Raw genomic sequence first — 57671 nt, 5'->3', positions numbered from 1 at the left:
TTTGCGTGAATGTCAGCGGATCGGCGACCGTGATCGTCCTGTTGTCACGCAGGAAGAAGAAGTTCAACGCGCAGTAGATCAGCGCAAGCATCACGCCCGGCCCCATTGTCGCGAGGAAGCACTTTGCAACGGACTCGCGAATGGCAATCGCAAAGACGATCATCGGAATACTCGGCGGGATCATCAGGGCGAGTACCGAAGACACTGCCACCAGGGCTGTTGCATGTCCCGGCGGGTAACCTTCCTTGATCATGCGCGGAACCATGATCTTGCCGATGGCCGCGATCGCGGCGGATGCAGAGCCCGATATTGCCCCAAAGAGCGCGCAGGTGATCACCGTCACCGCGCCGAGCCCGCCCTTTGTTCGGCCGACAAAGGAATTGACGAAGTTCAGCAGACGCTCGGAAATGCCGGATGTTCCCATCAGGGTTCCGGACAGGATGAAGAGCGGGATCGCGAGCAGAGAAAATGCGCTCACCTGCGAATAGCCGAAACCGGCATGAAACGAGATGTTGGTGCCTTGCAGCCAGCCGAAGGTCAGAGCGCCGATGCCGAAGGCAAACCCGACCGGGACCTCGATCAGAAGCAGGACGATGACCAGTGCAATCGTGACAAAGAAAAGCGTCATCGCGTCAGTCTCCTCCTTTGCCGGTCAACAGGGCACGGGCTTCGAGAAAGACTTGCAAAGTCATGTAGAAGCCCATGAGAACAAGCCCGAAAACCATGCTGAGATCCCAGAGGTATTTGGGGAGGCGCATGTAGGAGCTTTGCCGGTTAAGCGAAATGTTGAAGGCCGCAAAGTCGACGGCGTATTTCGCATAAATGAGGATCGCGGCAAGGCAGATCACGGACCCGAGGAGGCGCAACGCCAGCAAGGCCCTGCGCTTGTGAATGACAAGCGACATGACACCGCCCTCGATATGGTCTCGTTCGCGTGAGCAATAGGCCATGCCGATGAAATAGATCCACAGAGCCATCATCGGTGCCATCTCCTCGATCCCGAGGAAAGGCGATACTATGACGTAGCGCATGAATACCTGGGCGGCCATAACCAGTCCGAGAAGGATCATCGCGCTGAACATCACGGCACGCATCAAGAGGGCAAGTTTCGCCTCCACGCGATAGAGCGGCTCCAGAGACCTGTAGACCGGATCGGTTTCGTCATATTCCCGGGGCACCGGAATGATGGGTGCGGGGACGGTTATGTCGTCGAGACTGTCTGTGTGCAGCAGTTCTTTTGTCATCTTCTCCTCCCGAGAAAAAAGCGCGCGGAACCAGTGTCCTGCGCGCTTTCTGACAGCGCTTATTCCACGCCTGCGGCTTTCTTGATTTCGCCCATGACCTCGGCGCCGATGACATTCTCCATGTAGGGGTATTCAACGGCGACAATCTTGTCGCGATAGACGGTGAGCTGCTCGGGTGTCAGCTCGATGACCTTGATGCCGGCTTCCTCGATCTGGTCAAACCATTTAGGGCTTTCCGCTTCAGCGTTTTCCCAGGCCCAGGCGACGGCCTCATCCGCTGCCGTCTTGACCCAGCCCTGCTGCTCTTCACTCAGGCTGTCGAACCAGGCCTTGTTTGCGTTCCAGAATGTATGTTCGAAGTTTTCGCGGGTGAACACGTAGGCGTCGAGTACGTCCTTGAACAACAGTACCTCTGACGGCGGGGAATAGGCGCGGCCGTCAATTGCACCGGTCTGCAGTGCTGTATGCACCTCCGAGAATGCCATTGGAACAGCCGAAAACCCGGTTGCCCTGTAGCGTTCGATCGCCATCGGCTGGCCGGGGACGCGCATCTTGAAGCCTTCGGCGTCTGCCGGAAAGTTCACGGGAACGTCGATCCCCTTGCGGACCACGAACCCTGTGAAGTCGGTCGGGATGGTGCCCAGAAGTTCCATGCCGAGATCATTCATGATGCCGTTGTAGACACCGTTCATGACGGACCCGGGTCCGTAGACCTTTCTGCCGGATTCCCAGTCGTTTGCGATGTAGCCGAGAATGGAGACGTCCCATCTCGGGTCGAGCTCGGAATGGTTCCAGGACATGGTCATGTGAACCGCACCCTGGGCAACCTGTTCGACGATCGACGTCCAATCGCCCAGATCGCCGCCCGGGTGGTAAGCGACGGTCATGGTTCCACCGGACAACTCGTCCAGACGCGCGGAGAACCGCTGCGACACTTCATGGAAGATGTGCTCGGAATCCATGACATGTCCAAGGATGATTTCTTCGGCGTTGACACCTGGAGCGGCAAAGCCGGCGATGCCGAGTGCAAGGGCACCGGTCTTGAAGAAATTCGGCAGTTGCAAAACGCAGATCCTCCCATGTTTGCAAGTTTGTCCCCTGGCGGCTGTGAGGCCCGTGAAGGACGGCGGACTGTTTGACATGTATACAGCTTGATGTCAAATTTAAAAAAATAGACCAAAAAATCACGAAATGAGGCGTATGTGTGTACAGCTGAGCAATTTTCATCGAGCGACCTGTTCGATCACGGTCGCCATTTTCGAGGCAAGGCGGGGTTCGTCCTGCTGGCGAGCGAGCAAACGATTGAAGACGATATGTTCCGCCTCTTTCCTGATGGAGTGGGGCTGCATTTTGCGCGCGTTGCCAGCACCGATGACATCACCGTCGACCAGCTTTCCGGCCTTACGGATGAGCTCACGCGGGCTGCGGCAACCTTGTTGCCTGATGCAGATCTGGATGTGGTCAGCTATGCCTGTACGTCGGGAAGTCTCGTCATCGGAGAAGACCGGGTGTTTTCTGCGCTTCGGCAAGGCGCTCCAAAAGCAACTCCAACGTCACTGATCACGGCGGTAATCAATGCCTTGCGTGCCCTTCGGGTCAGGAAAGTGGCTGTTGCCACGCCATATCTCGACGAAGTCAATCTACGCGAAAGGGAATATCTCGAAGCGCGAGGTTTCGAGATAACCCGGATTGCCGGCTTGAACTTGAAACTCGATAGCGAAATGGTCAAAGTTCGCCCTGATCGGATCATGGAACTTGCAATGTCCGTCGACACTGGGGACTCTGAAGCCGTTTTCATCAGCTGCGGCGCTCTAAGGTCGATCGAAATTGTCGAGGAACTGGAAAAGAAACTTGGAAAGCCCGTCATCTGTTCCAATCAGGCCATGGCCTGGGACGTGCTGAGAATCTTGAAAATTCCAGACAAGATCAACGGGTTCGGCGCGTTGCTCCGAACGCTCTGACAATGCCGGTCGAGCGCCGGGGATACCAGAAATGCCGCAGGGCAGGAGAATGAAAACCAGATGGATGAAATCGCTCAGAACGACAGCACATTGGCCGGTATGCGTAAACCAAGCGTCGATTTCATCCAGGAAACGATTCTCGAGCGCATTTGCTTCCTGGAATACGTACCCGGCGACCAGTTGAAAGAAGCCGTAATTGCCAGGGAATTCGGCGTCAGCCGGACACCTGTTCGCGATGCCCTGAGCCGCATAAGCCATTTGGGACTTGTCGAGACACGCAACGGCGTCGGTACCGTGGTTGTCAAAATGTCCGACGAAAAAATCCGGCACCTGTACGAAACTCGGCAGGAACTTGCGTCGCTTATCGGTCAGCTTTCACCGATGCAAATCGATGACAGCCATCGGGCTGAAGCTCGGAAACTTCATGAGCAGGCAATTGAACTCAGGGCCCAATTCGAACCGCAGGAGTTCGTGCGGCTGAATCAGAAGATGCAGGCTCTGATCAGCTCCCTGATCGGTAATCAGGTTCTTCGCGATTTCTGGAACCAGACATACCTGCAGGCTGCAAGCCTTTGGCACAGAATGGCGGATACGTTTGGCGATCAGGTTTCCGATGCGCTTGTCAGGGAGACCGCCGACCTGATCACCGCGTTGGATAAAAACGATATTGCCGCAGTCGGGTTCCTGCAGCGAATTCACATCGGATACGGGTATCAGCTAATCCGGGAGAACCTGCTGGGGAAAGACGGCGAAGAGTAATCGCGTCCCTTCGCGGAGTGTCTCTTTTCGTCAGCTTTTGGCTGATCTTGCATTTCCTTTGCCCGGCTTTTTCTTGACCCTGCCGACGTCTAGTTTCCCGCTACTGCAATTGCCACACACCGCTTGAGCAAATCTGCACACAGCTCATCTACGGTCGCGCAAGAGACCGGTGAGCTGAAGGTGAGCCTCGCTCACTGTCTGCAATTGACTGAATGCGATCCTGCTTGCGTGTCGAGATTGGCGGCGGACATGCAAGGGAAAATCGTGCCAAGACCATTCGCCGAGGAGTTGGAATGAAACGCGAAGCAGTGAACCCGGCCAGCATGTATGACACTCTGAAGTTCAATTTCTCCCATGCCGTTGAAAGTGAGGGTGGCCATCTACTTCATCTGGCAGGCCAGGTAGCCGTGGATGCTGAGGGCAACCTAGTGGGAGAAGGGGACCTCTCGCTTCAGACCCGCAAGGTTTGCGAAAATCTGAAAGAAGTTCTGGCCAGCCGGAATGCCGGCCCCGGTAATGTTGTGCGCATCCGCATTTATGTTGCCGATCACGAGCCGTCCAAGCTTGAAATCATCGAACCGGTCATCGGGGAGTTCTTTGGCGAAGTGGTACCCGCCGCCAGCACTCTGATCGGAGTGCAGGCGTTGGCTATGCCGGGATTTCTGATCGAGATTGAAGCCACTGCAGTGCTCGATTGATTGCGTTCAGAAGAACGATGGCGGCTATCCTTCATTCGTAAATCCAGGCGCGACACTATTTTTTCAGCGCGTGAGGTCCGTAACATGGCCCGCACTTGCGTTCGAAAGTCAGTCTGACGGAAATGATCACGTTCCCAAGACAAAATCCGCGCAGCGTTCGGCGATCATGATGACCGGAGCATTGGTATTGCCGCTCACCAGTTTCGGCATGACCGATGCATCGCAAATCCGAAGGTTTTCTACGCCGTTGACCTTCAATCTTGTATCGACCACCGCCTGGTCGTCCGACCCCATCCGGCAGGTGCCCGACGGGTGGTACACGGTCTTGGCATAGGCGCGCACATAGTCCGCCAGGTTGGTGTCAGACGCAGCCTCGTCCGGACCAGGAAGCAATTCTTCGGAAATCAGATCGCTCAGCGCAGGCTGTTCCAGGATCTTGCGGGCCAGTTTGACACCACGAACCAGAGCCTCCACATCGCGCTCTTCCGACAGATAGCCGCCATTCAAGTGGATCGGATCCGCTGCATTGGCCGATCGCAATCGCACTTCTCCACGGCTTTCGGGCCGAAGGTAGCAGGGGTTCAGCGTAATGCCGTGACCCGGCATCGGTTCGCGTTCCACATCTCCGGCAAGTGTCGGCAACACATGGAACTGAATGTCGGGCCGTCCGGCACTGCTTGTGTCCATGAAACCGCCCGTTTCCACGATCGTTGAGGTCAAGAGACCGCTCCTGAACAGAAGGTATTGGAGGCCGTTCCGGATTGCGCGCCACCCGCGATCCTGCCCGAGCAGGGAAATTGGCTGTCTGGTACGTGCATAGACCGGCACTTCGAGATGATCCTGATAATTTCCGCCGACCTGGCTCCGGTCTGCCACAACGGGAATGCCATGTTCGTCAAGATGTGCAGCGGGTCCGATGCCTGAGAGCATCAGGATTTTGGGAGACGCCAGGGCTCCGGCAGTCAGGATGACTTCTTCTCGCGCAAGCGCACTTTTTTCGTTTTCTCCATCACCTCCGTTGTAGAAGACCCCTTCAATCCTGTTGCCGTTGATGCGGAGCCGTGTCGCCTCGGTATCCGTCAGGATGGTCAGGTTGGGATTGTTGCGAACCTCAGCGAGATAGGTGCTGGCCGTTGAGCCGCGCCTGCCGTTGAAAGTGGTCGTCTGGTAAAAGCCGACACCTTCCTGGCTGGCACCGTTGAAGTCGTCATTATAGGCGATGCCCGCCTGCTGGGCGGCCTTGACGAAGCCGAGTGACAGGGGATGCTTGAATCGGGCGTCCGATACGCGAAGAGGTCCCTTGGTGCCGTGGTGATCCCCGGCAAGCCGTTCGTTTGCCTCGGCACGTTTGTACACCGGCAACACCGCGTCCCAGTCCCACCCCTGGCACCCATGATCGTTTGCCCATGCATCATAGTCTTCGGCCTGACCGCGAATATAGACCATCGCATTCAGCGATGATCCGCCTCCGAGTGTCCGGCCCTGGGGAATGAACATCGCGCGGTCTGCTGTCTTTCTGTCCGGTTCCGCACGGTAGAGGAAACTGCGTCTTGTCCCGATAACCCGGACGAATGTTCCAGGCATGTGAACAAAGAGTGAGTTGTCGCGCGGACCGGCTTCAAGAAGCAAAACCGATTTTCCTGCCTTCACGAGCCGGTTGACCATCACGCAGCCGGCAGAACCGCCTCCGATCACAATGAAATCATAGTTCCCGTCTGGCATCGCATACTCCTCCCAAATTTCCCAAACCCATCGGGTTCGGCTCATGTCTTCCTGGAGTGCTAGCGACGCTTTGCTGGCGTGATCAATGAGAAACGCAAGGGGCTTCCCTGACAGTCAATAGATAGTTCCGGCTCAGGCAAGACCGAGACTTTTGGCTATGCGAGGCTCTGCGCCAACGACAAAGTTGGCAGGAGTTTATTGCATAATGGCGAACTACGAGCGCTACAAAAACAAGACCGTCCTGATCACCGGCGGAGGTACCGGGATTGGTGCGGAAGTCGCGCGTCGAATGGCGGCAGAGGGGGCACGGGTTGCTCTGATGGGCCGCCGCCGGGAGCCGCTTGAGAAAGTTGCGGGCGAGTTCGGAGGCCTGGTCGTTTCCGGCGATGCTTCTTCCGGCGAAAGCGTCAGGGAAGCGCTCAAGGAAATTCACGAGAAATTCGGCAAGATAGACATTCTGATTGCCAATGCCGGCGGCCACGGCGTCGGCCCCACCATGGAGATGAGCGACGCTGACTGGGCCTTGGCCACCAGGCTCAATCTGGACACCGCTTTTGTCTGTGCCCGCGAATGCCTGCCGGATCTGGTGGAGACAGGTGGCAATATCATCATCGTGGCGTCGATCGCAGGTCTTTTCGCCGGACCTCAGGCGGCCGGTTACGTCACCATGAAACACGCCTGCATCGGTCTCGGCAAATCCCTTGCCCGCGACTTCGGTCGCCAGGGGGTGCGTACCAACATGATCTGTCCGGGGTGGGTCAGCACCGCCATGGCCGACGAACAGATGCAGGTTCTGGTTGAAAAGAGCGGTCTCAACTCCATCGAGGAAGCCTATGCGCTCGTGACCCGGGATGTACCGCTCGGCAAGCCTGCCACCGCGGAAGACGTATCCAACGTGATCTGTTTTGTCGCCTCGGACGAGGCAGCGCTGATGAACGGTTCGATCGTGACGGTCGACGGCGGTTCGTCCGTGGTCGATCTGCCGACACTTGCCTTTGCTGAATAAGCCGATTTGGGAGGAAAAGAAGATGAAAGCTGAAAACGCGCCCGACGATTGGAAGGACTACGACGAATTTGCCGCCGGCATCGATACCAATCGATTGCCCCATAGTGAGGATCTGGTCGGCAGAACCCTCGATATCGAGCTGAAAAGCGGCCGCGGCTTTGCGCTGACTTTCACCGGAAAACATGAGCTTGAGCTTTTTGAGGACGGGGCTGCCTCGAGCGAATGGTGCGAAGTCGTCCAAGTGGCCGACAACACGTTCTTCGTGGACCTGACGATCGCGGCGGCGCCGAAGGAAGCCGAAACGCTGATCGTCAATCTGGAAACCAGACGGGTCCTGTCGATCCGCTGCCGTATCCGAGACGAAGGTGAGGCGCCTGGTGAACCGCGAGTGGCTCAGGACTATGTGCCGGGAATCCTCAAGGGAGGCGCGGTAACCGGAATTGAACCGCACGAGACCCGCGATCTGATCGGTCTGCGCGCATTTTATGACTACAGCCCAAATCACGTCTACGAACACATCTATCTGAGTTCAACCCGGTACGGCTGGCAGAACCTGGTGGGTGTGCAGCGCGGCCATGGCGATACGGACCTGGCAACCACCATCAAGTTTGCCGAGAACCAATACGTCTTCGGTTTTCGCGAATTCATCATTCCGGTTGCGTCAGTGTTTTTCTACGGCTGGCACAACATGCGCTCGACGGGCAAGTTCCTGGGCGTGGCCGGTGACGGTTCTATCCAGAACAACGCTGCAGGCGCGACCATCCAGAAAGCCTCGATGACTTTTTACAACTCCGGCCAGCAACCGGTCTGAGGAAACGGCTGATCATGACCAATTACGACATCATCAGGGCGCATTACGCCGGGTCGGATAATCGTGACCTGGACGCAATGCTTGCTCCGATTACCGCCGAAACCGCCTGGACCGAAATGGCCGGTTTCCCTTGTGCAGGCACCTATCACGGTCCTGAGGAAATCGTCGAGAACGTGTTCAAGGCTCTCGGTGAGGCCTGGGAGAACTACACGCTGAAAGTGGAGCGCATTCTGGATGCGGGCGACACCGTCATCGGCGTCGGCACCTACTCGGGCACATTCAAGGAAACCGGAAAGCACATGGAAGCGCGGGTCACCCATGTCTGGGACCTGAAGGACGGCAAGGTGATCCGGTTCGAACAGTTCACAGACACGCTTCTGGTGGCCGAAGCCATGAAGTCATAAGCGGCGATTGCTGCAGGGCAGGGCGTGTTCCTGCCCGAATTTGCATGTGACAGAGGAGGATAATATGCAAAGACCCTTATTGTTTGCCGGTGCTGCGATTGTTGGCGGCCTGGCGTTTTCCGCGCAAGCCGCTGCGGCTGAAGATCTTTCATGCGGGCTGTCCAACGGTCAGGCCGCATCGGGCGAGCCGATCGTGCTGGGGGCGATTGTCGGCAAGACAGGACCTGACGACTTCAGCGCTTCGGCGATGGCCGCAGATGCCTATTTCGAGTGTGTGAACGCCAATGGCGGCATCAACGGGCGCCCGATCCGCTACATCATCGGCGATGATCAGTGGAACCCTGAAGTTGCCGCTCAGCTGGCGGCAAAAATCGTCCAGGACGAAAACGCCGTTGCCATGGTCGGCAATTCCAGCTTTGTCGAATGCGCCGCGAACGCAAAGCTCTATGCCGACAGCAACATCGTGGCTGTATCCGGTGTCGGTGTTCCGCGTGAATGCTTCTCGGCATCGAATATTGCGCCGACGAATGCAGGCCCGCGGATTTCCAGCACGGCCGCGGCGGAGTTTGCGGGCGAGCAGCTGGGAGCAAAAAACATAGTCTGCATCGGCCCCAATATTCCGAATGTCGGCGCATGGTCATGTGAAGGCGTCGTCAAATGGGGCGAAGCCAACGGCGTTACCGCCAACACCATTCTGATTGATCCGGGTTCCCTGGATGCGACATCGGTTGTTCTTCAGGCTGCCAGCTTTGGTGCGGATTCCGTTGTCCTAGGCCTTCCCAAGGGAATTATGCTGCCGATCCTGACCGCGGCTGAGGAACAGGGTTTCGATCAGACCATGAACTGGCTGTCGGCGGCTTCCGGCTACGACACAACGGTTCCTGGAACGCTTGGCGCGGTCTGGGAAGGCAAATTCTATGTGAACATGGAATTCAATCCTCTGGACTCGGAAGAGACCGACAACCGCAACTGGCTGGCGGTCATGGACAAGTACGCGGAGCCGGAGAACCCGCGTGATACCTTTGCACAGGCCGGATACCTGGCCGCGCGTGTGGTCACCGATGCGCTTCTGAACCTTGATCCGGCCGACATCAACCGGGACAACGTGACAGCAGCGTTGAACAAGGTCGACAATTTCCAGAGCGATATCCTGTGTGCCACCTGGTATGTCGGTGCCGAGCAACCGCGCCAGAACGCAAATCACACAACGCGCATGGCAGTGACAGCAGGCGACACGTGGAAGACCGTGACCGACTGCCGTCCAAGCGAGGATGTCGAGCTGGCTGACATCATTGCGTACGAGAAAGAAGCCGGTATCGCCAACTGACAGTAGGACCGACCAAACAGCGGGCAGGCCAACAAGTGGTCTGCCTGCAACGGGCGTCTGCTTTCAACACGGGAGAGAAAGCTTGAACTGGCTTCCATTTGTTGTGTCCGGCCTTGGTATCGGAGGGGCCTATGCCCTGGCCGGTGTTGGGCTGGTTCTGCTCTACCGCACCTCCGGTGTTCTGAATTTTGCCTTTGGCGCCGTTGGTGCCTTCGGTGCATTCATCACCTTCGCTTCTCTTGGATTCGGTGCTCCGCTTGCCGTTGCTGCTCTGGCGGGCATCGGAACTTCAATTGTGCTCTCTTGCGGCTACGGGCGCTTCATCGCGCCAACCCTTGCGTATCGCAACACGGTTATCCGGTCGGTCGGAACGCTTGGGTTTGCACTCATTTTGCTCGGTGTCATGGGGTTGCTGTGGGGCGAAATACCGCGGCGGCTGCAATACCCGACGGACAAAATGGCGCTGAGTTTCTTCGGTGCGAGACTGACCTATACGCGAATGATCGCTCTGGCGGTTGCCGCATCAACCGTGATCGGTCTGACGGTCCTGATAGCCCGAACCCGTCTTGGTCTGAACATGCGCGCGCTGTCCGACAATCGTGATTTGAGTGCGTTGCTCGGAATTCCCGTTCTGAAAGTCGAGCTTCTTGCCTGGTTGATTATCGGCATATTTGCAGGAGTTACCGGTTTGCTCCTCGCCAATCTTGTAGGCCTCAAAGCCTTTCAATTGACGTTTCTCGTTGTTCCGGCGATCGCTGCAGCCTTGCTCGGGGGCATGCAATCCCTGTTCTGGACGGCCATTGCCGGCGTCGGCATCGGCATTACCGAGGCATTTCTGACGGCGTTTCCGCTGGTAGCGCCTTACCGTTCGGCCAGTCCGTTCGCGATTGCGCTCGTTGCCGTCGCGGTCACCGCCTTCCTCCCATCGCTGCAGAAAAGGATCAGCTCATGAGCCGTGCGATCATCCGGGAAGATGTGATCCCCATGCCGAACCGCTATCGAACCTTACTGGAAATTCCAGTGGCGATGGCCCTGGTGATGCTTGCGGTCGTTTCGACAGCCAATGCCTACTGGATCAGCACGTTCACGTCCGCGCTGGCCCTTGCACTGGCTGCACGCGGGATCGGTGTGCTTTATGGACTACTCGGGCTCGTGTCGCTGTGCCAGTTTGCCCTGATCGGAATCGGAGGCTGGATGATGCTGCGGCTGAGCCACGGCACCGGTCTGCCCTTTGAAGTCAATGTGCTGATTGCAGGTGTCACGGCTGCGGGGGTTGGCGTCGTGTGGGGCGCACCGGCATTGCGGTTGAAGGGGCTCTATCTTGCCCTGGTGACCCTGATGCTGGCCGGAGCCTACCAGGTAGTGATTTCCGCAACCGGGTTTCCTGACGGCGGGTCCGGCTTTCTCGGCCGCGCGGATGCGACACAGCGGTTGATGCTGGAGCGTCCCGTAATTGCGACATCCAACATTTCCTATCTGATTTACTGTGCGATCTGGGCGACTGGCGGTTTCATGCTGGCGGAATGGCTGCGGGTCACCAAGATGGGCCGGTCCTGGGCGATGATCCGCAAGGATGACAACACCGCACGCAGCGTCGGTGTGAATTTGCTGACGTACAAGATCATCGCCTTCGCCTTTGCCGGGTTTCTTGCCGGTGTCGGCGGAGCGTTGCTGGCTGGCGGTGTCGGCCAGCTCGACGGACGCGCCTTCGCCGCGTCGGAATCGCTCTTTCTGTTTGCACTCAGTGTTGTCGCCGGAGTTTATCATTGGTATGGGGCACTGATCGCAGGCCTGCTGTTACGGGCCGTGCCGAGCCTGCTGACCGATTTTGAAATCAACGGTTATGTCGCGATCATTTTTTATGGTAGCGCCTTGATGCACGCATTGATCACTGCGCCCCGCGGCATTGCCGGACAGATTTCGAACCTCATCGGAAGGATCAGAACGATTGCCGTTCCCGGAACAGGGAGGCAGACGCTGTGATCCACATTGAAAACCTCACGGTGCAATTCGGCGCGGTCAAACCGCTGGACAACCTGAATGTCACTTTGGACGTAACGATCTGCGGACTTATCGGTCCCAATGGAGCGGGCAAGACAACTTTGCTGAACGTTCTGTCCGGGTTCATCACACCGGTTGCCGGGCGGATCGACGTTGACGGGACAGACTTGCTGTCACTGTCGCCGATCCAGCGTGTCGGTCTGGGTTTGCGCCGGAGCTTTCAAACCGAACAGGTGGTCGAAGATCTGAGCGTCTACGACAACGTGCTGAGCCTGTTGGATCACGTTGGTGTTCGTGGCGAAGAAGCGGCGCAACAGGTCTCCCGCGCGCTGCATTTTACCGGTCTGGCAGGCATCGCCGCCCAGATTGGCGGGGAACTCAATCTCTATCAGCGCCGGATGCTCGAAATCGCACGGTCACTTGTCGGTAGTCCGCGCATCGTCCTGTTCGATGAACCGGGAGCCGGCATGACCGAAAACGAAGGCGAAACACTGCGCGAGACCTTGCTGGCGATACCGGACGAGTTTGGGCCGCAGGTGCTGTTGATCGACCATGACGTGGATCTGATTTCTGCGACTTGCGAAAAAACGCTGGTTCTCGATTTCGGGCAATACCTGACTTACGGGCCAACAGCTTCGGTCCTGGCTGACGATATCGTACGCAAAGCATATCTGGGGATGGAATGATGGGCGGCAGCGAGAAACTGGACATTCGCAACCTGAGTGTCGAACGCGGTGGCAAGCCGGTCTTGCACGATGTCTCTATGACGTTTCTTCCTGGTGAGATCACCGCACTCATTGGCGCCAACGGTGCCGGTAAATCCACGACCGTCATGAGCGTAGCGGGTGCATTGCCGGTCAGGAACGGTGAAATCATGCTCGGCTCGTCCTCTCTGGTCGGGACATCGGCGGATCGTATCCGCCGGTCCGGTGTGGCTCTGGTTCCGGAGGGGCATACGGTTTTGAGAACGCTTAGCGTTCTCGACAACCTGCGTGCAGCCGCCAGTCACCTGCCACACGACAAAGTCAATCAAGCGGTAGATGACGCCTTGTCTCTGTTTCCCGAGTTGAGTTCGCGGCTGCACATTCCGGCAGGAGCTCTGTCCGGTGGGCAAAAGCAGATGGTTCTGATCGCCCAGGCAATCATCAGCGAGCCGAAATTCATGCTTGTCGATGAATTGTCGCTCGGTCTTGCCCCTGTGATCGTCAACCGTTTGGCGGACACGCTTGTTGAACTCGCAGATGAAGGCATGGGCATCGTCCTGATCGAGCAGTTCACCTCTCTGGCGCTCAAGATCGCCAAACATGCCCACGTCATGGAACGGGGGCGAATTGTTTTTTCAGGAGAATCCCAGGAACTACTGGACGATCACAGTATATTGCACAGCGCCTATCTGGCCTGAATGGAAAGCGCAGCCGGCTCCGCGCAAAGCCTGTTCAGGCGGGCCGGTAGCGACCGCGCATCTCGTTCGGCGAGACACCGTATTTCTGTTTGAACACACGGCAGAAATGCGCATTTGAGTTGAACCCGGCGCGGAACGCCAGTTCGGATATGGTACAGCCCATTACTTCAGGAGAGAGCAGCAAGGATCTGCTGAACTCCAGTCGGGTGTTCAGGATGTATTTCTGCAGGGTCTGGCCGTCGGTCTGAAAGGATTTGTGCAGATATCGCGGCGTGCAGCCCATTTTGCGGGCGATGGCTTCGATGTTCAGGTCGATGTCTGTGAAATTCTGGGACACGTATTCCTTCGCTCGGGATCGCAACAGGAGCAGCGAGCCCTGATTGACGTGCTCGATCATGTCCGCGCGAAAAGCTTCACCGACCACACCTTGAGTGAAAACTGCGAGAGACTGCCCTAGCGAGCTGCGCATCTCCGGGCTCATCTGATTTGCGCTTTTGGCGGAAGTCCGGATGAAGGACGTCAAAGTATGCGAAAGATCGGCGCCATCAGAAGGAATGAACAACGGATTCTTGAGACGCCTCAGCAACCTGTCGTCGAACAGTTGTCGCGGTGTCTGAAGGACGATCTGATCGACCCGGGTTGCGTTCAACAACGAATACTGTTGCGTTGGGTCGTAGATGACGGCGGAATTGGAGTTGAGTTCAACCTGGCTCCCTTCATGGCGAAGCCGGGACTTTCCGGTTATCTGCACCAGAACCTTTATGGCATCGCAGTCATAGCTGTTTTTGGCTGCATTCAGGGCCAGTACGCCATGTGCAGGCGCCCGGATCCGGGTGAGCTGACAGGCTCCGAGAGGCACGGTTTTGAGAGCGACCTGATCTTCATCACCCGTTCGCAGGAACCGTTGCCTGATGTTTCCGAACAGATCGCGCGCGATGGACCTGAACTGATCACGCTGCAGGTCTTTGCTGAGAATTTCCGCATGCATCGACATGGAAAGGCTCCCCGTAGCTGCGTATCCCCGTTCATTTCGTGTGCCTGCTGCCACAAGCGAAGGAAGGTTTATCCTTGCTTTGGCAGGCGGATCATTGGAATTGATAACATGTTAAATGATATCAAGCCAATCTCCTGTCGGCACCTGTTAGGACACTATGAGGTCGACGCTGGTTTCAGGCCAATCCGCACCCGATTTGAACTGCATTTCGACAAGCTTGCGCTGTTCAGGGCTTAGCCGCCGATAGAGGCTGTCTCTGTTGTTTTGCGGGTGCCCGGCAATGTAGAACTGGGTTGTCAGCTCGGTGTTTCCGGAAAAGACCTTTACATGGATATGCGGCGTGCGGCCGGGATAGGCCACGGGCTTGATCGTCCTGAAGGCATAGGTTCCGTCTTTTTGTGTCACTGCGTGGCCGAACCCCTGGAAGGCTGCGTCGCGTTCCGCCGGTCCGCTTTCACGGCTGTGCAGATAGCGCCCATTGGCATCGCATTGCCAGATTTCCACCCGGGCTCCGGCAACAGGTGACCCGGTCCCGTCCAGAACCCGTCCTTTCAAGATGATGATTTCACCACCGGCCTCACGCACCTTTCCGTCGATCCTGACCAGATCATTGTCGGTGTCGGAGAACCTCATGCGCGGTGAAGGGTAGTAAGGACCTTCTGTTTGGGCAGGCGTCAGAGCCGCAACGGGGCGGGTCAGGGCAGCGAGCGCAAGGGTCGTTGTCGATGCGGCAAGAGTTCCGAGAGCCCAACGGCGGTTTCCCGATTGTGTCATGTCAGTTCCTCCCTCTGCCGCGACCTGAAGGACGCGCACTTCCCAACAAGATTAGGGCCGGTTTGTCAGCGCACAATGGCCGGTTCCGCGAACCCAGCGTCAATCCAGGATTGACGATCAGCAAAACAGTGTTTGCCCGAGCGTGAATTCCCTGAGGCCTTCTTCGGCGAACTCGACCCCGAAACCGGACTGCTTGATGCCGCCGAATGGCGCGTTTGGCTGAATCGCTCCATGATTGTTGACCCAGACCGACCCGCATTCCAGCCGAAGGGCCAGTTCACGGGCCTTGGCGACGTCGGCAGACCAGATGGAACCGCCCAGTCCCATGTCGCTGGCATTTGCCCGTGTGATGACCTCATCGATATCGTTGTAGCGGATGATCGGTGTGGCTGGGCCGAACTGTTCCTCATCTACAAGGCGCATACCGTCGGTCACATCCGCGACCAGCGTTACCGGATAGAAAAATCCTGGACCTTCCAGGGGCTCTCCGCCGATCAGCACACGGCCTCCGTTGTCCCGCGCATCTTCAACCAGCTCGATCACCTTTCGGTATTGCTGTTCGTTCTGAACAGGTCCGAGGACATTGTCTTCATCCAGACCATCTCCGACCTTTATGTTTTTCGCGACTTTGACCATCTCCTCGCAAATTGCGTCATAGATGTCATCGTGAACATAAAGGCGCTTCAGGCAGGCGCAGGTCTGGCCATTGTTGTTATAGGCCGCCCATAGAAGCTTTTCCGCGACCTCTTTCGGATCGACGTCCGGCAGAACGATGCCCGCGTCGTTGCCACCAAGCTCCAATGTCAGTCTTTTGAGCGTGTCGACCGAGCTTTGCATGACCTTTTTTCCGGTCACGGTCGACCCGGTGAAGGTGATTTTCGATACGTCGGCGTGGCTCGTCAGATGCGGTCCGATGTGATCGAGCCCGGTAACCACGTTCAGAACTCCGGCCGGAAGTACCTGGTTCGCCAACTCGGCGACCCTTAGCGTGCTGAGCGGCGTCAGGGGGGACGGTTTCAGGACGACTGTGTTCCCGGTTCGGATTGCCGGTAGAAAGTGCCAGCTTGCGATCATGACCGGCCAATTCCATGGCGTGATCGAAGCAACGACACCGATCGGTTTGCGATGAACCTCAATTCGTCCTTCCGGTCCGTCCTGCAGTACTTCCACGGGCAGAGACAGATTGGACGTATGCCTGATCCAGGCGAGCGTGCCGCCGATTTCAAAGCGGGAACCAGCTCCCGAGAGCGGTTTTCCCTGCTCTCTGGTTATCAGATGCGCAAGTTCCTCGGCATGTTCTTCAATGATATCCGCGATCTTCAGGCATGCTGCCTTGCGGTCTTCATCGCTTGTTTTCGACCATGATTTGAAAGCCTCTTTGGCAGAGGTAACTGCATGATCGATCTCCTTGGAACCGCCGGCAGGAGCACGACCGGCGAGACCACCGGTCGACGGGTTGACGACATCAAAGTACTCATTGGCTTCGTGACGCTTGCCATTGATGACATGGGCGTACTGCTCCATGCGGTGCCTCCCTTTGGATCCGATCTCACCCGGTGGGCGCCGGAAATTTGGTCTGTTTGTCTGTTGCGCGAACTTAATTATTTGCGAAGTTAAGTAAAGTTAGGCGCGTGAGTATCGTCTGTCAATTGCTTAATTTGTTAAATAAATTGACAATGCCCGTTGCTGATACAACCGCCTGGTGGGTCCATTCGCGAATTTGCGCTCACGCAACGGTATGCGGTGCCAATCGGACACAACGATAGCCGTTGCTAAATCGTTCGTTTTCGCCGTTCGGGGAGGTTTCATCGGGACGTTTCAGGCGGGCGGCCAGGAGGGTGCAGCTGCCTTAAATTTACTAAGCCAAACCCTTAAAATCATCAGTTTGTCTAAGGCCAGTGAGGCCGATTTAATCCCGGCATCGTGTTTGTGACGCAGCCCCCAGTCCCGGGGGAGGCGACTAACATACCGGGAGGAAAATATGTCTTATTTGAACAAGATCTCGACTTTGGTCGGGTCCTGTACGGCACTAGCCGCCGCGACCGTTGTGGCGACGGGCCTGTCCGTGACTGCTGCCAGTTCGGCCGACAGCTTTACGCTGGCGCATCCCATGCCACCGGAGCACATCTTCCATCCGACATCAGAGAAGTTCATGGAAGCGCTCGGCGAGAATTTCGAGGTTGAATATCATCCCGGCGGTGATCTCGGAGACTGGACATCGCTGTTCGAGCAGGCGATGCAGGGCGCCGTTCCGATGACCATGACCTTCGCGGCAACAGATTTCGATCCGCGTCTGAACGTGTTCATCACCGGTTACATCATCGACAACTGGGAAGACGCAAAGAAGCTCTATGGCCCGGGCGGTGAAATGATCCCGGTCTATGACGAAATCCTCGAAGAACTGGACCTGAAACTCGTTGGTGTTCTGCCGGTTGACTTCGTCGGCTACGCCATGCGCAAGGGTGACGGGCGTCTTCCTGTCAACCTGCCGGAAGACGCGAAAGGCATCAAGGTTCGCGTGCCGGGCCTGGAAATCGCCATCAAGCGTTTCGAGCTCCTCGGCTTCAGCCCTGTTCCGATGCCGTTTTCCGAACTCTACACCGCACTTCAGCTTGGTACGGTCGATGGTCGGACCTTCGGTCCTCCGGCCGAAATCTGGCAGATGCGCGATGTGCTTGAAAGCTACGTCTACAGCCGTGACTACTTCGAACACGCATTCTGGCTGGTGAACAAGAGCTGGTACGAAGGTCTTGAAGAGGAAGATCGAGCGAAATTGCAGGCTGCCGTCGACACTGCTGTCGATTGGGCCTGGGCAGAAGCAAAGACCATCAGCGACGAAAACCTCGCCAAGATCAAGGATGCCGGCATCAATGTCGTTGAACTGGACGAGGAACAGCTTGCAAAAGTCCAGAAAATCGTCCGCGAGGAAGAATGGGCCGCAATGGAGGAAATCATCGGCAGCGATCTGATGAACAAGATCAAATCGGCGGCTGGCGTGAACTGAGCCTCTCGTGATCCTGCGATCCGGGTCCCTGCAGGGGCCCGGATTTCAATTTTCCGGCAATCTGCCTTCGCGTTGGACCGTCCACGGGAGTTTTCGATTTCCGTAAGGCAGATCTTCGAAGGCAAGGGACGAGGAGGCGCGCCCTATGGAAAACTTTGACGCTGTCGGTCCGTGGGAACAACGGACAATCAATATCCTGAAATCGCTGATGATCTTTTTTGCGATGGCTCTCGCGCTGCTGATGGTGGTGACCGTGATCCTGCGATACGGGGTCGAAAAGCCGTTCCTGGCGATCGAGGAGGCTGCTGTCCTGCTTGGGCTGTGGCTTTACTTCGTCAGTGCCGCTTATGTAACCGGCGCGCGTGCTCACATCTGCGGAGGAGCACTGCACCTGGTCGTCAAGACAGAACAAGGCAGGCGCGTCGTTCGTTTCCTGTCGACTTTGCTTTGCCTGTCGGTGAGCTGCGTGGCGCTTTATTACGCCGCCAAGTACGGCTGGTTCACCTTCGACAAGGGACGCAAGAGCACCTACCTGCAATGGCCGAAATACCTTTGGGTTGCCAGCATGGTCTTTGGTTTCATTGTCATGACCCTGTTCCTGGCCCTGCAGGGCAGGCGTGACTTCGCAGCTCTTCGTGAAGAGGAGGCGCACCAATGCTAGCGGTAACCATTGCTCTCATTCTCATCGTCGTTCTCCTCCTGCTTGAAGTGCCCGTAGCCTATGTGTTTGGCGCAGCTTCGCTGCTGATCGTTGTCCTTACCGGGCGGGACATCGCTTTCCTTATCCCCTATGCGTATCAGCAGGAAAGCGGCTTCGCGTTGCTTGCGCTGCCTCTGTTCATCGTGGCCGGATCGCTCATGGGGGCGAGCGGTATCTCCGATCAGCTGGTCCGGTTCGTAAACTCCTTCATAGGTTCCATTCGCGGTGGGCTCGGCGCGGTAACCATTGTCACTTGCGCCTTGTTCGGGGCGATTGCCGGTAGCGGCTCGTCCGCAATCGCTGCCATCGGTTCCATGATGATCCCGCGCATGGTTGAGGCGGGTTATCCGCGGGGATATGCGATCTCGCTCGTGGCCTGTTCCTCCGTGCTGGCGATCCTCATTCCACCGAGTGTGGCGATGATCCTCTTTGCCATCACCAGCGGCCTGTCCGTTGCCGCGTGTTTCCTGTCAACAATCATTCCGGGCATTCTGATCGCGACGATCTACTGCCTGATGAATTTTCGCGAGGCGCGCAGGTTTGAAGGCCTGCAGGTTGAAGAAAAGGTCGGACCGGTCGAGCGGGTCTTCAAGATCGGCAAGGCAACCAAGAGCGCCTTCTGGGCGTTGCTGATGCCGGGCATCATGCTTGGTGGCATCTATGGAGGCATCTTCACGCCGACCGAGGCCGCGGCCGTCGCGCTCATGTACACGATCCCTGTCGGCTTCCTGATCTACAAGGGGCTCAATCTCAAGACCACCCAGGCGGCAATTGTGGAGGGCGCGCGCAACACCGGCGCCATCATGATGATGCTGTTCTTCCTGTTCATCATGAGCCGGGCCATGGTTCAGGAGAACATCCCCAAGGACATCGCGCAGTTCATGTTGTCGCTCTCCGACAATCCGATCGTCATCCTGCTGATGATCAATGTGCTTCTGCTGATGATCGGCATGCTGGTCGATGACAGTGCCGGCGCGGTGCTGGCAGCCATCGTGCTGATGCCCGTGGTGCGCGAAGTCGGCATCCATCCGATCCATTTTGCTGCAATCGTCGGAACCAATCTTGGTCTCGGCAACGTCACGCCACCCTGCGCCCCGCTGCTGTTCATGTCAGGCGCGATCGGAGGACAGACGATTGATCAGTACATCCGGCCGACCCTGAAACTGATCTGCTTCGGTCATTTGCCGGTAGTCCTGCTGGTGACTTACGTGCCGGAGCTCGCCCTTTATCTTCCACGCATGTTGATGGGAATTCAATAAGGAGAAGCCGGAGGGCTTCTCCCCGATCTTGCGAACGGAGTTCCGCAGGCGATCCGCTTCGGATGGCCTTGAGGGGAAAGACAATGACCTTGAAGAACATAGCAATCGGGTATCGCGGGAGCGAGAATACGGACACTGCACTGCATCTGGCGATTACCTTGAGCAAGAAATACGGAGCCGCGCTGTCCGGCCTGTGTATCAATGCGCCAATTGCAGAAGAGCCGCAATTCCGCACCTGGATGCCGGAAACTCTTGTCCGGTCGCTGCAGAAAGCAAGCGACGAGAGTGTGCAGAACGCGGAGATGAAGTTTCGCGAAACGGCAGCGGCCCACCAATTTGCCGGACCGCTTGATTGGGTGGTCGAGCAGGGAGACGTCGACGAAGTTCTGTCCAGGGCCGCCCGATATCATGATCTGCTGGTGATTGGTCAGTACACGTCGAGCGACGAGGTTTCACGGTACCGGGTTCAGCCGGAGAACGTGGTCATCCGCGCCGGCAGGCCGCTATTGATTGTTCCTGCGGACGTTACGGTGCAGAGGTTCGAACGTCCACATGTCACGGTGGCCTGGGATGGCAGCCGGTCGGCGGCGCGCGCCTTGTCCGATGCGCTGCTTTTGTTCGGAAGCGAATGCGTGTTTGAGGTCACACGCGTGGTCGGCAAGGAGCGCGCCAGCGAAATCTCGGCGGAGCCTGGTCGGGATATCATCAAATATCTGACCCGGCACGGTGTTGAGGCACGGGAGAAACTGCTGATTGCCGGAAAACACCAGGTTGCTCAGACATTGGTCGAGCATTGCAGCAAGTCCGGATCGGATTTCCTGGTCATGGGGGCGTATGGCCACTCCCGATTGAGGGAAGACCTGTTCGGCAGTGTCTCAAGAACCGTTATCGAAGCAACGAAAACGCCGGTCCTGATGGCCCATTAGGCCTTTCATCGTTCCCTTGAGGCGGGGCAGTTTAGACCGGAACAGCTTTCCGGCTGGCGCCCGGACGATAGATGTTTCGTCCAGGCGCTGCCAAAGGTGGATTGACTGGGCAATTCAGTCAGCGGAGGTTCTTGCAAGGGGGCGCCCACCGGTGCCCAGGCAAACTGCGACCACGATTTCGTCGGCCTTGGGTGCGTCCGGGATCGTTATCTCCGTGCTGTCCATATCATCGAATTGCCAGATCGAATTCTTGTTTGTCAGTGGCATTACGATAACCGAACCCGGTGCACCGACCTTTTTGGTCGAGGGAATGATGTCATCACCCTTGATAACGGCATTACGTACGGGGGCGCCGAAACGCGGATGGATCAGCGCAGCGGCATGTTCGAGCTCACCATCCACACCAACAATCGCGCCTTTGCCGTAGCTGGTGACATCGCCCGCCGCGATACCCAGAGCGTCAACCCCGCGCGCGGCGAGTTGGCCGCTGATGGCATTTCCCAAGACCTTGAGCACTTCCAGGTCTTCAACATACCGGCCGGCCAACGGGTTCTTGATCACGGCAGCCACCGTGACTTTCCTGTTTGTCCCCTGGACAGGATGTCCTGCTTCTTTCCTGATGTCTTCCAGCTGCACGACAAACTTGCGGATGTCCGGCTGATCGGCGTTGCTTGCATTTGCCATTCGAGGGCTCCTTTTACGAGATGATTTTATCGAGAGTGTTCCCAGGGGGCGGTCACCGTCCCGTCCTGGCAGTCCCATGGGTTTGGGAGGCTGCAACCTCCCGCTCGCGACACGAGACTGGATGCCGAGAAAGCAGGTCTCTGGCTGCTCAGTAGATGCCATAGACACCGTTTTTGTCGGCGCGCTTCAACTCACCATTGCGGGCGTGATCCGAGATTGCGGACAGGTCCGCGAGGAATTCGTTCGCCACTTCCAACGTGTGTTGATAGCCGACCTGCAGCTGCAGGGAGACCGGCTGGGTTTGCAGGTTCATCATCCAGCCACGCTTCATCAACGCATCGCCAACGGCGATCATGTCGAACTCATTCGAGCCGAATGAGAAGTAGACACCTTCCGGCTCGCCATGAACGGCGAAACTTTCCAGCCCGTTGATGCCTTCAATCAGGTGATCGGTAACGGCAAGTATCTTTTCGATCCGGTCGCGATACCCGTTGAAGCCCAGGTAATTGATCGCGGCCCAGGCGGATGCCACAGGACCAGCACTGCGAGATCCGGCAAGAGTGTCACTGCGATAATCGCCCGCCGGCCAGGTCCCGGATGAGAAGGTGTGGTATTTTGCCAGTTCCCTGTCGCGCAGCAGAACCGCCGAGCAGCCGCGAAAGCTGTAACCGTACTTGTGAAAATCGATCGACATGGACTTGAGGCCGGGCAGGCGGAAATCAAATGTCGGCACATGACGACCGAGCGCTTCCACAAATGGAAGAATGAACCCTCCCAGGCAGGCGTCCGAGTGCAACCAGATTTGATTGGCCAATGCGATTTCCGACAATTGCGGCAGCGGGTCCACCAACCCGTACGGAAAGGGCGGTGCGCTGCCGACGATCATGATCGTGTTTTCGTTGACGGCGGCCCTCACGGCCTCAACGTCGGCTCGAAAATCGACACTGTGCGGTATCTGCACGACTTTCAGTCCCATCATGTGGGCGACCTTGTTAAAGACCGGGTAGGTCGAATGCATGATGATGATTTCGGGGGCGGCAGCATCGGGTTTGTGTTCCCTGGCCCACTCACGCGCCGACAGCATGGCCAGGGAAAGGCTTTCCGAACCACCCGTCGTGACAGTGCCGGTGGCATTCTCCGGCGCATTGAGAAGGTCCTGCACAAAATCCAGCACATCTGCGAGATAAAGCTGAATGCTGGGATGAAGTCCGAAACGGTGGGTAACGTTGTCTCCCATATGCCGAATGAAAGCTTCGCGCGCGACAAACGTCACGTCGTCGCCGGCGTAATAGGACGCGGCGAAGTTGCGGTTGCTTGTCCAGTGCATGTCGTTGACGCCGCGTGCGGTCATGTCCGCTTCAATGTCAGCCCATGTCCGTCCATCGCGCAGACGTGACGAGATTGCATTTTGCATCCAGCTACCTCCAGTTTTTTAGCTTGATCTGGACTTTAGAGAGCTGACATGGGAGAAAATCGCGAATTGCGGAGTTTGCTGCAGAAATTACCTGAATTTTCGGAAATGGCGCGGAAATTCTGCAAATTGTCTGTCTCGTACTGAACGCGGCTGCCATGAGAGACTTGCCAGATGCTGGACACATTCGACCTGAAGATCCTGAACCTCGTTCAACATAACAATCGTCTCACTTCGGAAGAAATCGGAGCGCAGGTCGGTCTTTCCGCATCGGCCTGCCAGCGCAGGCTGACCCGCATGCGCGACAACGGCACCATCCGCAGTGACATTGCCGTCATTGACCCGGGAAAAGTCGGCAAGAAACTGACGCTGATCATCGATGTCACGCTGGAGCGGGAAGGGGCGCAGGAGGTTTCCCAATTCAAGGCTGCAATGCGGAAGAACCCGACAGTCATGCAATGCTACTCCGTCACGGGGCAGTCGGACTTCATACTCATAATATCGGTTTGCGACATGCAGGAATTCGAGGAGTTTCAGGAAGAGTTCTGCCGCGACAACCCCATGGTCAAGCGGTTTTCGACGAATGTTGTCGTGGATTCGGTCAAGGTGGGGCTCGCGCTATATCTGGACGAAGACAGCCCATAGGGTCATGAGGCGTTTTCGCCGCTGACACGAACAACCGTTCAGACCGGACTTTGAGGTTCTTTCCACTAGTCTGGCGACTGCATCAAGGTGACGTGTCCCGATGCGCGAACATCCACGCAGCCGGCTGGTTGCAGGGTGCTCTGTCTTCGACAGCAGGCAAATCGATCGAACGATCCGGATGTGGAAGCTCTCAGAATGGAGAGCTCACAAGAGACCGGTCTCGCTCATGGAAAATCCGATACTGTTCCTCCGGCACAAATTTGCCACCTGTGGTCCAGATGACATGGGTTGCTCGTTTCATGCTGTCGGTCAGACCCTGCAGTGCAACGTAGTTTTGTCCCATGGGAGTGTTCACCAGGAAATGCGGTCCGGCGCATGCTGAGGTTCCCGATGGTTCGACACGCATTCCTTCACACTTTTCAAGAAGGTAGAGCCAACGGAAAAGGTCGTCGTCTGCAGCCGTCAGTAAACCGGAAACCATTGGCCAGATGATAGCTGCAAGAAACCTGGAAAGCGGCGAACTCGTACAGGCGCTGGACCGGGAAGTTGCGAGTGCTGCCAGTTACCGGATGATCTCGCTGCATCCCATTGGGGAACATCGTCGCCTGGAACAGTTTGTAGATCGGTTGAATCAGGAAATGGCTGCCTGAAACAGAGCGCACCGGGATTGATGGTCCCTGATGTCTGTTTGCTCACGGCAACTTCGCAAGCAATCAAATTCAGCACGTAAGATAGGCATTTCACAGAGGCGTGCAATCCGACGTCTGACCTTCTGAAATTCCGCAATTTGCGACAAAATAATTGAATCTCTGGCTGAAAACCATCTTGTTGCCGGTTCAGGTTTCCAGCGGCACAGTTCACGCAAGTAACCCGTCTTCGGGTGAGACACGTGTGAATGAGGACCCCCATGACATCCAACGCAGACCGCCTGGCATTCCCGGCATCCGGCAAGCCCGAAAAGCTGGTTTCGGATCAGATGATCCAGGCCCGTGCAAACGACTGGGACTGGTTTTCCCTGAAGAACCTGACGGCTTCCTATTTCGGCGGCGAAGACGTCGCGCGTGTTGCCCGGGAGGCCTTTGTCCGGCATATCGGCGACAATGTGGTTCACCAGACCGGTCTGCATCCGAGCGTGCGCAAATGGGAAACCGAAGTCATCGATATGGCGCTGGATCTGTTTCACGCACCTGTTGGAGCGGCGGGAACCATTACGACCGGTGGGTCGGAAAGCATCACGCTCGCGCTGAAATGCGCGCGCGACAAAGCCCGCGTGGAAAAGGGGATCGACAAGCCCGAGATCGTCATTCCCCAGGCGGCTTATGCGGTCTTCAACAAGCTTTCCCACTTCTTGGGGATCAAGGTGGTTCAGATCGATCATAGCCTCGACTACCGCGCCGATGTCGCGGCCATGGAGGCTGCAATCAATGAAAACACGATCGCTCTCGTCGGGTCGGCACCGCCGTTTCCGCTTGGTGTCGTCGATCCGATCGTGGAGATTGCCGCGCTGGCGCAAAGGCACGATTTGTGGATGCATGTCGATGCCTGCATCGGCGGCTTCATGCTACCCTTCGCAAAGGAGCTTGGAGAAGACGTCCCGGACTTTGATTTTTCCGTGCCTGGGGTCACGTCCATCTCAGCTGATTTTCACAAATATGGCTATTCCTATCGCGGCTGCTCAATCCTGTGCCTGTCCGACGAATCCTTGGTGAAATGGCAGGGTTTCAGCTCTGATGCCTGGCCGGCAGGCGCTTACTATTCCAAGAACCTTGCCGGGTCGCGAAATGCTGGTCCGATTGCATCTGCATGGGCTGTCTTCAATTTTCTCGGGCGTGAGGGGTTTGTGGAAGTCACACGCGGCATCATCAATGGTCGCAAAGCATTCATTGAGGGTGTCGAAGAAATCGACGGTCTTCAGGTGCTGGGAACTCCGCAAGGACCGCACTTTGCGTTCAAGGCGGACGGTCTTGACGTCCACGCCATTGCCGACGCTCTGATGGCACGAGGTTGGGGGATCAATATCGGATCCAAGCCTGACAGCATCCTGCTGATGCTGAGCCATCACCATCATCAAATAGCCGGTGACTTCGTGTCCGATCTGGATGGCATCGTCTCTGCGGCACGCGAGGGAAAGCTTCGGGCCAAGGGAGAAGATGAGGTCTACGGCATTTATTGATTGGACCAGGCAGGCGACTTGAAGGATTCAGCCGTGATTGCCACGCCCGGGGAGGGGTGAATGAAGATCAGAAAAATCTCGCTCTTCAGCGAAACAATTTTTGCCGAAGCCGGTGAAAACAGCGAACAGGTTATTGTCCGGGTTGCTGCTGCCGGCATCATTGCCAATCCATTTTCCGGGCGGTTTGTTCGAGACCTGTCAGAGCTCTTCGAACTGGGTGGAGAGCTTGGGACAGGGTTGATGGAACAGGCATTGCCTCACCTGCCCAATCCGGCGGTTTCCTATGGCAAGGCGGCGCTGGTCGGTGTGAATGGTGACCTGGAACATGGTCATGCATTGCTTCATCCAAAGCTCGGCAAGGCGATGCGGGAGCCGATTGGAGGAGGAGAGGCGCTTATTCCGTCGGCGGCAAAGGTCGGTGCTGCCGGGGCCACGCTCGACGTTCCGCTCGGGCACAAGGACGACGCCTGGTCGTTCGCGCATTTCGATGCCATGCCGGTTTGCGTCCCGGACAGTCCGCGCCCCGATGAGATCATGATGGTTGTGGCGCTGGCTGATGGCGGTCGGCCGAATGCCCGTGTCGGCACTGAACGCATGGTCAAGTGATCCCGCTGAAAATCTGAAGTTGAGAGTATGATGGACATGGCATCAATGGCCACTGCCGACGTTGCGATCCAACCTGTGTCCGCGCGCTTGGTGCGGGATTTGGCGAGCCTGATCGCAATTCCGAGCGTCAATCCGTTTGACCAGGCGCCAACCGATGGTCATTCGGAAGAAGATGTCGCCGATTTTCTGCTGTCGCGCCTGCAGGAGCTTGGTTTTGAAACAGAGCGGCGCGAAGTTGCGCATCGGCGGCCGAACGTTTGGGGAAAGCTGAGGGGCAAAGGCGATGGGCCTAGCGTCATGCTCGTCGCGCACCTCGATACCGTCGGAGTGGATGGCTATCAGGCTCCATTTGAGCCAGTTGTGCGAAACGGGCGGGTTCACGGCCGCGGCGCCTGCGATATGAAGGCCGCAATTGCCTGTTTTCTCGAGGTGGCGGAACTCCTTCGCGCGCATGGAATTGAGTTGGCGGGTGATCTGATCATTGCAGGTCTGTGCGATGAAGAACATGTGCAGATCGGCTCTGCCGACATGGGCCGGAACGGACCGAAAGCTGACTATGGTATTGTTGGTGAACCGACTGAATTGGCCATTTGTCCCTCTCACAAAGGGCAGCTCGGGGTCACGTTCAAGACGTTTGGCAAAGCCGTCCATTCCAGTGGGCCGGAAAACGGGGTGAACGCAGTTGAGCATATGGGGCAGGTGATTGCTGCGTTCTCGACCTATAACGCTGAACTGCAACTTGAAGCTCCCCATCCTTTGTGCGGAAATGGTCGTTTCTCAATGAACGTCGTCAATGGCGGGCAGATCGTTTCGGCAGTTCCCGATATGTGCACCCTTGAAGTCGACCGGCGCTTCCTGCCCGGCGAAAACACTGAAGAAATCATAGCCGGCTACAACGCCCGCCTCGCCGAATTGAGAAAGAGCCACCCCGACCTTGCTTACGAAGTCTCGGAGCCATTCCTGCAAGTAGATCCTCTGGATATTTCCGTCGATTCTCCGCTTGTCGTTGAGATGAAGGTTGCAGTCTCGAATGTTTTGGCATCGGAAGCGCAGATAAGGGCATTCCCCGGTGGAACCGACGGGCCGAATCTCGACTTTCCCTGCGTAATTTGCGGTCCAGGCTCATTGAAGCAGGCACACAGTGTTGATGAATATGTCGAGATCGATCAGATGGAAAAAGCAACCGCCATCTATCTGAATGCCATTCTCGCACTTACCGACACAGCGTGGTGAGCAAAGACCTTGGGGCGCCAGGACCAGCGCTCAAGCCTGCGCAACATTCTCCGACAGCCAGTCCCAGAAAACCCGGACGCCTTGTTTGCGCAGGATCTCTCTGGTTGTTACCGCGTAATACCGGTTCCGGCTGGGGATTTCGAGCTCGAAGGGTTTGATCAGGGCTCCGGACTCGAGCTCTTTCCGGATGAGGCCGGTGTGCCCCATGGCGATCCCGGTTCCTTCCACGGCAGATTCGATAACCATGGAATAAAGGCTGAAACCGAGGCTGTTTTCCAGATCGGGAAGGCCTGCCGCCTGCAGCCAGTCCTGCCAGTCCGCCTGCCAGTAGAGATCATAGAGCGCTGGCATTCCGCTCAGGTCCTTTGCCTGGAGGCCTTCCAGATGGCTGGCCGCAAATGCCGGTGAGCAAACCGGCGTCAGATTTTCTTCCAGAATGAGTTGGGTTTCGTATCCCTCTGGCGGGGCTTCTCCATGTCGGATGATGATGTCGACATTGCCGGACCTGAACTCCGGCAACTTGATGTCGGCGATCAGTTCGGCCCTGATTTCAGGATAGTCGACCAGAAAGGTCTGGATCGCAGGAAGCAGCACGCGGTTGCAGACAATGTGAAGGCCGGCAATTCTGATTGGCTGGCTTCGGTGCTTCGACTTGAAATGCTGCGTCTGCCTGGTGAGGTCGTCGAGCAATTTGTTGACGATGTTGAGATAGTCGGTTCCTGCCTTGTTGAGGGCTACACCGCGATGATGTCGAACGAATAACTCCACTCCCAGTTCAGCTTCCAGCTTCTTGATCTGGTGCGTAATCGCGGCAGGTGTGACGTGCAATTCCTCAGAGGCTTTTGAGAAACCGCCCAATCGGGCGGCAGCCTCAAATGCCCGAAGCGAATAGAGCGGTGGCAGACGTCGTTTCATGCTTGCAGCTCTGCTTTTGGTTCAAATCAATTTAATCACTAGCGAGCTCTGAACGGGCTGTCGCATCGACTTTGAGCCATGTTGTGGTGAGTTTTAGCCATGTTAGGTCACATATTCTCCTTTGTCAGCGAGCGAGATCTCTCGATAGATTCAAAAAAAGTAAATCAATGACTTAAAATGATGAGATTGCGGTTCACTCCAGCCGAGCCAAAAATAGCCTGCAGACGACCGACGGATTTTTCGAAACTGGAACCGGCACGACACCATGTGCAAGACCATACTTGCACTGTTGCTGGCATGTGCGACGGCCACTTTATGACTTGAGCCGATGTCTGGTGTCAGGCCGGAAGGTGATGTTGATCGACAGTCCGGACAGGTCAGGGAGATCATTCATGCAGAGGGCTCGGCGGGACTAACTGATGACTGACAAATGGGACTTTCGGGCATTCACGGCAGAAGAACACGAAGACCGGCTCCTCAAGGCAAGATCGTTGCTGGAGACTGCTGGTATCGGGGCATGCGTCCTGACCTCGCCCGAGCTGCTCTATTACTTCACCGGCTACGAAGCCCATACCCACCACGCCATTGGAGCGCAGGCATTGGTGTTGCCGACTGACAACCAGGACCCGGTTCTCCTTCTACGAGACGGGGATCTGCCGCAGGCAGAAGAAACGCTTGTTGTCGGACGCGTGAAGGCTTTTCGGTTGGGCGCTACGAAGCTTTCGGATCTGATCCATGACACCCTCGCCGAATGCGGAACGAGGAAATCAATTGTTGGGCTGGATCTTTCGGGCCCGACAATGAATGGCACTCTCGCCAAAGCTCTGGAAGAGAGGCTTGGAAACTGTACGCTTGTCGATTGCTGGCATCTGTTGGGCAGACTTCGGACAATCCTGTCTCCCCGTGAGATAGCTTACCTTCACGAGGCGACCGGTTATGCCAACAACGGTATCGACGCATTCTACCGGGCCGCGCGACCCGGGATCTCCGAGATCGAATTGGCGGCTGAAATCGAATACGCGATGCGTTCCGCCGGTAGCGACTATCCGGCCGTTCCGACCTGGATGGCCTCGGGACCGCGCGGATATTGCCAGCACGCCATGGCATCACCGCGCAGGCTTGAAGCGGGGGATCTCGTACATGCCGAGTTCGCCGGTGTGGCCCGTAGGTACCACAGCGTGACCATGGGTTCCCTCACGCTGGGGAGCCCATCCCGAAGAATACGTGACATGGAACACGGAGCGATTACCGCTTTTCAGGCAGGTCTGGAGGCAGCCCGGATTGGTGGGCGGATCGGAGATGTCGAGATCGCCTATCAACGCGCCTTGGACGACCTGGGGTTGGGAGACTGCTACCCCATGCGTTTCGGTGTCGGGCTGTCTGCGGCCTATCCTCCTGTCTGGGAAAACCAGATAACCATACAGGTTGAGTGCGACGACGTTTTTGAGCCTGGCATGGCGTTCTACATTCATTCGTCAATGCAATCGATGGGGGAGCGGACAGGCATGCTGCTGGGCGGCAGCTTTCTCATGACACAAACCGGACCAGAACGGTTGGACAAGGCACCGATTGAGCTTGTCGTTATTGACTGACCCTGGGGTGCTGTCCTTTCTTTCCATCCGATGCGAGACGAAGGAACACCCGGTGTACCCAAGGCTTTCCATTATCGTTTTTGGCACCCTGGGCGTAGCGACCATCATCCTATGCGTGCTTACCCTGGGACGTGTGCCCCTTTGGCAGACACTGGGGGCGTTCGCCGGAGCAAGCTTCTATCTTGGTGTCGGATCGATTGCACTTGGTCAATGCCTGAGGTTGTGGTGCGATCGATGGAGGAGTTGACAGGCGCTTTGCAGCTTCATTGAGTGTGGCGCACATTTGTTTGCTCGCACTGTCTTGCGCATCCGATATGGCATTACCGGCGAACATGGAAGAACAGAGCTTCCACCGACCTGGCATGGCTCTGTACTTTTGCCGGTGCCTCGAAAATCAGTTGACGGGTTGTGCGCGTGCTCACTTTTCTGATCCGGTAATTTCTTCGTAATGGTCGATAACCCACTGATCCAATTGCGCTACGATCTTCACAAGGGAAATTCCGAATTCGGTCAGTCGATAATCGACACGCGGCGGCACTTCGCCATAGTCATGCCGGTGAACGAGCCGAGCCTCCTCAAGCGATTTTAGCGTTTGCGTCAGCATTTTCTGGGAAATGCCTTCGATGTGGCGCATCAGCTCGCTGTTCCGTTTCGGCCCATCGACCAGTGCGGGCAGGATCAGCAAAGACCATTTGTCTCCAATAAGTTCCAGAAGTTTCCTCGAGGGGCAGTCGGCGCCGTACGGATTGGGCGGCAATGAGACGCTCATGAGTTTCGACTTTCACAATTTTATAGTTACCAGAAGGTGCGTACTTACTTTCCAGTTCTCTCATTCATAACTTGCAGACCGACCGGGCAAGTCAATCCCGGTGCTGCAATTATTTCGAGAGGCTGACATGCTTGATGAACGGAAAATTCTTGTAACCGGCGCGACCGGAAATATCGGTGGCGCAGTTTTGAGGAGCCTGCTTGACAAAGGGTTCAGCGTGCGTGCCGGGTCAACCAACCCCGACAACGCTGCTTTTTCGAGCGAGGTTGAAAAGACAAAGCTGGTATATCGTGAAACGGACACCGTAACTGCTGCGCTCGAGGAGGTCGCGGGCGTTTATCTGATCGCCCCGCCGATGGATCCGTTCGCGCATGAAGTGCTGATCCCGTTCATCGATGAGGCAAGGGACGCCGGGGTCGAGCACATCATATTGAACTCCTCATTCGGTGTGGAATTGGAAGATGACGATGCCTTGCGCATCACGGAGAAACACCTGATGAATTCAGGTGTGAACTATACGATCTTCCGGCCGAACTTTGTCATGGAAAACTTCTCGACAGGATTCATTTCTCCGATGCTGGAGACCGGGCGTATCTTGCTTGCAGCCGCGGACGCCAGGACCAGTTTCATCTCCTGCGAGGATATTGGAGCCGCTGCCGCAAGAGCCTTCAGGCACAAGCTGTATGGCCGTGAATTCAACCTGAGTGGACCTGAGGCGATCGATCATGCTGACGTTGCCCGGATGATCTCGGAATACTCCGGAAAAGACATCCAGTATCAGGCGATCAGCGAGGATGACATGCTCGACGGTGCCCGCGCCCAGGGGATGCCGGAAGCATCGGTTCAGATGCTGGGTGGCCTCTACCACCTCACACGACAAGGCGTCATGGCCCGGGTGTTCGATGATGTGGAAACCATAACCGGCGTTGCCCCGCAAACCTTCGCAAGGTTTGCTGCAGGCGTGAACTGGTAACAACGGGCTCTGAACCTCAACGAGGCCTTCCCTGGATCGGGGGAAGACCTCGCGAGGTTTTGCGAACGTCCAGCTACAGATGCCGCTACAGGGCCAACTGCTCAATAATCTTTGTGATTTCCGGGGTGTCAGCGGTGGTCTGAGCTTGAAAGATCGCGATCCTTCTTGGCAGGCGCACTTCGATGTCAAAGGGTTTGACGAGGCTGCCATTTGCCATGGAGTCGCGTACCAGCGCATCGTGCCCCATCAGGACACCCGCTCCGTTTTTCGCTTCTTCCAGTGCAAGGCTGTAAAGAGAAAAGGCGGGTCCATGGTGATCGATTGTGTCGCCTGATTGTGTTGCTTCACACCAGATGGACCAATCGTTGCTCCAGGTCGTATCGTGCAGGCATGGAACTGTCGACAGGTCCTGCGGGTCGGACAGCGTTGCTGCCAGTTCCGGAGCGCAAACGGGATAAATGATATCCCTGCCAAGCTCGACAGCATCGGTGGAACCAGGCAGGTCCTCGAAGAAGATCGCAAGATCAAAAGGTTCCCGATTCAGGTTCGGTTTGGTTTCTAGTGCCGTGATGGATATCGAACTGTCCGGGATCGCCTTACGTATGTTCGGCAGCCTGGACGACAACCAGAGTTGCGACAGACTGGGCAGGGCGGCGATCCGGATCTCGGTCGATGCCGCGTTGCTACGCAGGCTGTGTACCGCCAGACCTAGTGCGTCAAACGCTTGAACAAAAGCAGGCAGGATGCTCGCTCCGAGCCTTGTCAGTTCCACACCCTTGGCGTGCCGCACAAACAGTTTTTCCCCGATTTGAGCTTCCAGGGACTTGATGTGCTGGGCGACGGCACCGGGCGTGACACAAAGCTCGTCGGCAGCAGAGGTGAAACTCTGCAAGCGCGCGGCGGCTTCGAAGGCGCGCAACGAGTTCAAGGGAGGCCATTTCGGACGGGGAGGGGCAACTGCCATTTTAGACCTATTTTTTCTACGCCTAACAAATAGTAAAACTAATTTGCGCGGTAATCGCAAGGTCTGTTTTTCTGAGGTCAGCACAAGATGACAACACCAAGTCCGGCCGCGTTCGTCCATGCGGTGTGGGACATGGGCCAGGGAGTGACACATGACCGGCTTCTTTATCCAACCTGTATCTCAGACGGACCCTTTGGTCGCAGAAGCTCTGACTTCTGAGAAAAATCGGCAACAGACCCAGATCGAACTGATTGCTTCGGAAAACATCGTCAGCCGGGCAGTGCTGGATGCACTTGGGCATGAGATGACCAACAAGACCCTGGAAGGTTACCCGGGAAGCCGTTTTCACGGCGGCGGCCACAATGTCGATATCGTCGAGCAGGCGGCCATTGATCGGGCCAAGGAACTGTTCGGTGCGGATTATGTAAATGTGCAGCCGCACTCGGGCAGTCAGGCCAATCTGGCGGTTTTCTTTACCGTGCTCAAGCCGGGCGACAAGGTTCTCAGTCTCGATCTGGCGGCTGGAGGGCATCTCAGCCACGGTTTGCGGGCAAACCTCTCCGGACGGTGGTTTGAGGCCCACCACTATGGCGTCGACAGGGAAACGGGTGTCATTGACTATGATGAGGTGGAAAAGGTCGCCGAAGAGATCAGGCCGAAACTCCTGATCTGTGGCGGTTCGGCTTATCCGCGCGAGTTCGACTTTGTCCGCATGTGTCAAATTGCACGGAAGGTGGGTGCGTTCTTTCATGTCGACATGGCTCACTTCGCAGGACTGGTGGCCGCGGGAGTTCATCCTTCGCCGTTGCCTCATGCGGACATCGTGACCTGCACGACCACAAAGACCCTGCGAGGACCGCGTGGCGGCCTGATCATGTTCAGGAATAACGAAAACAATCAGGAATGGCCGCGCAAGCTACAGGCAGCGGTGTTCCCAGGCGTTCAGGGCTCTCTCCACACCCAGGTGATAGCGGCAAAAGCGGTGTGCCTTGGCGAGGCGTTGCAACCGAGCTTCAAGGAATATGCTGCCCAGGTGAAGGCCAATGCTCAGACGCTTGCAAAGACCCTGATAGATCGGGGTGTGCAGATTGTCTCCGGTGGAACGGATACGCACATCGTGCTGCTGGATCTCAGCAGTTTCAACCTTACGGGGAAGCAGGTCGAGGTAGCGTTGGAGGCTGCCGGCATTACCTGCAACAAGAACCCCATTCCTTTTGACAGCCCACGCCCGCCGGAATGGGTCGGAGTTCGTCTTGGAACCGCTGCGGCAACGACACGCGGTCTGAAGGAGGCGGAGTTCGTTGAGCTGGGCACGATCATTGCCGACCTGATCGCGGCTACCGCTGCAAACACCCTGGACGAGGTCACGCCCAAGGCACAGAAGCGCGCAAGATCGCTTTGCGACAGGTTCCCCATCTACCAGTGAAGAACATCGCGAACCGGAGAGACTTGCGCATAGAGCCTCCGGTTCGCACGAGAAGGTGTGACCTGCGCGTTGGAGCAGAACCGGATATACGTTTCGAGCCGGTCTGATTTCACGAATTGATCCCTGATCACACCCGGCGGTTTCGAGTGGCATGTCAGGGACACAGGTTCAGAATCATAGGGCGGTTGGCGATGAGCAGTTTCCATAAGTCTGTTCGACACGAAATCGAGCAATCCCGGATCATCGATGGCGTGGCCCTGTCCCACACGATTGATGCAGAAGTGTCCGATGCGATTTTTCGGCTGGAGCAGGAATGCGGTCAGCGCCCACATCTCGCTGTGGTCGTCGTTGGAGAAGATCCGGCCAGCCATATCTATGTCGCCAACAAGGTCAAACGCTGCAGGAAAGTCGGGATTGAAAGCCGGAAGATACAACTGGCAGCGAACGTTTCGCAGGAAACATTGCTGGGTGCAGTCGAGGAGTTGAGTACCGACAAATCGGTACACGGCATCTTGCTGCAACTGCCGCTGCCCCAGGGAATGGACGCTCGTGAAATCATCCACGCCATCGACCCGGCCAAGGATGTGGACGGTTTCCATCCGCTCAACTTCGGGCGGTTCATGGCAGGGTTGGATCACGCCCTTGCACCTTGCACACCCCAAGGATGCCTGCGACTGCTGCAAACCGAAATCTCCGACTTTCAGGGCAAGGATGCTACGGTGATCGGCTGTTCCAATATTGTCGGAAAACCGATGGCAGAGCTGTTGCTGCAGCAAGGCTGTTCCGTCACGTCGGTGCATCATCTGAGCCACGATATTGAAGGAAAATGCCGGGCAGCGGACATCATCGTCGCGGCAGCAGGGGCTCCGCAACTGGTGAAGGCCAGCTGGGTAAAACCCGGGGCAGTGGTCATTGATGTCGGCATCAATCGCCTGCGCGATCTCGGCAAAAAGCCGGGCATTGTCGGCGATGTGGACTTCGAGGAAGTCAGAAAGGTCGCCAGTGCCATCACTCCTGTGCCCGGAGGGGTTGGGCCGCTGACGATATCATACCTTCTCGTCAACACAGTTCGGGCTTTCAACAACCAACTTGGTGTTTTTTCCGACGAGCAGCTGAAACTGTAAACCCGGCCGCAAATCTTCCTCCGATCACGGATCCCTCTCGAACATGACGTTTGAAGAGGGATTTTTTGTGCGCGCTGCAATCTCTGCAGTCGGATAGCACCGAGAGCTCTCGCGACGCTCTTTGGAGTGTTGCGCATACAAAAACACGCTGTGGTCTGAGGAAAGCCTCGTCGAAAATTGAAGACCTAGAAATTCTAGGCCTTGTAAACAAGAAAACTGATTTGCGCGCAGGGACCCTGAAGACGGAAAATCGGGTCATCAATCTGGCGAGCCCAGCAAAGGTGTACCATGTTGCTTCAAGCCCACGACCTGACCCCATGCCAATGCACTGCTTTGCAGCCGCTCAAAGCTGAAATGCAGGTGACCTTTGCGCTCGGCTCCGATCAGTCGATGTATGCTGTGGAGGCCTGCCTGCAGCTACTCGAGCTGGCCAACAGGTTTTCCGGCCGCAGCTTTTACCGGACCAGCATTGTGCGGAATATTTCGAGCGCATTTTCTGGCAAGGCTGAAGCACCGCGAAGAATGGTCGTGCTTTTCGGGAATATCGACGAAATGTGGTTCGTTGAACGTTCCGAGCTGAATATCTTAACCGTCCGCCTGCCGCGCATGCATCGCGTCGCCCTTGTTGGCGGTGGAGCCTTGATCGCTTCCCGGCTTTCCTATTTGAAGTCCCGTAGACTGAGCGTTCATCCAAGCATGCGAGATGCTGCGCTTGAAACGGGTCTTCGCGTCGACGAGAGCGACAGCCCTGTGTGCCGGGACGGGCCAATTCATTCGGCAATCGGTGGATTGGCTGCTCTTCAGATGTTTGCCGCGATCATAGCAGAAGATCTGGGTGAGCTCCTGTCGGCGCGCGTGCTGGATTACCTGGGCTTGAAGAGTGCGGACACAGGTCAAAGATCGGAACAGGTGAACCGGTATCTTCAACTTGCGGGAGGTCAGGCTGTTCTGCAGAATTCGCTGTCCCTGATGACCGAGAACATAGAGACGCCGCTTTCCTCTCTGGAGATCGCCAACGCTCTGAATATCTCTTCGCGGCAGCTTGCACGGAAATTCAAACGGGCCTTCGGCGAAAGCCCGATGGAAGTCTATCGTAATCTCAAGCTGGAGCGCGCGCATCAACTCTTGCGGCACAGCGACATGACCATTCTAGAGATCAGCATAGCGTCGGGTTTCGGTTCGATGTCATCACTCAGACAGCGTTATCGAGATCGCTATCAGCGAACGCCGGCAGCGTCCCGGGCGCTTCGCTATCAACGCTAACCACCCAAACAAGCAGCAAGTGGAGAACCTGTGTTGCGACAAGCATCGCGGGTCACTGCAACTGGCCCTGATGAATTTTCCCGCTGGGGCAGTATTTGCAAAGAAGGAGAACAGGAATGATTGAGCGGATTGAAACCGGTCAGCGTATGAGCAAAGTCGTCAAACACAACGGTGTACTTTACCTGTGCGGACAGGTTGGCGGCACCGGAAGCGTTACCGAACAGACGCAGGAATGTCTGGCGCGCGTAGACGCGCTTCTGACTGCAAACGGCTCCTCCCGCGAACACATTCTGCAAGCGATTATCTGGCTGGCGGACATGTCGGACTTCGCGGAAATGAATGGTGTCTGGGACAGCTGGGTTCCGGCCGGTCATGCGCCTGCCAGGGCTTGCGGAGAAGCAAAGCTCGCAAGGCCTGAGCTCAAGGTCGAAATCATCATCACCGCTGCAGAAAAAGAATAAGCCGAGCAACCAGGTTCGGTGCGCTGAAAAGGTCATCCCAATGAAAGTTGTTGTCCTGGGTGCCGGGGTTATCGGTGTAACCACGGCATATTATCTGGCAAGGCTCGGGGCTGAAGTAGTCGTGGTCGACCGCCAGTCCGAGGCGGGGTTGGAGACGAGTTACGCCAATGCCGGAGAACTCTCCTACGGCATGACGTCGCCATGGGCAGCACCCGGTGTGCCGAAGAAAGCCCTCAAATGGCTCTTCATGCGGCACCGGCCATTGACCATCTGGCCGCTCGTCAGCCCCACCATGTGGGCATGGGGACTGGCGATGCTGCAGAACTGTTCTGAAACCGCCTACCGTGTGAACAAGAGCCGTATGGTCCGCGTTTCCGATTATAGCCGGGAAGCACTGACCGAGTTGATGGCGGATGTGGATCTGGATTTCGACCAGCGCGATCGCGGCACCCTTCAGCTGTTTCGATCAGACAAGCAATTCCAGGCGTCGCAACTCGATCAGGATGTCCTGCAGGAATTCGGATCACCGTTCGAGGTGCTGGATAAGGATGCATGTATGGCCGTGGAACCCGGCCTTCGCCAGGTCGCCGGAAAATTTGTCGGCGGCTTGAGGCTGACGGCGGACCGAACGGGCGATTGTTTCAAGTTCACCAGACAGCTTGCGGAGAAAGCTGCGAAACTGGGTGTCGTCTTCCGCTATGACGAAACAATTAGCGAGATGGTTGTTGCCAACGGCAGGATTGAAAGTGTCCGAACAGAACGGGGGACCGAGACCGGTGATCGTTTCGTCTGCTGTCTTGGACCCTATTCGGCGCAGCTTTTGAAGACGGTCGGTATCCGGCTCCCGATCTACCCCGTCAAAGGATATTCAATCACGCTGCCCGTAACCGATCCGGATATGGCTCCGCAATCAACCTTGATGGACGAGACCTTCAAAGTCGCGATCACCCGTCTGGGGGATCGCGTTCGGGTGGCGGGGCAAGCCGAAATCGTTGGGTACAGCGACCGGCTCGGAGCCCGTGCCACAAACACGGTGCGTCATGTCTTTAGCGATCTGTTTCCAAGTGGAGGCGATGTTTCCAGGGCGGAAGGCTGGACCGGGCTACGGCCGATGACCCCTGACGGAACTCCCATCATGGGCAGAACACAATATGGCAACTTGTTCCTGAATACGGGACACGGAACGCTCGGTTGGACAATGGCGTGCGGTTCCGGACGTGCCGTGGCGGATCTGGTCACCGGCAAGACGCCTGAAATCTCGTTTGAGGGACTTGAAGCCACTCGATATCAATAAGCGGGAAGTGAACCGCAACTTTTCAATTTCTCCGCCTCACAAGATAAAAGCGTGTTCAGTTGGTACTCAAGGCCGGTGTGTGTCGCTTGCGGATTGCGATACGCACCGGCTTCTATTTTCCGGCAGGACGTAAAGATACCGGTCACTTGGCCGGCGGTGAAAACCTAAGCGACAGACAGGACATTCCGCCGTCAAGCTTTGCAGATTCCGAATTGCCTATTTTGCGGAGATTGTAGCCAGCCTTCAGCAGGGTTTCCTCGGTTTTAGGGAAGCCGTCCGGCATGAGCACCAGCTCGTTGAAGCGGATAGCGTTCGCGCATGCTTCTTCGCCATCAGCGACATGAATAACGCGGTAACCGTCGAAGCATCCCGTATTAGCCAGACGCCTGGTGGATAAAATGGTCTCCTCGTCCAGAAGCGAGCAGTCGGTTTTGAAATGCAGCACACCTTCAGGCGTCTTCAGTTCGCGCACGGAATAATTCCAGCGTCCGACAAGTGACCGCAATTCTTCGATGCCTGCACTGTTCGTGCGTGCAGAAGTGCCTACGAGAATCTCCCGCTCGGTTGTCAGAATGTCGCCACCGTCGATAAAGCCGGAGCCGTCGATGATGAATACCTCTTCATAAAACTCCTGAAGCGAGGGCACCATCGCACTGGCTTCCGCCAGACGGCTCGGTGCACCGGGGCGCATGGCGATGGCACCCTCCGGCAGGCATAGCGCAGCGTCTTCAACAAAGACGGAATCCGGGAACTCCTCAAGTGCATCGAGTACCGTGACATGTGCTCCCGTGGCCTCAAGCGCGGCTACATAGTCGGCATGATGCGACAGAAAGATCTCGAGATCCGGCGCGCCGGTGTCGATCTCGCGGAGACCTTCGACAATGGAGTTGCCGGGCCTGCGGGTAATCGCATGTGTAAAGCTGTAAGAGCGTTTGGTCATGAACCTCTCCCTTTCCTCTTTTGGTAACAGGCTGTGACATATTGTTTGATCGACAATTTATACAAATGTATAAATTTATACAACTGTATTATTTTGGGTGAGGCATATCGTGTTCAGGCAGCTTCATTTTCCTGTTCAAGTGTTCGTTGGTTCGCTTTCAGCAAATCTCGTTGAAAAAGGCGCATCCGGTCTGAGTTGCCGGGTATGGTCGTCAACCCGATCTGTTTCTGAACACTCTTGGCAGGGGCGGAGCGACTGTTAGCTGACGATTGCAGATTGAGTGGCGTGACTTCCCGCTCGGATTCAATTTGGTGATACAGATTTTGCCTGGCTCTGATTCTTCGGCAAGATACCGCGATGCAGGACAAAAACGGTAAGATTCGCAAGGACAACACGGATACGAGGCGTGCCGAGCTCATCGCGGCAACACTGCGCATTATTGCGCGCGACGGGGTCAAGGCAGCTACCGTGCGACAGATCACGCAGGAAGCAAATGTTACCCAGGGTCTGGTCCGGTACTATTTTCAGTCAAAGGACGAGCTGATCGCGGCTGCCTATGAAAGCTATATGAGCGGGCTGGTCCGTGCCGCGGATGATGCATCAAAGGGGGAGGGCGGAGCCAGCGAACGGCTTGCAAAGTTCATAGAAGCTTCTCTGCAAGCCCCAGTGACCGGACGTGACACGGTCGCAATCTGGGCAGGGTTCTTTGAACTCCTGTTGCATGACGAGGCGATGATCGCGAGCCACAAACGGGGCTACGATTCTCTCCGCCTGCACCTGAAATCGCTGATTGCCGATGTGCTTGCCGAGCAGGGACGCTCGGCTACGGAGGCAGAACTGCGCCGGTTGAGCATCGCCGGCAACGCCATTCTCGATGGTTTGTGGATGGAAGGCGGGGCTTTGCCGGAGGCCTTCCACGACGGTGAACTGGTTTTGGTCGGTCTTGAAAGCTTCGGTGCGTTGCTGAAAACCGATTTGTGCAGCTTTCAGAAATCCTTGCCGCGATCATAATTTTCAAGAAGCAAAAGAGGCGCCGGGACACGCTGGCGCAGGTGCTTGCAGCTGCGTTGTGTTGCTCGTTGAGGCAAGGCAAAGGTGAACTCTGCGAGGCGTGAAAATTGCGGCAGTATTCCGCTAAAAACGGATCAACTCGTTTCATCCTTCACTGCCTGCATCGACACATGCGTCGACGTGCTGCCTACATGTGGCAATGAGGAGATAGTTTCACCCAGAATGGTTCGGTAGCTGGTGATGTCCCTTGTTCGAACCTTCAACAGGTAGTCAAAAGCGCCGGCGATCATGTGGCATTGTTCGATTTCAGGAACCGCTCTGACGGCATCGTTGAAGGCTCTCAAGGCCTGTTCGGTCGTGTCCTTGAGTTTGACCTCGACAAACGCAATGTGTTCCAGGCCAAGTTTCTTCTGATCGATGATCGCCTTGAAGCCTCGAATGTAGCCTTCGCTCTGCAATCGCTTAAGCCTGACCTGACATGGGCTCTTGGACAGTCCCACTCTTTTGGCGAGGTCCGTCACCGGAAGTCGGCCATCTTTGCTGAGTTCGCGCAAGATCTTTTGATCGAAGCGGTCAAGGTTCCCGATGATTGGTGATTTTTCCGTCATTTTTCCCGCAAATCTCAAAAATTAGAAGTAACAATGAGATTTTGTAGCACAATGCGGGAAAAGTGACTTTCGGAAATTCAGTATAATGGAGAGAAAATTCACGCGAGGAACCTTCCAGTGTCAAACCTAGCCGATATCCGCGCATCTATTCGCGCGAACCATCTGCGCGATGAAGCCGCCGTCCTTGAGGACCTGAAGACAACCACGAGCCTGCCGCTCGACGTGCGGGAAAGGGCAAGGCAGCGGGCTGTCACCCTGGTTGAAGCGATCAGATCCGATTCCCATCCTGGCATGATGGAGGTTTTCCTCGCCGAATACGGCCTTTCGAGCGAAGAGGGCATTGCGCTGATGTGTCTTGCCGAGGCGTTGCTCCGGGTGCCGGATGCGGAAACGATCGACGCGCTGATTGAAGACAAGATCGCGCCATCGGCATGGGGTGAACATCTGGGCAAGTCGAGTTCCTCGCTCGTCAATGCATCTACCTGGGCCCTGATGCTGACCGGCAAGGTTCTTCAGGAAGGGCAGGGCATGGCAGCTGTGCTCAAGAACGCGATCAAGCGAGTTGGTGAGCCTGTCATCCGCGCTGCAGTCGGTCGGGCCATGAAGGAAATGGGACGCCAATTCGTTCTTGGCGAAACGATTGCCGAGGCGGTCAAACGCGGCGCGAAGAAGGAAGCAGAAGGCTATACCTATTCCTATGACATGCTGGGTGAAGCGGCCCTGACCGCCAGGGACGCGGATGCGTTCAACAAAGCCTACGGCGATGCGATCGATAATCTCGCGCCTCTTTGCCGTTCCGAAGACATCCGCAACAACCCGGGCATCTCGATCAAGCTCTCCGCATTGCATCCACGCTATGAAGTCGGTCAGCGCGAGCGGGTGATGACGGAACTGGTGGATCGCACGCTGTCCCTGGCTCAAAAGGCCCGTGACGCGGACATGGGGTTGAACATCGATGCTGAAGAGGCTGACCGGCTCGATCTGTCTCTCGATGTGATTGAAGCCGTCCTTCGTGATCCGTCGCTGGCCGGATGGGATGGCTTTGGAGTGGTCGTGCAGGCTTACGGCAAGCGCGCCGCGCCGGTAATCGATTGGTTGCATGATCTTGCCGCCGAACTCGATCGCAAGATCATGGTCCGCCTTGTCAAAGGCGCCTACTGGGACACCGAAATAAAACGGTCGCAAGTTGAAGGGCTGTCCGGTTTCCCGGTGTTCTCGCGCAAGGCCGCGACGGACGTCTCCTACATCTGCTGTGCGCAAAAACTGCTTGGAATGACGGATCGGATCTATCCGCAATTTGCGACCCACAACGCCCATACGGTCGCCGCGATCATCGAAATGGCAACGGATCTTTCCGCATTCGAGTTCCAGCGCCTGCATGGAATGGGAGAAGCGCTGCACGATCACGTCATGGCAGGGGGCAACAGCCGGTGCCGTATCTACGCACCGGTCGGTGCGCACCGGGATCTCCTTGCCTATCTGGTGCGCAGGCTTCTGGAAAATGGTGCCAACAGCTCCTTCGTCAACCAGATTGTTGACACCAACGTGCCGCCGGCAACAGTGGCCGCCGACCCGTTTGAGACGCTCGAGCAAATATCCGACAGCAGCCTGATCTCCGAACCAGCCGACCTTTACGGAGCAGAACGCCGAAACTCGAAAGGGTGGGATCTACACGATACCGATGATCTCGATGATATCGAAGCGGCACGTTCTCCCTTCCAGACGCACAAGTGGCATGCACAGCCAATGATCGCCGGGCCGGTCGGCAGCACTGAAGTTCGTCCGGTGACGAACCCGGCGAACCCGGCCGATGAAGTCGGAAATGTTGTCCTCGCTTCGCCGGAGGATGTCGATACCGCGCTTGCCGGAGCAAAAGCGTGGACAGCATCTGCAGGTATGCGTGCGGAAGTGCTGAGAAGGGCATCCTGTCTCTATGAGGCCAATTTCGGCGAACTTTTTGCCGTTTTGACCCGGGAAGCAGGGAAAACGCCTCTGGATGCCATTGCCGAATTGCGCGAGGCGGTGGATTTCCTGCGTTATTATTCTGCGCGGGTCGGCGAACTCAAGATGCCGGCGCGAGGTCTTGTCTCCTGTATTTCTCCGTGGAACTTCCCGCTGGCGATCTTCACCGGGCAGATTGCCGCTGCCCTTGCTGCCGGCAATGGTGTTCTGGCAAAGCCTGCTGATCCGACATCCCTGACAGCAAGCGTTGCTGTCCGCCTGTTGCACAAGGCCGGGGTGCCGGAAGCCTGTCTTCAGTTGATACCTGGACGGGGTTCCGTCGTGGGCGCGAAACTCAGCGCGGATCCGCGCATCAAGGGCGTCTGCTTTACCGGTTCCACCACAACCGCACAGACGATCAATCGGGCCATGGCCTCGGGTCTGGATCCCGCAGCTCCTCTGATCGCCGAAACGGGCGGTTTGAACGCAATGATCGTCGACAGTACTGCGCTGCCGGAACAGGCGATCAAGGATATCATTGCGTCAGCTTTCCAATCGGCTGGGCAGCGCTGTTCGGCATTGCGCATCCTTTACCTGCAGGAAGATATTGCGGAGCCCTTTCTCGAGATGCTTTACGGCGCGCTCGATGAACTGGTCGTAGGTGATCCCTGGTCCTATCGCACCGACGTCGGTCCCGTCATCAACGAGGGTGCGCGTTCGGAAATCGACGAGCATATCGAGACTGCACGTCGGGAAGGACGGCTTCTCAAGCAGCTTGACGCGCCAGAGCGCGGAACCTTCGTGGGGCCGGCCGTTGTCAAGGTGTCCGGTATCGCCGACCTGACCAAGGAGATTTTCGGGCCGGTGATGCACGTTGCAACATTCAAGGCGGACGAGCTGGATGCCGTCGTGGATGCGATCAACGCAACGCAGTACGGCCTGACCTTTGGCATGCATTCGCGCATCGATGATCGGATTGAACAGGTCACGTCGCGTTTGAATGTCGGCAACATGTACATCAACCGCAACCAGATCGGTGCAATTGTCGGTTCGCAGCCATTTGGCGGTGAAGGACTGTCCGGCACGGGCCCGAAAGCAGGTGGACCCAACTATGTTCCCCGTTTTGCAAAGCCGAACATGGAAACATGTCAGCCGATCCCAGGAGAAAAAGCAGACCTTGTAAAGGTTGCAGCGCAGCTCAAGGAAGTGCGTCAGGCGAGGTATCCGCGTCTGGATTCGATCTCTTTGCCTGGGCCGACAGGCGAATCCAACCGGTTGTCCACCTATGGCCGTGGTGTCATTTTATGTCTCGGACCAACGCTTGCCGCCGCGGAGCGTCAGGCGCAGACAGCAAGGGATAACGGTTGCTCAGCGGTTGTTGTCGTTCCGGGCGCCGTGGGCAAACACAGTGTGGACGGATTTCTTGCCCGGCAGGTACTTGAAGAGCTCGACGGCTTCGATGCCGTGGTGCTCTGGAGCGATGAGGCGGACCTGTCAGCTACGCGGAAACATCTTGCAAATCGGCCCGGCCGGCTGTTGCCGTTGTTCGCGGAAGAGGACCTGGCCGTGCGTTGCCGGATGGAACGCCATATCTGCATCGACACGACGGCAGCAGGTGGCAATGCCAGCCTTTTGGCGGAAGTCAGCTAAATGCGGGCAGCCGTCAGTCAGGAAACTGACTGACGGCTGCGATCGTTTGATCAGGCCAAGCGGGCGTGAATAAACGTGTTTTCTGCCTGGACTTGCCCTGGTCTGGCGTCAACCTGACGCCGGAACGCAGGTTGAGAGGCGTTTCATTGATCTGATTGCGAAAGACCCGCCGATTTTTTTTCAGCTTCGCGCTCGGCAATGTTGGGAACGATTGCCCAGCCCTTTCTCTTCAATTGAGTTTTCGCAAGCGACGTGACGTCTCCTGAAACGTGGATCTCCAGCTTTGTCCGAGACTTGGATCCGGCTTTTGCAAACTGCTGAACAGACTGGACCAGTGTCGCATTTTCCACGGTCCAACTCAGTTCGTCATAGGCGAAGAGAGCAATCTTTCTGTTCTGATCAAACGTCAGCACCGGAATTGTTCGAGTGACCGCAATATGCGTTGGCTTCTGGCCCGACGGGCCGTGATTGGCAGTGTAGTAAAGGGCCTGCAATGCGGCATAGGCATCGGAACGTGACCGGCTTTCAGCCAGAAGTTCGATCAAAGCCGGTGCGCCGGAGGCGGATGCTACGCTACGAAAATATGTGACAGCCAGAACCTTTTCGGTCGGTGTGAACTTTTCACTTAAAAGGAACTTTCTCGCGGTCTCTTCCGGAACACCTGCGTCCTGAAGACGTTCCAGATTGACGGCGGCAATTTCTTTTGGAGGGCGGTCAAGCGCTTGATCGGTCACCGTTTCATACGTCTGCAATCCGGAAATCACCATTCCGCCGGCGCCGGGAACGAATGAAACTGCAGTGTTGACCCCGAAGCTTCCGGCGGCCTCGAAAGAGGCAATTTCATCCAGCTTGTCGGAGAGTGGACGGAAGTGGGTATAGGGATCGACTTTCAGCTCCTGCGCCAGTTCCCGTTTGACGCTGGGACGGCTGAAGATACCTTCAATGAAGCCGTCCGACTCCCGTTCAGGCGCTTCTTTCTTCGGTTTGCCAAAAGTCGTCACGTACTCGCTGGCTGAGGCAACATTCCTGCCGACGGATTTTACTGTTCGTTTTGCTTTTTCATAAGAACCCTTTGCCGTTCCGACTGGATTTGTGACAGTGCCGTAAACCGCCTTCACCGGACCCGTCACCGATTCCGTTACGCCTTCGATAAGCTCATCCGACCGCTTGAACTTCTTGAGTTCGGCCAGGGCGATAAGCTCCTGGATGTGTTTGCGGGCCAAGGCATCGCCGGTGACTGTGTAATTACCGTATGAAGTTTCAAAGGAATAGACGTAAAACCTCCCGGTATTGGCAACGTCAGGGCGAACCGTGTACTCGCTTCCGGATTGATGTTTTCCCAGCAGAGTCTCGGCTGATTTGGGCTTCGGTTCTTCCGTGCGTCCCTTGAACGATGATTCTGTAGCAGGTTCGACAGCTTTCGCTGTTGTTGTTTCCGAATAGTCGAACAATCCGGAGGGATCACCGGTCGAGGCACAGCCGGTGAGCAGCGCCAGAATGGCCAGAGGCGTCATTCGTTTTCCGAGCCTGTTGCGCGTCATGTGTTCACGACGCTTCCGTGATGTGGCGAGACCGGCAAAGACGGTTTCATGAGCCATGCATTTTCCTGCAATTTCAATTGGTGGAACTGATAGTTGTTTTGTCATTGCACTTTCGAAAAAGCGCATAATTTTGGAGGCGGGAGATCGTTTCGTAGATTGCGCTGATAGTTTTTGAGCTTGATGCTTGCGTTCAGGAACATGCATTCGATCACCGCTTCATGACCTTTCTGAAGACGTCATGGGACAGGAAATCAGCTTTCCACAACTTCCAGGTGTCGTTTGGCGGCGGGTTGTCGGTAATTGTTCCCTATCAGTGCTCGGGTAACAGCCGGGTTATCATGCAAGTCACAGTAATTTATCGGGTTTTTGTCTCGTTTGGGCCTCCTGACCAAACAGATGCGCAACAAGATCCACGTTCCGGAGAGGTGTAGCCGGTTATCCGGCAAGGCTTTCGGAAATCATCTGTGCGCACTCGATGACAAGGGGGGCGACTTTGAGCGTATCGAGATCGTCAAGAGCCACCACACCAATGGAGGCCTCCAAGCCAGAGTGCTTCAGCTTGGTAAAGTGCACAGGTGCGGCTATGCCGACCGCGCCACGTTGTAACTGACCCCTGGTGATGCTGTAACCGTCCCGTCGTGCCTGGAGAACGTCTTCGGAATCGTTCGGTGCTTCAGGACGTCCTGCAAGAATTGCGATTCCTGCGGCGCCGCGCACCAGAGGATGTCGGCTACCTATCCGATAACCGACACGTATGAGACCGGCTTCAGCTTCGGCAACATGTATTGCAACGGCGTCCATGCCACGCGCCACGGACATGAAGGCGGTTGCCTGCGTTTCCTCTGCCAGTGCACGCAAGGCCGGTTCCGCGATGGAGCGCAATTGCGGTTCGAGACTTGCGGCAAGCGCCAGCAGTGCGCCTCCGAGAAAAACATTGCCGTTCGTACCGCGTGATATGAAGGAATCTGCTTCGAGCGTTGCGACAATCCTGTACGCCACTGCGCGATCCACTTGCAGGTTTTCTGCAATTTGGGCGATTGAAACGCCTCCCGGATGTTCCGCTATGAAGTTGATTGTTTCCATTCCTCTCCGCAAGGTTTGCAGCAGATTTCCCCTGGGTTCGGCGCGTTTGCTCAACAAAGTTCTCCATCTACAGGCGTGGCGAGGTCCAGATCGCGGTCGAAGCACGGTCAGCGGCAGAGCCAACTTCAGAAGTGTAACTTGACCGCGCAGCAGAAGCTTGCATTATAAACATAATGCACATTTTTGTGCGATATAAGTAAATTGAGCTAAGGGATGGTACATGGGACGCGCTGTCAATGAGGGGGAAGGGAAGCGAACTTCTGACTTTGCATCCCGCTTCGAGGGCAAGCCTGCTCCGGCAAACAAGCCGGACGATCGGGCAGAGGAAGAAATCTCCAGTCAGTGCCCTTTCTCACAAAAAGCTGCGGAGTTCGACGCGTTTTCCGGGCCCTATCAGGTGGATCCAGCGGAAGCGCTGCGTTGGTCGCGCGAACAGCATCCCGTCTTCTTCAGCCCGAAACTCGGCTATTGGGTAGTCACCCGCTATGCCGACATCAAAGCCGTGTTCCGCGACAACCTCCTTTTCTCTCCCAGAAACGTTCTTGAGAAGATTGCCCCTGCGACGCCGGAGGCGATGGAGGTTCTGAAATCCTACGGCTACGCCATGAACCGGACATTGGTGAATGAGGACGAGCCGGCACATATGGAACGCCGCCGCGTGCTGATGGACCATTTCCTTCCCGAAAACCTTGAAGCCAAGCAGGAAATGGTGCGCAGGCTGACCCGTGAGAAAGTGGACGCTTTTATCGACAGCGGGCGTGTCGACCTGGTTGAAGCGATGCTCTACGAAGTGCCGTTGAATGTCGCACTCCATTTTCTCGGTGTTCCGGAAGACGATATCGCTGTACTGCGCAATTTCTCCGTTGCTCACGCCGTGAACACCTGGGGCAAACCTTCCGATGAACGGCAGGTCGCGGTTGCGCATGACGTTGGTCAGTTTTGGAATTACGCGGGAAAGATCATCGAGAAGATGAAAAAAGAGCCGGATGGAACCGGCTGGATGCATGAAACAATCCGCAAGAATGCAGAGTTTCCGGACATAGTGACCGACAGCTACGTCCATTCGATGATGATGGCCATTATCGTCGCAGCACATGAAACAACTTCGCTGGCGTCGGCAAACATGTTCAAGACGATGCTGAACCACCGGCAGGCCTGGGAGGATATCTGCGAAGATCCCAGTCTGATCCCGAATGCTGTCGAGGAATGCCTGCGCTATGCCGGCTCAATCGTCGCCTGGCGCAGGCAGACGACAGCACCTGTCAGGCTGGGAGGTGTGGATTTGCCTGAAGGGGCCAAACTGCTCATCGTCCAGGCGTCGGGCAATCAGGACGACGGGTACTTCGAAGATGGTGGAAAGTTCGACATCTACCGCGACAATGCGGTCGATCACCTGACCTTCGGCTATGGCAGTCACCAATGCATGGGCAAGAACATCGGTCGCATGGAGATGCGTATTTTCCTGGAAGAAGTGTCTCGAAGGCTTCCGCATCTGCGCCTTGCCGAGCAAGAATTCACCTATCTGCCGACAACTTCTTTCAGAGGCCCGGACAGCGTTTGGGTCGAATGGGATCCCGAACTCAATCCTGAACGGCGAGATCCCGGGATTTCGAAGAATGATCATCGGTTTGCAGTCGGAGCTCCCTCTCGCCGCGACATTGCCCGCAAGGTGCTGGTGACAGATGTGCGGAAGGAAGCTGACGGGATCATCGGACTGACACTTGAAGACGCCAAGGGCAGGCCTCTACCGCGTTGGAGCGCCGGCGCTCATGTCGAGCTGTGCTTTGACGGCTTTGATCGCAAGTTTTCGCTTTGCGGCCATGCCGATGTGGCCGAATACAATCTTGCGATCCTGCGCGAGGACGAAGGCCGAGGTGGGTCGCGTCACATACATGAAACTGTGAGTAAAGGCATGCAGCTGCGCTTGCGTGGTCCGAGCAACCTGTTCAGGCTCGACGAAACCGCTCAAACCTATCTTCTGGTTGCGGGTGGTATCGGGATTACTCCAATCCTTGCGATGGCAGACCGGCTCAAGGCGTTGGGCAAGGATTATGCTGTGCACTATTGCGGGCGCTCTCGCCAAAGCATGGCGCTTCTCAGGCGGTTGAATGAGAACCATGCAGATCGGGTTACCATTCATGCCGGAGATGAAGGGCAACGTGCCGATTTGACGGCGCTAGTCTCCGACCTGTCCGATGGAGCGCAAATCTATGCATGCGGTCCTCAGCGCATGATTTCCGCCCTGGAAGACCTGTCCGCGGAACGGCCTGGAGTGACATTGCGGTTCGAGCATTTCTCGGCCGTCAGCACCGGTCTTGATCCCGAGAAGGAAAGCGGGTTCGAAGTCGAGTTGAAAGATTCTGGATTTGCTGTGAACGTCGCCGCAAACGAAACCATGCTCGATGCCCTCTTGGCATCCGGGGTAGATGTTTCCTTTGATTGCTGTGAGGGCCTGTGTGGAAGCTGCGAAATCGAGGTGCTGGATGGCGACATCGATCATCGCGACATGGTGTTGACGCGTTCCGAACGAGCAGAGAACAGCCGCATGATGGCCTGCTGCTCACGCTCCCAAAACGGAGGCAAGATCAAGCTGGCGCTTTAGGAGTTTCTTCCGGGAAGTGGCTTGGGAGTGTCTGCGGTTGAGCATAGGCAAAAAACACCCAGAGGCAAGCCGCCCCAAGTGCTCATGTTTAGCGATCACAGTGGAACGCGGAAGGCCATGTCGAATTTCGACTGAATGAAACTCGACACGGCCCCCTAATGCTTGCTTCAATCAGCCGTCGTAACGGCCGTTCAGGCCGAAGGTATCGCACTCGCGTTGCAGCATATTGGCGGCGAGCGTGAGATCCTTTCCGTGACGGGCGATCAGTTCCGCGCGTTTCACCGGATCGCGTGTTGCTTCGATGGCACCCCAGATTGCGGCGAGCGTCTCAGACGCATCACGCAGATTTTTGAGTGCGTTCGTGTCTTCGGCGGCCTTTTCGATGTTTTCGCCGGACACCGCACCGACACCCGGAACGGTTTGCGCACCGCCGCTGGTGTAGCCTTCGGGCACATCGCCCTTGACGTTGATGACCTTGCGATACCGAATGGCGGACAGGATCTGATCCACCGCCTGCTTGGCACCTTCCACACGTGAGGTGTGTTCGGTGTCCGCTGCAGCGTGGGGAAGCAGCTCCAGACGGTCAGCGAATTTTTCGATCAGCGGACGGTAAGGCACCATCGGACCGAAGAGGCTGCCGTCTTCCGCAACAAAAAGGTCCGCATCGATCGCCGCATAGCGTACTTTGCCGCTTGCCAACGCATCACCGAGGGCCTCCGCATCGACAACCTCACCACGGTCGTAGTTGACCAGAACCGCGCCGTCATTCAGGGCGTTCAGAACAGATGCACCTACCAGTCCGGCATTGGCGAAAGTTCCGTCTGCACCCTTGGCGCCAAGGCCGGTGTGCGGAGAAAGCACGTCTGCTCCGGCTGCCGCCTCTTCCGGGGACGCGGCATAGATGAAGCCTTCGGACTCGATCCAGTCCTTGTGACGCTCGCGGGCGTAGACAGCAACGGACATTCCAAAGGCCTTGGCGAGTTTTGCAACCTCGCGGCCGATATTGCCGTAGCCGATCACACCCATCCGCTTGCCTTCCAGCTTCTCGGTCGGGTAATCGCGTAGGTGCTTGCCGGTGTCGAAATCACCTTTGACCACACGGTCGTGCATTTCGGCAACGTCCAGATCCGGCATCACTTTCAGCAGCGACTTCATCACCATCTGCGCGGTTGCGCGACTGTTGAAGCTTGGGGTGTTCATCAGCGGTGCAGCTCCGCCTGAGCCGTCTCCGCCACCCCAGCTGGTGCAGGCCATGTTGCCGGTGCCGGCTCCAATGCGCACGCCGCCTTCCGGGAAAGTTGCATTTTCGGGAAAGAACGTCGCAGCTGCGATCACAGCGTCATACTGGCCGTCACAGCAGGCCGCTGTCAGTTCTTCTTGCGTGCTCAGGTCGGGAAGATAGAAGAAGTGCTGACCGGCAGGAAGATCTGCGCCGTCCCAACCGCCTAGCGTGAACGTTCCACCCTGGGCTTCGACATGAGCTTTTACTTCAGACGGGTCAGGTTTGCCGTCTGCGTCGAATTTGAGACCGACCAGATCGGCGACCAGAATGCGGTAGGCACGGTTCGGGTCGTCCTTGCGCGCATTTGCTTCTCCGCTCGCTTCGACTTCGAAAGCTGTTCCGGCTTCGGCCAGAATTTCTTCCAGCACCACGATCTTGGCGCGGTTGTAGGCGTAAGAGATGTTCTCAAGCAGGGCGACAATATCGTCGCTGTCGCGGATCCCGCCGATCCATGCCCGGTAGTCTCCTGGAGTTCCCGGGAAGGCATTGACGTAGCGGGCTGCATCCAGGCCCGCTTCGTGCCAGCCGTTGGGATGGGTCAGGCCCTCATACCCCAGAAGCTGCTTGGAGCGCAGTATGATGCGGTTGTGAATGTCGGCGTCGGTGATATCCGGATCGTTGACCCGAAGAAGCGTGACCGCAGCGCCGCGCTTGTCCGCGGCGTCGACACCCGGCTCCAGCAGGGTCTGGCCAGCAAGCCAATCGTTGATGCACTGACGGTTTGCAGCCGAGCGCTGGTTCATGACGCTGACCGGGCCGAACATGTTTTCAACGCGCAGCAGGCCATAGGTTGTTTCGGCAAACGCGAGAGACGAGAAGGTGTTGATGACACCACCAGTCATCTTGTTGGTTTCGGGATCGTAGAAAGGACCGAGGCCAACGGTCTTTTCACCGGTCAGCGGTTTCTTCGCGTCTTTCGGAACGACCAGTTTCAGCTGCCGTGCGATTGCCCAGGCAGGGTTTTTCTGATTGTCTTCGATCAGTTGCATCGCAGCTGGAGTGAACGAAGCAAGGAAGTAACCGGAAATGCCGCCAATGGCTTTCTGGAACGGTGTGAACAGACAACACTTGGACATGAAGGCCTCGACAACGTCCTGCGACCATGGCATCGCGCCCAGCATGGACGTCGCGTCGATCATCGCGTGACGGTTGTCGGGATCGCGCTCCAGCCAGGTGAGCAGCGAGCTGACTTCCTTTTCCGTGTAGGTGGTCGCTCCGGTTGTTTCGTGGCCGACCCCGACAAACAGGGTGATGTTCATCGCTTCCAATTCGTCAGCACTTGGAATCGTGCCTTCGCGATCGGCAAAAACCACTTTGTCTTCATGACCGTTTTCCGCGAACCGCTGCAGTTCGAGGATCTGTGTTCCCCAGCTTTGACGGAAAAATCCGCCGGCCTTTGCATCGTCGGATTCCGGCTTGGGCGTGTCTACGAAAAGCTTCTGCCCATCCAGGTTCGGGTTCATCAGGTGCATGATCGCAACCGTGAAGCCGCTGTGACCGCCGCCGAGGCCAACGGCGATCTGATTGGCCTTCGGAAAACCGAAATAGCGGTGGATGTGATGCATCATGTCCAGCAGGATCGCATCTGCCGGGTAGCCGCGGTGCATGGAGCGGCCAATCTCGGACGTGGTGAAGGGGCCTATGTCGTTGCCCTTGTCGTCCAGCTTTCGGTAGGTGTTTTCCAGCCAGCGATTGAATGCGAATGTGTTTTTGCGGCCCTCCGCATCATCCAGAACCATGTCGGTGATCGGACCGACGCCGAAAAACGGATTTTTGGTACGCGCGGGAGGGCCCTTGCGGGTTACTTCAATGCAGTGTTCGCGTTGTGCAGCTAGATCGGACACGACTAATCCCAGTTCGCTAGAGGACGTTAAATCTGGGGCCAAATTAGTGTGGTCGGATCAGGGAAAATGTCGAATTTGCGAAAAGATTCTAGCGAAATACGTCCTCAAGGTCCCCGTTCGGGTGGTGGAACAGGTGGATTTCGCCTTATCCGATCAGGTTTCACACGCATGTTTCAAATGCGCCGGTAAGCTTTGCCACGAAATCTTTTTTCAGATAGCCGCCAGGCAAGCTGGTATGGGCGCTGAGATCGATCTGTCGCTCTTCGCCCAGCGCATTCAAGAAACGGTTGATTGCATCAATGGCCTCGATCGAGACCGGGTCGATGAGCATGATTGCATGTGCCAGAATGGCGTTTCTGCTCCGGTCAGCCTTGCTGCGGCGAATGCGCATGGCCGTGCCGGCAAACTTCAGGCCGTTCAGCTGCACATTATACTCACCGTCACAAAAAGCTCCGGGTTGCCAGCCCCTGCTGGCACCGCTCCCCAGTGCTTTTTCTATCGGTGTGCACAGCCGGTCATATTCCTCTTTCAGGTCGACTTGCTTGCCCGGGCGGGTGGCATAGACATGGGACACATTGAGAATACCTGTGCCTTGTGGTGTGACGTCACCACCCGTGCTGCGCAAGTTCACCGGCCAACCTTCCGCAGCAAGGCGTTGCGAGGCTTCATCGAATTGCGGTTTGTTGGTCAAGTTCTTCGGGGAAACAAGGCATCTTGGAGATTCCCAGAACCAAAGATGCCGGTGTTCCGGATTGTGGCTGACATGGTCCAGAAGTTCCATTTCGCGTGACAGTGCTTCTCCGGCATCCAGGAAATCTACCAAATGTCGTCCTCTCCACGGCAGGCTCTTCTTTCCAGTTAAGAGCATCTAGTCAATCCGCGCCCAAATGACAACGCGACGCAACCTGGCTGGCGATCAGAATTCGAATGCGATCTCTATTTGATTGACAGACTGGGTTCGATTCCGCATTAAACTTGAAATGCGCCACTTCAGCGTCGGAAACGAAAAGGTTTCCCGAATGCCAGGCAGCTCCCATCAAAGTTGAACCTTCAGTCTTGTTTGGCCGTGCAGGCACGCTTTGGTTTTTAGACCGAACTTCGTGTGTTGCGAGGAGCTCGCGGAGGCTGTTTCGAGTGAGCTTTTCAAACGGGAGGCGCCCTGGTGGAGCGGGTTAGGAATTCTTACCTGGCTTTGATACTGGCAGGTTTCATAGGCCATCTGGTTGTTCTGGTAATTGCGATCGCATTTCCCATTCGCCTTGCTCCGTGGATTGCGCTGCAACTTGCTCTCATGCCGGCGGCGGCGGGAGTGGCGTGGTTCTTTCCGGATTGGCTTTCCGTTTTCTCGCTGCTTCGATCTCGAGAACCCGGAGGTTTCAGATTTGGGACACAAGGCGAGCAAAACCTTGTCCTTGAGCGAACGGCATCTGGCATGCCGTCCAGGGAGATTGAAATGCGTCTCAGGTCTGAAATTCGGGAACTCACGAAATTGCGACGAGAATAACGCTCGATCTCTGTTCACTTTTCGAGGAGAGTCGAACCTGGAGCTCAGAACTGAGTTTTTTCCGCTTGAGACAGTGGAAACACTGCTCCGGAACAACGCTTATGGATGGAACGCCCGGATTGAACACCGGCATCTGAATGAAACAAAGGAAAGTAAGTAGCGTGGGCCAATTTGCAGAAGACACCAGACGTATTCACAAGCTTTTGTCTGACGTCCTTAAGCCGACACCTCTTCAGCACAGTCAGTATCTGTCCGATCTTCATCAAGCTGACATCTGGCTGAAACGCGAAGATCTGACACCTGTCAGAAGCTACAAGGTTCGTGGAGCCTACACCTTCATTCGGGAAGCCCTGGAGGCGGATCCCGACCGTTCATTGTTCGTGTGTTCTTCAGCGGGCAATCATGCGCAGGGTTTTGCTTTCGCCTGCCGCCACTTCAACAAACGCGGCGTTGTTTTCATGCCGCTGACAACACCACAGCAGAAGATCCAGAAGACTCGATCCTTCGGAGCTCCGTTGGTCGACATCAAATTGCTCGGCGATGGATTTGACGCCGCCAACAAGGCCGCAATGGAGTATTGCGAAGCAGAAAACGGTTTGATGGTGCCGCCCTTTGATCATCCGACGATCATCCTGGGGCAGGCGACCGTCGGCAAGGAAATCCTCGAGCAGAGCCCGGAGGGATACTCCTGGGACCGTTTGATCCTCCCGGTTGGTGGCGGTGGACTTGCTGCCGGCATCACGCAGTACTTTGCGCAGACTGGCGAGAAGACGGAGTTCACTCTCGTTGAACCGGACATGGCGCCAAGCCTTCATGAGAGCCTGTTGGTTGGTGAGCGCATTCGTCTCGATAGAGTCGATAACTTTGTCGATGGTGCTGCGGTTGCGCAGATTGGTCAGGAGAATTTCAAACAACTTTCCAAATTTTCCCCCGAGCAAGTCGTGCTGGCGCCGACCGACGGCGTGTGTGCGACCATGATTGACATGCTCAATATTGAAGGAGTGGTTTTGGAACCCGCGGGCGCTCTTGCAATCGACGCCTTGAACCGTCTGCCGGTGGAACAGGTTCGCGGCAAGAAGATTGTCTGCGTCATTTCGGGCGGCAATTTCGACTTTGAAAGGCTCCCGGAGGTCAAGGAGCGGGCTTTGAAGTTCGCAGGTTTGAAGAAATATTATGTGATCCAGCTGCCGCAACGACCAGGCGCCTTGAAGGATTTCTTGTCCCTGCTTGGTCCTGAAGACGATATTGCCCGCTTCGAGTATCTGAAAAAATCGGCTCGTAACTTCGGCTCAGTGTTGCTTGGAATCGAGACAAAACGGCCGGAAAACTTCCAGTTGCTTCACGAGAGTTTTGATCGTTCCGATGTCAGATGGGAAGACATCACCTATAACGAGGCCATTGCCAATTTCGTGATCTGATAGAGCGCTCGAACGCGCTCCTGAATGGCGACCAACGTCGGTCAGCATTGACGCTCCGATTGTTGGCCTTTCGTGACTTGCCACACTTAACTCGGCAACGAACGGTCTCGTCCCTCACGTCTTCAGCGTGGAAACGGCTTCCTCAGCCGCATGGATCAGGGCGTTGGCCCGGCTGTCAGACTGAATGAGCAGTATGAACAGGAGATCTGCAAGGGCCAGCTGGGCATCGCGGGTGAAAATCGCTGAACTTCGGGCCTGGTGTTCCTCGGCGACAATGTAGAGCTGGATCTCCGCCAGATCGGCGAGCCGATTGGGTTGCACGCCTGTGACCGAAATGAGGGTGGCGTTCTTCTGGTGTGCCGTCTCCGCGATCCGCCGGCTTTCAAGCGTATCGCCGGAATAGGAAAGCGCTATGCACAGATCGCCCTTCTCGAGCGTCGCGGCATTGGCAATCTGAATGTGGCTGTCAGCATCGAACAGCACCATGTAGCCGATTTTTAGGAGCTTGTAGGCAAAGTCCTGTGCCACGAGTGAGGACGCACCGACGCCGACGAGTTGAATCCGACGGGCGGCGCGAATAGCCGCAAGCGCTTCCTGAACCGTATTCTCATCGTTGACAGAAAGCGTTTGCTGCATGGCCTGGATCTTCGATCCGAGCAGTTTTTGCAAAATGGTCGCGTAAGGGTCGCTGTTGCCGATCGTGCCGTGGATCACTCCCGCAGGCACTTGCCAGGTTTGCGACGCAGCTTTTGTGACCGCGACCTTGAAGTCCTGGTACCCGCGAAAGCCAAGCTTCTGGCAGAATTTTACGACACTTGATTGGCTGCGCCCGGTCTGCTCTGCCAACTCCGCTGACGACAGATGGATCATCTCTTCCGGCGAGGCGAGCACAAATGTGGCGATCGCCCTCTCGGCCGTCGTGAGGCTGTCCACTTGCCCCTTCAGTTTTGTCAGAATCGACATGGTGCTTCCTTGTGAGATCCCGATTCATCATTCCGTAAGCAGCAATCAAATGGAATAACTATTTCTCTCTCTATGAATGGTTGCATTCCAGGCATCGCTCGCAAGATGGGATTTCGCTGCAGGATGTTATCTCCAAGCCTTTGTAAATATGTCAAAAATGATGTTTGGTATTCTTGATGATATAATGTCTGCCAAACACAAGAGGAATAAAAAATTGAACAAATCGTTGACTGTTGGAATAATTAAGTCAAGGATCATGTAGAAAGTACCAAGGGGTTCCAATGTCCGATCCGCTGTCCGTCCGATCATTGCGCAGTCTTGTGTCCGAGACGCGAAATCCACGCACGATGGATATCGATCTGCTTCCGGTTCCGGAGATGATTGGCCGGATCAATGCAGAGGACAAACTCGTTGCGACCGCTGTCGAGGCCGAGTTGCCCGCAATAGCAAAGGCGGTCGAAGTCATAGCCGACGCTTTCCGGGCAGGGGGAAGATTGATCTACATAGGCGCTGGAACCTCAGGGCGATTGGGTGTTCTGGATGCTTCCGAATGTCCTCCGACCTTCTCGGTGCCGTCTTCCATGGTCATCGGAATTATCGCTGGCGGTGACAAGGCGCTGCGAGATGCTGTGGAGGGAGCCGAAGACAGCGAAGCGCAAGGGGCCGCGGATTTGAAAGCTGCCTCGCTGACCAGGCGGGATATTGTTGTCGGCATAGCGGTATCGGGCCGGACCCCCTACGTGGTCGGAGCGCTTGATT

At 56.4% G+C, this 57671-nt stretch carries 51 protein-coding genes and 1 pseudogene (2 of these 52 cut by a window edge); 32 read left to right on the top strand and 20 right to left on the bottom strand.

Features of this window, described 5'->3' with window-relative positions:
* The 3 genes in view from ABLQ08_RS25470 to dctP (ABLQ08_RS25460) are tightly spaced (at most 59 nt apart) and all read right to left on the bottom strand, a layout consistent with a single transcriptional unit that may run on beyond the window.
* On the bottom strand, positions 1-628 hold the 5' portion of the coding sequence (locus ABLQ08_RS25470) for a TRAP transporter large permease (protein ID WP_352948186.1). The gene continues 668 nt to the left of window position 1, outside the view; only the first 628 of its 1296 coding nucleotides appear in the window; it begins with the start codon at positions 626-628; its stop codon lies beyond the left edge, outside the window.
* A gap of 4 nt (positions 629-632) precedes the next feature.
* A complete protein-coding gene (locus ABLQ08_RS25465; RefSeq protein ID WP_352948183.1) occupies positions 633-1244 on the bottom strand; it encodes a TRAP transporter small permease in 612 nt (203 codons plus the stop codon).
* A gap of 59 nt (positions 1245-1303) precedes the next feature.
* Positions 1304-2308 carry a TRAP transporter substrate-binding protein DctP gene (dctP, locus tag ABLQ08_RS25460; protein WP_352948181.1) on the bottom strand — a complete coding sequence of 335 codons (1005 nt, stop codon included), beginning with the start codon at positions 2306-2308 and terminating at the stop codon, positions 1304-1306.
* 138 nt (positions 2309-2446) lie between these two features.
* Here dctP (ABLQ08_RS25460) and ABLQ08_RS25455 point away from each other — a divergent pair, with 138 nt between their 5' ends.
* The 3 genes from ABLQ08_RS25455 (at position 2447) to ABLQ08_RS25445 (ending at position 4662) form a co-directional block, all read left to right on the top strand.
* Positions 2447-3205, top strand: a complete 759-nt coding sequence (locus ABLQ08_RS25455; protein ID WP_352948179.1) for a maleate cis-trans isomerase family protein — start codon at positions 2447-2449, stop codon at positions 3203-3205.
* Between the two features lie 60 nt (positions 3206-3265).
* Positions 3266-3964, top strand: coding sequence for a GntR family transcriptional regulator (locus ABLQ08_RS25450; RefSeq protein ID WP_352948176.1), 699 nt, complete (start codon positions 3266-3268; stop codon positions 3962-3964).
* 293 nt (positions 3965-4257) lie between these two features.
* On the top strand, positions 4258-4662 hold the full coding sequence (locus ABLQ08_RS25445) for a RidA family protein (RefSeq protein ID WP_352948173.1): 405 nt from the start codon (positions 4258-4260) through the stop codon (positions 4660-4662).
* 126 nt (positions 4663-4788) lie between these two features.
* Here the strand turns inward: ABLQ08_RS25445 and ABLQ08_RS25440 are convergent, their stop codons facing one another.
* A complete protein-coding gene (locus tag ABLQ08_RS25440) occupies positions 4789-6384 on the bottom strand; it encodes a GMC family oxidoreductase (RefSeq protein WP_352948172.1) in 1596 nt (531 codons plus the stop codon).
* A gap of 205 nt (positions 6385-6589) precedes the next feature.
* Between ABLQ08_RS25440 and ABLQ08_RS25435 the strand changes: the two genes are divergently transcribed.
* The 8 genes from ABLQ08_RS25435 to ABLQ08_RS25400 all read left to right on the top strand — a co-directional run bounded on the left by ABLQ08_RS25435 (position 6590) and on the right by ABLQ08_RS25400 (position 13335).
* On the top strand, positions 6590-7390 hold the full coding sequence (locus ABLQ08_RS25435; RefSeq protein WP_352948171.1) for an SDR family NAD(P)-dependent oxidoreductase: 801 nt from the start codon (positions 6590-6592) through the stop codon (positions 7388-7390).
* 22 nt (positions 7391-7412) lie between these two features.
* A complete protein-coding gene (locus ABLQ08_RS25430; RefSeq protein ID WP_352948169.1) occupies positions 7413-8201 on the top strand; it encodes a MoaF C-terminal domain-containing protein in 789 nt (262 codons plus the stop codon).
* 14 nt (positions 8202-8215) lie between these two features.
* A complete protein-coding gene (locus ABLQ08_RS25425) occupies positions 8216-8605 on the top strand; it encodes a nuclear transport factor 2 family protein (RefSeq protein ID WP_417714954.1) in 390 nt (129 codons plus the stop codon).
* A gap of 64 nt (positions 8606-8669) precedes the next feature.
* Complete coding sequence (locus tag ABLQ08_RS25420) at positions 8670-9932, top strand: ABC transporter substrate-binding protein (RefSeq protein ID WP_352948168.1); 1263 nt, start codon at positions 8670-8672, stop codon at positions 9930-9932.
* Positions 9933-10014: 82 nt separating this feature from the next.
* Positions 10015-10884 carry a branched-chain amino acid ABC transporter permease gene (locus tag ABLQ08_RS25415; protein WP_352948165.1) on the top strand — a complete coding sequence of 290 codons (870 nt, stop codon included), beginning with the start codon at positions 10015-10017 and terminating at the stop codon, positions 10882-10884.
* Entirely contained in the window at positions 10881-11915 is a 1035-nt protein-coding gene (locus ABLQ08_RS25410; RefSeq protein ID WP_352948162.1) for a branched-chain amino acid ABC transporter permease, read from the top strand. Before ABLQ08_RS25415 ends, ABLQ08_RS25410 begins: the two co-directional genes overlap by 4 nt.
* Positions 11912-12619, top strand: coding sequence for an ABC transporter ATP-binding protein (locus tag ABLQ08_RS25405; RefSeq protein ID WP_352948160.1), 708 nt, complete (start codon positions 11912-11914; stop codon positions 12617-12619). The genes ABLQ08_RS25410 and ABLQ08_RS25405 overlap by 4 nt, the downstream gene beginning before the upstream one ends.
* Entirely contained in the window at positions 12616-13335 is a 720-nt protein-coding gene (locus tag ABLQ08_RS25400; protein ID WP_352948158.1) for an ABC transporter ATP-binding protein, read from the top strand. The genes ABLQ08_RS25405 and ABLQ08_RS25400 overlap by 4 nt, the downstream gene beginning before the upstream one ends.
* A gap of 34 nt (positions 13336-13369) precedes the next feature.
* On the opposite strand, the gene ABLQ08_RS25395 is transcribed toward ABLQ08_RS25400, so the two are convergent.
* The 3 genes from ABLQ08_RS25395 to ABLQ08_RS25385 all read right to left on the bottom strand — a co-directional run bounded on the left by ABLQ08_RS25395 (position 13370) and on the right by ABLQ08_RS25385 (position 16627).
* Positions 13370-14329 (bottom strand): AraC family transcriptional regulator, encoded by a 960-nt coding sequence (locus ABLQ08_RS25395; protein ID WP_352948156.1) that lies wholly within the window; start codon positions 14327-14329, stop codon positions 13370-13372.
* Between the two features lie 147 nt (positions 14330-14476).
* Positions 14477-15103 carry a protocatechuate 3,4-dioxygenase gene (locus ABLQ08_RS25390; RefSeq protein WP_352948153.1) on the bottom strand — a complete coding sequence of 209 codons (627 nt, stop codon included), beginning with the start codon at positions 15101-15103 and terminating at the stop codon, positions 14477-14479.
* A gap of 117 nt (positions 15104-15220) precedes the next feature.
* Complete coding sequence (locus ABLQ08_RS25385; RefSeq protein ID WP_352948150.1) at positions 15221-16627, bottom strand: aldehyde dehydrogenase family protein; 1407 nt, start codon at positions 16625-16627, stop codon at positions 15221-15223.
* A gap of 457 nt (positions 16628-17084) precedes the next feature.
* On the opposite strand from ABLQ08_RS25385, the gene dctP (ABLQ08_RS25380) reads away from it, so the two are divergent.
* The 4 genes from dctP (ABLQ08_RS25380) (at position 17085) to ABLQ08_RS25365 (ending at position 20992) form a co-directional block, all read left to right on the top strand.
* Positions 17085-18107 carry a TRAP transporter substrate-binding protein DctP gene (gene dctP, locus ABLQ08_RS25380; protein WP_352948148.1) on the top strand — a complete coding sequence of 341 codons (1023 nt, stop codon included), beginning with the start codon at positions 17085-17087 and terminating at the stop codon, positions 18105-18107.
* Between the two features lie 145 nt (positions 18108-18252).
* Complete coding sequence (locus tag ABLQ08_RS25375; RefSeq protein WP_352948145.1) at positions 18253-18768, top strand: TRAP transporter small permease; 516 nt, start codon at positions 18253-18255, stop codon at positions 18766-18768.
* Positions 18762-20066, top strand: coding sequence for a TRAP transporter large permease (locus tag ABLQ08_RS25370; protein ID WP_352948142.1), 1305 nt, complete (start codon positions 18762-18764; stop codon positions 20064-20066). The genes ABLQ08_RS25375 and ABLQ08_RS25370 overlap by 7 nt, the downstream gene beginning before the upstream one ends.
* A gap of 83 nt (positions 20067-20149) precedes the next feature.
* Positions 20150-20992, top strand: a complete 843-nt coding sequence (locus ABLQ08_RS25365; RefSeq protein ID WP_352948139.1) for a universal stress protein — start codon at positions 20150-20152, stop codon at positions 20990-20992.
* A 114-nt stretch (positions 20993-21106) separates the two neighbouring features.
* Here the strand turns inward: ABLQ08_RS25365 and ABLQ08_RS25360 are convergent, their stop codons facing one another.
* Positions 21107-21676 (bottom strand): amino acid synthesis family protein, encoded by a 570-nt coding sequence (locus ABLQ08_RS25360; protein WP_352948136.1) that lies wholly within the window; start codon positions 21674-21676, stop codon positions 21107-21109.
* A gap of 148 nt (positions 21677-21824) precedes the next feature.
* Positions 21825-23090: a pyridoxal phosphate-dependent decarboxylase family protein gene (locus ABLQ08_RS25355; RefSeq protein WP_352948133.1), complete on the bottom strand. Its 1266-nt coding sequence runs from the start codon at positions 23088-23090 to the stop codon at positions 21825-21827.
* A 171-nt stretch (positions 23091-23261) separates the two neighbouring features.
* Between ABLQ08_RS25355 and ABLQ08_RS25350 the strand changes: the two genes are divergently transcribed.
* On the top strand, positions 23262-23732 hold the full coding sequence (locus ABLQ08_RS25350; protein ID WP_352948131.1) for an Lrp/AsnC family transcriptional regulator: 471 nt from the start codon (positions 23262-23264) through the stop codon (positions 23730-23732).
* Between the two features lie 190 nt (positions 23733-23922).
* On the opposite strand, the gene ABLQ08_RS25345 is transcribed toward ABLQ08_RS25350, so the two are convergent.
* Positions 23923-24138 carry a hypothetical protein gene (locus tag ABLQ08_RS25345; protein ID WP_352948129.1) on the bottom strand — a complete coding sequence of 72 codons (216 nt, stop codon included), beginning with the start codon at positions 24136-24138 and terminating at the stop codon, positions 23923-23925.
* Between the two features lie 82 nt (positions 24139-24220).
* On the opposite strand from ABLQ08_RS25345, the gene ABLQ08_RS25340 reads away from it, so the two are divergent.
* The 4 genes from ABLQ08_RS25340 (at position 24221) to ABLQ08_RS25325 (ending at position 27744) form a co-directional block, all read left to right on the top strand.
* Positions 24221-24382: a hypothetical protein gene (locus tag ABLQ08_RS25340; RefSeq protein ID WP_352948126.1), complete on the top strand. Its 162-nt coding sequence runs from the start codon at positions 24221-24223 to the stop codon at positions 24380-24382.
* A 257-nt stretch (positions 24383-24639) separates the two neighbouring features.
* Entirely contained in the window at positions 24640-25905 is a 1266-nt protein-coding gene (locus ABLQ08_RS25335; RefSeq protein WP_352948124.1) for an aminotransferase class V-fold PLP-dependent enzyme, read from the top strand.
* Between the two features lie 60 nt (positions 25906-25965).
* Complete coding sequence (locus ABLQ08_RS25330; protein WP_352948121.1) at positions 25966-26511, top strand: amino acid synthesis family protein; 546 nt, start codon at positions 25966-25968, stop codon at positions 26509-26511.
* Positions 26512-26556: 45 nt separating this feature from the next.
* Positions 26557-27744, top strand: coding sequence for a M20 family metallopeptidase (locus tag ABLQ08_RS25325; RefSeq protein ID WP_352948119.1), 1188 nt, complete (start codon positions 26557-26559; stop codon positions 27742-27744).
* Between the two features lie 30 nt (positions 27745-27774).
* On the opposite strand, the gene ABLQ08_RS25320 is transcribed toward ABLQ08_RS25325, so the two are convergent.
* Positions 27775-28659 (bottom strand): LysR substrate-binding domain-containing protein, encoded by an 885-nt coding sequence (locus ABLQ08_RS25320; protein WP_352948117.1) that lies wholly within the window; start codon positions 28657-28659, stop codon positions 27775-27777.
* A 419-nt stretch (positions 28660-29078) separates the two neighbouring features.
* Between ABLQ08_RS25320 and ABLQ08_RS25315 the strand changes: the two genes are divergently transcribed.
* Complete coding sequence (locus tag ABLQ08_RS25315) at positions 29079-30251, top strand: M24 family metallopeptidase (RefSeq protein ID WP_352948114.1); 1173 nt, start codon at positions 29079-29081, stop codon at positions 30249-30251.
* A gap of 418 nt (positions 30252-30669) precedes the next feature.
* Here the strand turns inward: ABLQ08_RS25315 and ABLQ08_RS25310 are convergent, their stop codons facing one another.
* Positions 30670-31020: a winged helix-turn-helix transcriptional regulator gene (locus ABLQ08_RS25310; protein WP_352948112.1), complete on the bottom strand. Its 351-nt coding sequence runs from the start codon at positions 31018-31020 to the stop codon at positions 30670-30672.
* A gap of 127 nt (positions 31021-31147) precedes the next feature.
* On the opposite strand from ABLQ08_RS25310, the gene ABLQ08_RS25305 reads away from it, so the two are divergent.
* On the top strand, positions 31148-31993 hold the full coding sequence (locus ABLQ08_RS25305) for an NAD(P)H-binding protein (RefSeq protein WP_352948109.1): 846 nt from the start codon (positions 31148-31150) through the stop codon (positions 31991-31993).
* Between the two features lie 85 nt (positions 31994-32078).
* Here ABLQ08_RS25305 and ABLQ08_RS25300 read toward each other — a convergent pair whose 3' ends face one another.
* Entirely contained in the window at positions 32079-32957 is an 879-nt protein-coding gene (locus ABLQ08_RS25300; protein ID WP_352948106.1) for a LysR family transcriptional regulator, read from the bottom strand.
* Between the two features lie 151 nt (positions 32958-33108).
* Here ABLQ08_RS25300 and glyA point away from each other — a divergent pair, with 151 nt between their 5' ends.
* From glyA to ABLQ08_RS25275, 5 genes and pseudogenes are all read left to right on the top strand, one after another.
* Positions 33109-34383: a serine hydroxymethyltransferase gene (gene glyA / locus ABLQ08_RS25295; protein ID WP_352948103.1), complete on the top strand. Its 1275-nt coding sequence runs from the start codon at positions 33109-33111 to the stop codon at positions 34381-34383.
* Between the two features lie 191 nt (positions 34384-34574).
* Positions 34575-35507: a bifunctional 5,10-methylenetetrahydrofolate dehydrogenase/5,10-methenyltetrahydrofolate cyclohydrolase gene (locus ABLQ08_RS25290; protein ID WP_352948100.1), complete on the top strand. Its 933-nt coding sequence runs from the start codon at positions 34575-34577 to the stop codon at positions 35505-35507.
* Positions 35508-35795: 288 nt separating this feature from the next.
* Positions 35796-36770, top strand: coding sequence for a helix-turn-helix domain-containing protein (locus tag ABLQ08_RS25285; RefSeq protein ID WP_352948098.1), 975 nt, complete (start codon positions 35796-35798; stop codon positions 36768-36770).
* A 116-nt stretch (positions 36771-36886) separates the two neighbouring features.
* Complete coding sequence (locus ABLQ08_RS25280) at positions 36887-37231, top strand: RidA family protein (protein ID WP_352948097.1); 345 nt, start codon at positions 36887-36889, stop codon at positions 37229-37231.
* Positions 37203-38525: pseudogene (locus ABLQ08_RS25275) on the top strand (D-amino acid dehydrogenase); the annotation flags it as partial. The gene ABLQ08_RS25280 and the pseudogene ABLQ08_RS25275, both read left to right, overlap by 29 nt.
* 142 nt (positions 38526-38667) lie before the next feature.
* Here ABLQ08_RS25275 and ABLQ08_RS25270 read toward each other — a convergent pair.
* Positions 38668-39465, bottom strand: a complete 798-nt coding sequence (locus ABLQ08_RS25270) for a dimethylarginine dimethylaminohydrolase family protein (RefSeq protein WP_352948094.1) — start codon at positions 39463-39465, stop codon at positions 38668-38670.
* Positions 39466-39822: 357 nt separating this feature from the next.
* Between ABLQ08_RS25270 and ABLQ08_RS25265 the strand changes: the two genes are divergently transcribed.
* The gene (locus ABLQ08_RS25265; protein WP_352948093.1) at positions 39823-40476 is read left to right on the top strand and encodes a TetR/AcrR family transcriptional regulator; all 654 of its coding nucleotides are present in this window, start codon (positions 39823-39825) and stop codon (positions 40474-40476) included.
* 134 nt (positions 40477-40610) lie between these two features.
* Here the strand turns inward: ABLQ08_RS25265 and ABLQ08_RS25260 are convergent, their stop codons facing one another.
* Positions 40611-41084, bottom strand: coding sequence for an Lrp/AsnC family transcriptional regulator (locus ABLQ08_RS25260; protein WP_352948090.1), 474 nt, complete (start codon positions 41082-41084; stop codon positions 40611-40613).
* A 117-nt stretch (positions 41085-41201) separates the two neighbouring features.
* Here ABLQ08_RS25260 and putA point away from each other — a divergent pair, with 117 nt between their 5' ends.
* Positions 41202-44675 carry a bifunctional proline dehydrogenase/L-glutamate gamma-semialdehyde dehydrogenase PutA gene (gene putA / locus ABLQ08_RS25255; protein ID WP_352948088.1) on the top strand — a complete coding sequence of 1158 codons (3474 nt, stop codon included), beginning with the start codon at positions 41202-41204 and terminating at the stop codon, positions 44673-44675.
* A 143-nt stretch (positions 44676-44818) separates the two neighbouring features.
* Here the strand turns inward: putA and ABLQ08_RS25250 are convergent, their stop codons facing one another.
* Together ABLQ08_RS25250 and ABLQ08_RS25245 are read right to left on the bottom strand one after the other, a co-directional pair.
* The gene (locus ABLQ08_RS25250) at positions 44819-46273 is read right to left on the bottom strand and encodes a hypothetical protein (RefSeq protein ID WP_352948085.1); all 1455 of its coding nucleotides are present in this window, start codon (positions 46271-46273) and stop codon (positions 44819-44821) included.
* A 378-nt stretch (positions 46274-46651) separates the two neighbouring features.
* Complete coding sequence (locus tag ABLQ08_RS25245) at positions 46652-47404, bottom strand: IclR family transcriptional regulator (RefSeq protein WP_352948083.1); 753 nt, start codon at positions 47402-47404, stop codon at positions 46652-46654.
* A 115-nt stretch (positions 47405-47519) separates the two neighbouring features.
* Between ABLQ08_RS25245 and ABLQ08_RS25240 the strand changes: the two genes are divergently transcribed.
* Positions 47520-49901 carry a cytochrome P450/oxidoreductase gene (locus ABLQ08_RS25240; RefSeq protein ID WP_352948080.1) on the top strand — a complete coding sequence of 794 codons (2382 nt, stop codon included), beginning with the start codon at positions 47520-47522 and terminating at the stop codon, positions 49899-49901.
* A 171-nt stretch (positions 49902-50072) separates the two neighbouring features.
* On the opposite strand, the gene ABLQ08_RS25235 is transcribed toward ABLQ08_RS25240, so the two are convergent.
* A complete protein-coding gene (locus tag ABLQ08_RS25235) occupies positions 50073-53027 on the bottom strand; it encodes an NAD(P)-dependent oxidoreductase (protein WP_417714953.1) in 2955 nt (984 codons plus the stop codon).
* Between the two features lie 160 nt (positions 53028-53187).
* Entirely contained in the window at positions 53188-53895 is a 708-nt protein-coding gene (locus tag ABLQ08_RS25230) for a lipoyl protein ligase domain-containing protein (RefSeq protein ID WP_352948078.1), read from the bottom strand.
* Between the two features lie 797 nt (positions 53896-54692).
* Here ABLQ08_RS25230 and ilvA point away from each other — a divergent pair.
* Positions 54693-55949 carry a threonine ammonia-lyase IlvA gene (gene ilvA / locus ABLQ08_RS25225; RefSeq protein WP_352948077.1) on the top strand — a complete coding sequence of 419 codons (1257 nt, stop codon included), beginning with the start codon at positions 54693-54695 and terminating at the stop codon, positions 55947-55949.
* A 114-nt stretch (positions 55950-56063) separates the two neighbouring features.
* On the opposite strand, the gene ABLQ08_RS25220 is transcribed toward ilvA, so the two are convergent.
* A complete protein-coding gene (locus ABLQ08_RS25220) occupies positions 56064-56912 on the bottom strand; it encodes a MurR/RpiR family transcriptional regulator (RefSeq protein ID WP_352948074.1) in 849 nt (282 codons plus the stop codon).
* Between the two features lie 281 nt (positions 56913-57193).
* On the opposite strand from ABLQ08_RS25220, the gene murQ reads away from it, so the two are divergent.
* Positions 57194-57671 carry the 5' portion of an N-acetylmuramic acid 6-phosphate etherase gene (gene murQ, locus ABLQ08_RS25215; RefSeq protein ID WP_352948071.1) on the top strand. 470 nt of this gene lie beyond the right edge of the window, so only the first 478 of its 948 coding nucleotides appear in the window; its start codon is at positions 57194-57196; the stop codon falls past the right edge of the window.

This window comes from Roseibium sp. SCP14, from assembly GCF_040329475.1.
Taxonomy (GTDB): domain Bacteria; phylum Pseudomonadota; class Alphaproteobacteria; order Rhizobiales; family Stappiaceae; genus Roseibium.
Note: the sequence above shows the minus strand (reverse complement) of the source record. Positions and strands in the feature narration are given on the sequence as shown.

Coding starts and splice junctions, on each gene's coding strand:
- ABLQ08_RS25465 (WP_352948183.1), bottom strand. CDS start 1,244: ATGACAAAAGAACTGCTGCACACAGACAGTCTCGACGACATAACCGTC.
- ABLQ08_RS25450 (WP_352948176.1), top strand. CDS start 3,266: ATGGATGAAATCGCTCAGAACGACAGCACATTGGCCGGTATGCGTAAA.
- ABLQ08_RS25445 (WP_352948173.1), top strand. CDS start 4,258: ATGAAACGCGAAGCAGTGAACCCGGCCAGCATGTATGACACTCTGAAG.
- ABLQ08_RS25440 (WP_352948172.1), bottom strand. CDS start 6,384: ATGCCAGACGGGAACTATGATTTCATTGTGATCGGAGGCGGTTCTGCC.
- ABLQ08_RS25435 (WP_352948171.1), top strand. CDS start 6,590: ATGGCGAACTACGAGCGCTACAAAAACAAGACCGTCCTGATCACCGGC.
- ABLQ08_RS25430 (WP_352948169.1), top strand. CDS start 7,413: ATGAAAGCTGAAAACGCGCCCGACGATTGGAAGGACTACGACGAATTT.
- ABLQ08_RS25425 (WP_417714954.1), top strand. CDS start 8,216: ATGACCAATTACGACATCATCAGGGCGCATTACGCCGGGTCGGATAAT.
- ABLQ08_RS25420 (WP_352948168.1), top strand. CDS start 8,670: ATGCAAAGACCCTTATTGTTTGCCGGTGCTGCGATTGTTGGCGGCCTG.
- ABLQ08_RS25410 (WP_352948162.1), top strand. CDS start 10,881: ATGAGCCGTGCGATCATCCGGGAAGATGTGATCCCCATGCCGAACCGC.
- ABLQ08_RS25400 (WP_352948158.1), top strand. CDS start 12,616: ATGATGGGCGGCAGCGAGAAACTGGACATTCGCAACCTGAGTGTCGAA.
- ABLQ08_RS25395 (WP_352948156.1), bottom strand. CDS start 14,329: ATGTCGATGCATGCGGAAATTCTCAGCAAAGACCTGCAGCGTGATCAG.
- ABLQ08_RS25390 (WP_352948153.1), bottom strand. CDS start 15,103: ATGACACAATCGGGAAACCGCCGTTGGGCTCTCGGAACTCTTGCCGCA.
- ABLQ08_RS25385 (WP_352948150.1), bottom strand. CDS start 16,627: ATGGAGCAGTACGCCCATGTCATCAATGGCAAGCGTCACGAAGCCAAT.
- dctP (WP_352948148.1), top strand. CDS start 17,085: ATGTCTTATTTGAACAAGATCTCGACTTTGGTCGGGTCCTGTACGGCA.
- ABLQ08_RS25375 (WP_352948145.1), top strand. CDS start 18,253: ATGGAAAACTTTGACGCTGTCGGTCCGTGGGAACAACGGACAATCAAT.
- ABLQ08_RS25370 (WP_352948142.1), top strand. CDS start 18,762: ATGCTAGCGGTAACCATTGCTCTCATTCTCATCGTCGTTCTCCTCCTG.
- ABLQ08_RS25365 (WP_352948139.1), top strand. CDS start 20,150: ATGACCTTGAAGAACATAGCAATCGGGTATCGCGGGAGCGAGAATACG.
- ABLQ08_RS25360 (WP_352948136.1), bottom strand. CDS start 21,676: ATGGCAAATGCAAGCAACGCCGATCAGCCGGACATCCGCAAGTTTGTC.
- ABLQ08_RS25355 (WP_352948133.1), bottom strand. CDS start 23,090: ATGCAAAATGCAATCTCGTCACGTCTGCGCGATGGACGGACATGGGCT.
- ABLQ08_RS25350 (WP_352948131.1), top strand. CDS start 23,262: ATGCTGGACACATTCGACCTGAAGATCCTGAACCTCGTTCAACATAAC.
- ABLQ08_RS25345 (WP_352948129.1), bottom strand. CDS start 24,138: ATGCGTGTCGAACCATCGGGAACCTCAGCATGCGCCGGACCGCATTTC.
- ABLQ08_RS25340 (WP_352948126.1), top strand. CDS start 24,221: ATGATAGCTGCAAGAAACCTGGAAAGCGGCGAACTCGTACAGGCGCTG.
- ABLQ08_RS25335 (WP_352948124.1), top strand. CDS start 24,640: ATGACATCCAACGCAGACCGCCTGGCATTCCCGGCATCCGGCAAGCCC.
- ABLQ08_RS25330 (WP_352948121.1), top strand. CDS start 25,966: ATGAAGATCAGAAAAATCTCGCTCTTCAGCGAAACAATTTTTGCCGAA.
- ABLQ08_RS25325 (WP_352948119.1), top strand. CDS start 26,557: ATGGCCACTGCCGACGTTGCGATCCAACCTGTGTCCGCGCGCTTGGTG.
- ABLQ08_RS25320 (WP_352948117.1), bottom strand. CDS start 28,659: ATGAAACGACGTCTGCCACCGCTCTATTCGCTTCGGGCATTTGAGGCT.
- ABLQ08_RS25315 (WP_352948114.1), top strand. CDS start 29,079: ATGACTGACAAATGGGACTTTCGGGCATTCACGGCAGAAGAACACGAA.
- ABLQ08_RS25310 (WP_352948112.1), bottom strand. CDS start 31,020: ATGAGCGTCTCATTGCCGCCCAATCCGTACGGCGCCGACTGCCCCTCG.
- ABLQ08_RS25305 (WP_352948109.1), top strand. CDS start 31,148: ATGCTTGATGAACGGAAAATTCTTGTAACCGGCGCGACCGGAAATATC.
- ABLQ08_RS25300 (WP_352948106.1), bottom strand. CDS start 32,957: ATGGCAGTTGCCCCTCCCCGTCCGAAATGGCCTCCCTTGAACTCGTTG.
- glyA (WP_352948103.1), top strand. CDS start 33,109: ATGACCGGCTTCTTTATCCAACCTGTATCTCAGACGGACCCTTTGGTC.
- ABLQ08_RS25290 (WP_352948100.1), top strand. CDS start 34,575: ATGAGCAGTTTCCATAAGTCTGTTCGACACGAAATCGAGCAATCCCGG.
- ABLQ08_RS25285 (WP_352948098.1), top strand. CDS start 35,796: ATGTTGCTTCAAGCCCACGACCTGACCCCATGCCAATGCACTGCTTTG.
- ABLQ08_RS25280 (WP_352948097.1), top strand. CDS start 36,887: ATGATTGAGCGGATTGAAACCGGTCAGCGTATGAGCAAAGTCGTCAAA.
- ABLQ08_RS25270 (WP_352948094.1), bottom strand. CDS start 39,465: ATGACCAAACGCTCTTACAGCTTTACACATGCGATTACCCGCAGGCCC.
- ABLQ08_RS25265 (WP_352948093.1), top strand. CDS start 39,823: ATGCAGGACAAAAACGGTAAGATTCGCAAGGACAACACGGATACGAGG.
- ABLQ08_RS25260 (WP_352948090.1), bottom strand. CDS start 41,084: ATGACGGAAAAATCACCAATCATCGGGAACCTTGACCGCTTCGATCAA.
- ABLQ08_RS25250 (WP_352948085.1), bottom strand. CDS start 46,273: ATGGCTCATGAAACCGTCTTTGCCGGTCTCGCCACATCACGGAAGCGT.
- ABLQ08_RS25240 (WP_352948080.1), top strand. CDS start 47,520: ATGGGACGCGCTGTCAATGAGGGGGAAGGGAAGCGAACTTCTGACTTT.
- ABLQ08_RS25230 (WP_352948078.1), bottom strand. CDS start 53,895: ATGCTCTTAACTGGAAAGAAGAGCCTGCCGTGGAGAGGACGACATTTG.
- ABLQ08_RS25220 (WP_352948074.1), bottom strand. CDS start 56,912: ATGTCGATTCTGACAAAACTGAAGGGGCAAGTGGACAGCCTCACGACG.